The organism is Nostoc sp. (assembly GCF_036919495.1).
In the GTDB taxonomy this organism is placed as follows: domain Bacteria; phylum Cyanobacteriota; class Cyanobacteriia; order Cyanobacteriales; family Nostocaceae; genus Nostoc.
The window spans coordinates 1-57,671 of sequence record NZ_JBALBZ010000218.1; the positions used below are offsets into that span (position 1 = coordinate 1).

Consider the following 57,671-nt stretch of genomic DNA (forward strand, 5'->3'; position numbering starts at 1 on the left):
CTGCCAATGTGCCGTCCATACTACAACTTCGCTGTGCCTACCTCAATGGTCAACTTGCTATCTAATGTCTTTGCAAAAATGGGATGCTCCCCAACTAAAGCTGTAAAGGGTGGCAGTTTCTTCATAGGCTTCTAACATCCCGGCTAGTGCGAACCAGCGACAAATATCTTCCCCGTTCGGAGTCACCTCAAGTAAGCTGACACCTGCTGATTCTGCTTGACACAGTTGAGCAATTATTTTTACAAGCTTTTTGAGCAGAATTTGAGGCTGCTCAACTAGTTGTCCTATCAGGGTATGAAGTGCATCGTTTTCTTGCTTGAGGTCAGTGGTTCTGGGTATTCTACAGGACAACTCTTCAGTGATGAGAATATCGTCTAAACATATTTGCTCCACTTCCTCATTCCTCATTACACTACTCCGCTTCTAAGAAATATTGCCTTAGCAGTTCCTGTCCAGGTTCACCCAATTTTCGTAACATTTCTTCAATTTTTATCATGAAAAAATCAAAATTCAGATTCAGAATTTATTCTGAATAAAAGGGTTTTATACACCCGCCTAATAAGGGCATTTTACAATCAGGTGGTAGTACAAAACCCTTTCATTCTTACTCCTGGATTTTGGCCAAGCTCTCTTAGCAAGGCAGGAAGCAGGAGGAAAGAAAAAGTTTTTGGAAAAGCCTTTTGCCAAAACCTAATTAGCTACAGGCCACCATACCGGAGGTATGGTGGCCTCCAATACGTTTAGGAAGTCACTACCCTACGCTATCAGTTGTGGTTATAAGCCCCCATTGCTTGTTCGCTTTAGCATAGATGCCTCCTGCGTTCTTTTTTGGCTTTCTTTGTATTCGCATAATAATAAAGAGTACGACAAAATCATTTGCCGTTGGGACTTCTTGAGGGAAGAGTTTGGAAGTTCCTTCTAATACTAGCAAGGGTTTTTCAGATGAAAACCAATGTTGAAATTAATTTGTGATTGATAGTGCTAAGGGAAGCGATGCCTGCGGCGAGCTACGCTAACGCTAAAATTTAAAAAGTGACTAATACTTTTGGCTGTAATGTTAACTTTGTTTAGTATTAATCAACACATTTGATTTACTTTAGCCGCAAGTTCTGCGATATTCATCTGCTCGTAATGTTCAAAAGGTTGATGAATCCAGGGGTTATCAGACAAATAATCAACATAATAATTGGGTGCTATAACTGAACAAGCTTTATACCAAAGAACGGCGGTGCGAATTTCCTCAATAGGTAAATCAGTATTTTGCTTGAGCCAAGGTATAGTCTGCTGGAGTGTGATGCCAGAGTCTACCAAATCATCTACTAGGAGAATGCGGGAACCTAACTTTTCGGCAGTCATCGTTAAATGGCGGGAGAAAATTAAATTATTTCTTTCTTGCTTACCAGCGCCACTGTAAGATGAGGTTGCTAAAATTGCCAACGGCTGCTGGTATATACGCGAAAGAATATCTCCAATTCGTAGTCCTCCTCTGGCAAGACAGATAATCTGGTTAAATTCCCAACCGGATTCATAAATCTGAATAGCCAGTTGTTCAATTTTTTGGTGATAATCTGACCAAGAAACATAAAGGTCTGGCATAAGTCTAACGGGAGTGGTAGATAGCTAGTATTGAAAAAGAGGCAGGGGGGCAGGGAGCAGGGGAGATAGAACAGAAAGGGGATTCGACCCCAACTGTAGCTTGCTTCCCCGTAGGGGTACGAGAACCACTTAGTAGAAGTGGGGGAATCAGACCCATGTTCCGCAACGCTTGTCGGCTCTTGGTTGGGGTCATTTCCCCCTGCTCCTTTTCCCCCTGCCCCCTGCCTCTTGTTGAAGGCGATTGCAGACTTTTTATTTTAGTATGAGTGCAAAGTTTTATGAATGATTCTACTGCTGATGGTGATAGCCAACGAAATCCTCTTACTGAAAAACTCGACTTGAAAACCAAGTTGGCTTACGGTGCAGGGGATTTAGGACCGGCAATTACTGCAAATATCTCTGTCTTTTATCTGCTGATTTTCTTTACCAGTATCGCTGGTATCCCTGCGGGTTTAGCTGGCACTATTTTGATGATTGGCAAAATCTGGGATGGGGTAAACGATCCGCTTGTCGGGTTCCTGACTGATAAAACGAAATCTCGTCGTTGGGGCCGTCGTCTTCCTTGGATGTTTTATGGAGCAATCCCCTTTGGAATTTTTTTCTTCTTGCAGTGGACTGTACCGCAATTTAGTGCAAATCATAGTGAGAATATCTGGCCGCTGTTCTGGTATTACGTAGCAATTGGGATTATATCTCAGTCCTTTTATACGGTTGTGAATTTGCCTTATACGGCGATGACTCCAGAACTAACTCAAGATTACGACGAACGCACCAGCCTTAACAGCTTTCGCTTTACATTTTCTATTGGTGGCAGCATTCTGTCATTGATTTTAGCGCTAATTATTTTTATCAAAATTGCCGATCGCCAACAAGCATATCTAGTTTTAGCAGCGGTTTGTACTGTAATTTCGATTTTAGGATTATATTGGTGCGTTTTTGGAGTCCGCGATCGCATCTTGGCTTTTGAGGCTAAACGCATCCTAGCTGAGGAACCTGCATCTCTCCCCTTCGGCGAACAGCTAAAAATAGTCTTCAGCAACCGACCTTTTTTATTTGTTATTGGTATATATCTTTTTTCTTGGCTAGGTGTGCAGATTACAGCCAGCACTATTCCTTATTTTGTAGTCAATTGTATGGCCCTTAAAGAATCAGATGTGCCCACAGTGCTGATTGCAGTCCAAGCAACTGCCTTGTTGATGCTATTTGTCTGGGGTGAGTTGAGTAAAAAAGTCGGGAAAAAAGTTGTTTATTTTCTGGGAATGAGTTTGTGGATAATAGCCGCCGCCGGACTATTTTTCTTAAAACCTGGTCAAATAGTTTTGATGTATGTGATGGCTGTCATGGCTGGTATTGGTGTCTCCACAGCTTATCTAATTCCCTGGTCGATGATGCCAGATGTGATTGAATTAGATGAACTACAAACTGGACAACGCAGAGAAGGCATTTTTTATGGCTTCATGGTTTTGCTACAAAAATTTGGTTTAGCTTTGGGGCTATTTTTGGTAGGAAATGCTTTGCAAGTATCTGGTTTCAAAGAATCTGTGGCCGGAAGTCCACTACCCATCCAACCTGAATCTGCACTGTTTGCGATTCGTATTGCTGTTGGGCCTATACCTACAGTTTGTTTGCTTTGTGGCTTATTTTTAACGTATTTTTACCCAATTACCCGCGAGATGCACGCAGAGATCATGCTGAAACTCAAAGAACGGCAAGAGAAGAGGGGGAGTTGAGGGAGTGGGGCAGGGGAGGCAGGGGAGGCAGGGGAGGCAGGGGAGGCAGGGGGCAGGGGGCAGGGGGCAGGGAGCAGGGGGAAATTTTGGAAGTTGCTAGATCATCCCGCAAATATGCAACCCCAAAACTCATTAATGGAGTTCAAAGGCTCTACCAGATGAATGCCCAACGCCCAATGACTAATCTTTTGTATTTGCGATCGCAAACTGACTTAACCTATATATATGCCTTTGATAGAGGTAAATTCAAAGGCTCTGTTCCATACTTAATCAAAGAGCAAGTATCAGAGACAACTGAACTCAGTCTCAACTACATTTGCATTGCCTTGTAAATTGGATAGTTGCTGATTGTTGCAACACATGCAGGTTACAAGTTTGATAGTAAATCCTCTTAAATAAACCATCAAAAATTTTCTGTCTCCGCTTAAATAAAATACCTTTGCCTCATTTCCATTCTTGGAAATGAGGCAAATTTCTATGCAGCGCACACCGCACAGTTAATATTGTCATAGAGGATGTGGGTAAACCGAAGACTCTTACATAAGGCAATCTCTTAAAGCTTTTTCTACTTCATCTAGTCAAACTCTTTACCGACACGATTTTTTCGGTTTCATTTACCCTAATCTGCGCCAACCCAAATTGTTCAATTACAGCTGCATTCGTCGTCAAATGTCTACTTACCTCAGCTACCCGGTAATGACTTTCCTGTGACGCTAAAGCAGCTGGTAATAATAACTGATCTGCTAAGTGTTCATCCACAGCTGCGCCAGTGTGATGAAACTCAAGGAGTTGCTGACAAGCAATCTCTGCAACTGTCTCTGCCGATAACCGTAATCGCCCAAATGCACCAAAGCCAGTCAAGCTGTTCTCATACTCAGCAGTTAAAAAAATACCTGCCCCAGGTGCTATACCTCTTTCTCGCAAAGCGTGTACAGCAACTTTCAAATGGGCTTCTCGTAACATATTCTCGGCCCGATTCGCCATCCGTTGGGGAATATGCGAAGGCAATTCTGTCACCACTGCTAGCCCTCGCACCTGTTGTAAATTTCCCCGTTCCAACAAGTTAATCCCGTTGAGTTTACCACCGCCATCCACCTGCAACTGTACCTCTCCGCCACCTTTGGGAAACCACCCCCAAGCGCCTAACTTGACTTGGGCTTCTACACCCATGCGTTGCAATATCGGCAAATAAACTTGCTCAATATACGTCACTGTCGGGCTAAAGTTTACATGAGTTCCACCCTTTAGTGTGACTTGAGAATTGCCCGATGCTAGTGCCAAAGGTAAAAGAATTGTTTGTAAAACTAGAGCGATCGCACCCGCAGAACCACCAACTTGTGCTTTACTAACATCAAAGGTATAAGTTCCAGCTTGCACAGCACTACCTGGGATGAATTCTAGCAGCATTGAACCCAAAGCATCACCCCGTAGTTGGGCATTACAAATTCTCGCCGCAGCCTGAACTGCTGTTAAGTGTTGTGCTGCTAATCCTGGCTTTTTGCGTCCAGCGCGAATGCCTGAAATTCGTATGGGTTCGCCAGTGATGGCCGCTAGACTTAAGGAAGTGCGAAGAACTTGTCCGCCTCCCTCTCCGTAGGAACCGTCAATTTCAATCATGAGCGATTTTGGAATGGTGGATTTTGGGTTATCCCCACGGCTCTTAAAATCAAACCACAAATTATAAACGTCTAACAGCTAGTTTTTTGAAGACAAGTTACACAAATATACAGAAAAAGTTCTGATATATGTTTTTGTAGTTTGCTAATTTTGAATTTGCAATTGCAGAACCTTGCTTTTGCCGGGATTCATCAACTTATATGGATCAACTATTTCCTTAAATTTTAACTGCTCAGGATCAATAACTTTTCTGCTGCCGTCTTCAATAATATACGTATGAGGATTGGCAATACTCACACCGTGTTCTTCGTGATAGCGGATAATCTCATTAAGGCGTTCTTCGGTGGTGTAGCGCACAAGTTGCAATGCACCAGGAACTACTGCACCGTTCACGCGAAAGAATTCTAAATGCATCATTACCTCATCGCCAAAGTGATGATACATGTGCTGTACTAGTTGCAAACTGCGTAGGCGCAGCCCGCCGGAGGTATCGCTAGGAAACATACTTTGTAAATAGGTAATACCAGTATCTACACTCCGGGCGTGTAAGGTAGTGTGGTTCCAGCTAAATTCTGCTAAATGTATACCTTTACCCGCTTCCTCGTCCGGTTTTTCATAAGTAATTTTGCCGCCATATTGCTGCACCAAACCTGGTAAGAATTCCAAACTCGATTCAGCAACTATCAAAAATACTGGATGAGTCTCTTCAGGAATATACTCTTGTAGGGCATGAAAGTATTGAGGAATTGGGGATGCAAATACAGAAATCAACTTCTTAATCATGCCATCAGCATTGCCAAGAGCTTGACCAAACTTTGCTGCTGTCATAAAGTCGTCAAAGGTGACAATCACTTCAGCCCAAGGATAAGCTGGCCCCAATGGGATTTCTACTTCGGTGATGATGCCGTTAATTCCCCAAGCATGATTCACCTTTTGCACATCATCGCCGCGTAATTCGATCGCACGGGGTTCATCTTCTACAGTCACCACTCGCAATGCTAGGATATTACCGCGATCGCCTAATAACCCATATTGTATCGAACCAATGCCCCCACTCCCCCCAGCAATAAATCCGCCAATTGTGGCTGTGCGGTACGTGGAGGGCGCCATGCGGATTTCCCAGCCGATTTCTCTGGCTTTTTTATCTATAGCCGCCAATTTCATCCCAACTTCTACCCGCGCCACCCCCGGTTTCACCCAAAGAATCTCTTGCATCCGTGTCATATCTAAAATTACGCCACCATGCAACGGTACGCATTGCCCATAATTCCCAGTTCCCGCACCTCGTACAGTTATGGGTACACGGTGTTTCGCGCAGGCGGCGGCAACTTTTAAAACCTCTGCTTCATTGGCGGGACGCACTACGATATCCCCGACTTTTCCCTCTAGTTTCGGTATCAACACTGGGCTAAAGGTATGATAATCCTGGGATAATTTTGCGACTTGGGCGGAGTCGGTGATGGTTTCTATACCTTCTAGAGAATTAATAAGGGCATCCAATGTTGTCATAGCTTATATCCTTTTTTTAACGCAGAGGGACGCTGAGGGAAGCGCAAAGGTTCGCAGAGAATTAATCCCTCTGCGTTCCTCTGCGTAAACCTTTGCGTTCCTTTGCGTTTTAAAATCCTAGTTTTCTTGTTTCACAGCACTTTCATGCCACTTACTTAATATAAGGTCAGATAAGGCGCTCAAGCAGTCAATACTACCAGAACTCGTGTGCCCCAATCCGGCAATCACTCGCAGAACTGTACTTTTACCGCACCCGGAGGGGCCAACCAAACTAACAAATTGCGACTCTGGAATTGCTAAATTTAGGTCTTGCAGGGCAACAGTGCCATTGGTGTAGACCTTGCTAATCTGATTGAGTGTGATAACAGGATGGTTACTCATTCTAAAAATCTGGAGAATAGCAAGCGGCTTACTTCTTGTAATAGCCTACCCCTTTATTCACAAATTGCAAGGTGTATGCTTCCTTATAGTTAACGTTGGATTTAGAAATATTAGTATCAACCATGCTGTTAAAGAGTGATTTCCACCTTGGGTCACTCATCGCCCCAATACCTTGTTTTCTGCGGCATCAGACAGGATAATCTCATATTGTTTTAGCTTTTGAATGCTATAGACAAGTTGCTCATCCGTCATTTCTGGATTATCTTTTTTAATTAACTAATTCCCTGGTTGGGGATTTTCTAGGTAGCTATACCAACCTTTAATTGAGGCATCAACAAATCGCTGCACTAATTCTGGATTTTTTTCTACTAGTTCTTTTTTTGTTTCAATAGTGGTTGCATAGGGTTGATAACCATAATCTGCTAATAAAAATACCACTGGCTGATAAACCACCCTGCTTCTCAATAGCAAAGGGTTCAGATGTAATATAACCTTGCTGGGCTGAGTTTTTTTCAATCAGAAAAGGAGCTTGATTAAAGTTGTAAGGGCGCTTTTGATCTTCGTAAAACCATACTTTGCTTCGAGTAAAGGCCAATAGGTAATATTAGCAGAAGTAGAGACATAAATTGGTTTGCCTTTAAGGTCGCCAAGGGTTTTAATTGCTGTGTTGGGATGTGCAATAAGACACCAGAGGTCTATTCTGGAAAATTGCTGTGACTGTGATTTTGGGAATATTTTGTGCTATGGCATTCACGGCATCTATGCCAGAACTCATGAAGAAATCTACCGCACCCCCCATCAACAATTGAGTACCACTGGGAACCTGCGGGCTACCCATTTTGATACTTACATCTAAACCATAGTCTTTATAAATACGAGTGGCGTAGGCGCAGCCCGTTGTAGACATCGCCTGGTAAAATCCGCCGTGTTCTGCTTGTGCTATCCAGTTTGTGCCAAATGTAACTTTATTCACCTGAGAATTGCTAGTTGATGGTTGGTTGGTGTTACTACAAGCAGCAATGAAGCTACTATCAATCCAGATAGAACCGTATTGAATAAAATTGCGGCGACTAAGGCGATGAACTGCTGTTAATAAGGGTGATGGCGGATACATAAAACAGGATGATATTCTCTTCTATTTGCCGTTGTAACTGAATCTAAATGTACATTCTAGAATCAACTTTTGATTCACTAGCGAATAGGGCTGAATTTCTAAAGCAGCTTTAAAAGCTTTGATGGCTTCACTATACTCTCCTAGTGCTGCATAACACAAACCCATACCGTGAAGCGCCCCAAAATGTATTGGATTTATCTGCACGACTATCTGACAATCTGCCAGAGATTTTTGATAATCCCCAATACTGTAATAGAGAAAAGCACGGCGATTCCAAGCTTCGGCAAAATCTGGCTGGTCTTTGATTAGTGCTGTCAGCGCTGTTTCGGCTTCAGCAATTTCACCCGCATCAAGTAACTTTTGACTGCGATCAATTATTTCCAGCCCATAAATTCCCTTTTGCTGAAACCAAATCCGCCAGATTTTTCTGGTTGCTTTTTCGCGGACTGTGGCATCTGGGTTTTTCAACTCTTCAAGTAAGGAATTAATAGGTAAAGAATCCATGAATTTGAAATCATTGAATATACGTTTGTATTAACTTTCTCACAAAATATATCTATTAAATGATTTTTAAAGCTATCTTTAAAATTGCGGTATTTTATTGCTAAGTTATGAATTTTCTGTGTTATTTATTGTATTCAGCATACGACTAATACCATACTCGATATTTAAAATTCTAAAAATAAAAACTGACTATAGGTAGTTGACAAATATTTAGTAACTAATACTAATTTAATGTGAAGCTGCACTAAATGAGTAAGTCTCTATTCTTAGCACTCTTCTCTAACGAGACGCTACGCGAAGGCGTACTTGGCAGTTCGTTTAATATTCTGTGCATCTTCATACACAATTGGTATAACAGCTTATAAAAATATCCCCAAAAAAATAATGACTATGCCAAAGCAAAATGACGTTTCCAGGCATAGGGACTTCCAAGAAATAAATTATTCCAAGAAACGAACCACACAGACAAGGCAGCGCGGTCTTGGGGGTTTCCCCCATGAGCGACTGCCGCGCAGAGAACGCAGAGAGAAGAAATAGAGAGAGTTTTTGCCTCAGTTTTGGAACATTTTTTTATTTGGAAGTCCCATATTGTTCTTACTTCCCATCCTAGTAACTTTGGCTCTAAACCAATCCCATTCAATGGGGAGCAGCCAACCCTATGGAACGCGGGCCGATTATTGCCACGCTAACTAAGCAGGCACATCGCAATGTCATTTGGCACTCATTCTGGCAAGTTATGCGATTTATCGCGCTCTAGCAGTGGCTAGCAGTGCTTTGCAGTCGAATCATTGAGCGGATCTGACAGAATACATCCCCAGTAGAGCATATCGGGCCTCATCCTAGTTGGGCTGACCCTGATAAAATAGTATCCCTCGACCCCTTTGGAACGATCGCATCTGAGGTTTTTGCATCCTATTGCCAACAGGGAGGTGATTTGGCTGCGATCGCAGATCCCAATAAACCTGTAGCGGTGCGTGTTCATGATGAATGCAACGGTTCTAATGTGTTTGGCTCAGATATCTGCACCTATCGCTTTTATTATGCCGATGTTATGGTTACTTGCGACCAACGAGATCAAGAAACGCCAGCTTATAAAAGATTTCCCTGTTTAATTGTCGAAGTTTTATCTAATTCTACTGAAGCCTTTGACCGGGGCGACAAATTCGCCGATTATCAAACGCCGGAAAGTCTGCAAGAGTATGTTTTAATTAATACAAAACGTCAGCGAGTCGAGTGTTTTCGACACAATGAGCAGAGGCTCTGGGTTTTACAATCTTACACAGCAGAAGATAAATCATTTCGACTCAACAGCGTGGATTTTGAGGAAATAATAGCAGCACTTTACGAAGATGTAGTTTTTGAATAATCAACTTATGATTGGGTATGCTACACAATCTTTAGTAAACTAAATATCTATTAATATCTTCAAGGCTTCCTAACCCGGCGGAGGCATTGAGCAAAACAGACACAATTGATTGCATAAAAGTTATGGCGCTCATAGTTCAGAAATACGGTGGTACATCTGTCGGTTCAGTCGAACGTATTCAAGCTGTTGCACAACGCGTTTACAAAACTGTTAAAGCTGGAAACTCGCTTGTAGTAGTGGTTTCGGCAATGGGCAAAACCACCGATGGACTCGTCAAACTCGCTAATGAAATTTCTTCAAATCCTAACCGCCGGGAAATGGATATGCTGCTTTCCACTGGGGAACAAGTCACCATTGCCTTACTTAGTATGGCTTTGCAGGAACTCGGACAACCCGCAATTTCCATGACTGGCGCTCAGGTAGGAATTGTTACCGAAGCCGAACACAGCCGCGCTCGGATTTTACATATTGAAACTACTCGCCTAACTCGGCACATAAATGCAGGTAAAGTAGTTGTAGTAGCCGGCTTTCAAGGGACATTCAACGCCGGAGAAATGGAAATTACAACTTTGGGGCGTGGTGGTTCTGACACGTCGGCGGTGGCGATCGCAGCCGCATTACAAGCAAATTTTTGTGAAATTTATACAGACGTTCCAGGGATTTTAACTACAGACCCCCGCTTAGTTGCCAAAGCCCAGTTGATGGATGATATCACCTGCGATGAAATGTTGGAACTAGCTAGCTTGGGAGCAAAAGTGCTGCATCCCCGCGCTGTGGAAATCGCTCGTAACTATGGTGTCCCCTTAGTAGTTAGGTCTAGCTGGACGGATGCCCCCGGTACTTGGGTAACGTCAGCCAAACCCCAAGGGCGATCGCTAATCAATCTAGAAATTGCCCTCCCGGTGGATGCTGTAGAATTTGACACTAACCAAGCAAAGGTGGCTTTGTTGCGCGTACCCGATAAACCAGGCATAGCAGCTAGGTTATTTGGCGAAATTTCTCGGCAAAAAGTAGATGTAGATTTAATTATTCAGTCAGTTCATGAAGGTAATAGTAATGACATAGCATTTACTGTCACCACACCAATATTAAAACGGGCAGAAGCAGTAACAGCAGCGATCGCCCCAGCACTGAGAAGTCAATCTAACCCCAAATCTGACGAAGCCGAGGTAATGGTAGAACATAATATTGCCAAAGTCAGCATCGCCGGCGCGGGAATGATTGGACGTCCTGGTGTAGCTGCAAAGATGTTTGCCACCTTAGCTGAAGCAGGCGTGAACATCCAGATGATTTCCACCAGCGAAGTAAAAGTAAGCTGCGTAGTCAATGCAACAGAATGCGATCGCGCTGTCAACGCACTCCGCAGCGCCTTTGAGATAGAGGGAGGGGAGCAGGGAGCAAAGGAGGCAGGGGGAGCAGGGGGAGACAAATTAATTCTTTTATCCTCCTCATCTCCCTCATCCCCCTCATCCCCCCATCACTCTCCCGTTCGTGGTGTCGCCCTCGATTTGAACCAAGCGCGTCTTGCTATTCGCCAATTACCAGATCGGCCAGGGATGGCGGCGAAGTTGTTTGGATTATTAGCGCAGCATAATATTAGCGTTGATATGATTATCCAATCTCAGCGTTGTCGAGTGATTGATGGTATTCCTAGACGAGATATTGCCTTTACAGTCTCGCGGATAGATGGAGAAAATGCAAAAAAAATGCTTACCCAAGTAGCAGCAGAATTAGGATGGGGTGAAGTTGTTTTAGATAATGCGATCGCTAAGGTGAGTATTGTAGGTGCAGGTATGGTGGGACAACCAGGTGTAGCCGCTAAAATGTTTGAAGCACTAGCCGAACACCAAATTAATATTCAAATGATTGCCACCTCAGAAATAAAAATTAGCTGTGTCGTGGCACAAGAGCAAGGGGTTAAAGCTTTGCAAGTCATTCATGCTGCTTTTGGACTAGCTGGTAGTGAGAAATTTGTCGTGCCAGCGTAGAATTAAATTTTGAATTTTTAATTGCTGATTATCTATTTCTGAAATTCCATTTTTCCATCATGGCTCGCAGCTTGGGAATTACTCAGTATCTGCATCTGTTGGATAGCAATGTCAGTCAAATTGCTAAAAAATGCACACCCTAACTACTGTTCGATGGTAGTAACTGGATCTGAGACTGAAAAAGTTTCTAACTGTGTCTCAAATGATGCTTGATGCTTCTGTGGTACTTGGGTAAGTAAGATTTGCTGGGCGCGATCGCTAATCAAGCTCTTAATGGCAGCTATATCACGGCAATTCAGCACCTTGAGTAATTGACGCTTCGCAGTAGCTCGCACGTCTTTTTTCCTGCCCAAATATGTTGATTTTCAATCTTCTATATGGGGTCATAGATAATTCAAACTTCTATTTTTTATCTCATTAGAGAATTAGATATCATGAGTGGGATTGCTGAAGAATCAAGATCAAAATATCTCCATTACCTACTCACCTCCTTCTCTACATCTGGTTTAATGTACAAATTTTACTCAAGTCTGGTAATATGTAACCGTATTAAGTCTATAATATTTTTTTCATCGAGAACAGAACAATACTTGTACGAATATGTAATATTAGCTAATAATTAATACTTTTACCTGCCATAATGGCATTAATATTTTTTTAAAGAATAATCTTAAATAAAATTACCAGCAAAATACGTAAGTTATAATCAAACAATTTATTAGATTATATTTATATTGATGAATAGTCATTTATTAAATGGACATTATCGAATACTAAAAATTCTCAATGATGGTGAAAAGGGAAAAACCTATCTAGTTGAAGATGTTAATCTTGCTAACAGCCAATTTATAGTAAAGCAGTTACTTTCTCCTGGTAAGAGTCCTCAAGCTTTAACAATCTTACGGCGCTTATTTGATAGTAAGGCAGCAACTTTAGAAAAACTAGGGCAAGAACACGATAAAATTCAAAAGCTTATTACTTCTTTTGAAGAAAATGAAGAATTCTATATAGTCCAAGAATTTATAGTCGGTAATCCTTTAACTGACGAAATTATCCAGGGACAACCTTTGAATGAAGAGCAAGTAATTAGTCTTTTATCAGATATATTAGAAATTTTGGTAATTGTACATAGCTATGGTGTGATTCATCGGGATATTAAACCAGCTAATATCATTCGCCGGGAATCAGACAAAAAGTTAGTCTTGGTTAATTTTGGTACTGTTAATGAAGCCATCACTAATACCGTTAACAATCTCGAATATATGCCAATAGAACAAGTTAACGGCAATCTCAAATACAACAGCGATATATATGCTTTAGGTATGGTTGCGATCGCAGCACTTTTAGGTTTATCTGAAAACGAAATATCTAATTTGCGAACTCAGAAAAATCGGCTGACAGGTGAAATAGTTTGGCAGAACAAAAATATAAAAGTTAATAAAAAATTATCCAAAATTATTAATAAAATGGTACGTTTTGACTATCGTAAACGTTACCAGTATGCGACTGAAGTTTTAGACGATCTGAAAAAGATCGCAAATGTTGAGCGGAATCGGGAAAAACAGCATCAGAAAAAATTATTACTAGTTATGACGGGGGTAGCTGGCTGCATCATACTTGGTGTTGGAGCGTGGCAATTGAGGTTGCTAAAACCTCTAACAAATGCTCAACAGACATTATACAAAGAGGGAGTCAATAAATATGAGGCGGGAAACTATGAAGGAGCAATTGAAGATTTTAATCAGGCGATTGAATTAGATCCAAAAAACGCTCTGGCGTATAATAAGCGAGGTGATGCTTATTATCGATTAGGAGATTACGAGCAAGCACAAGCAGATTCTAGCCAAGCTATTTTGCTTAATCCTCAAGATGCAAATGCCTATTTTGATCGAGGATTTGCTTTTTCTGAATTAGGCAAGTACAAAGAAGCGATCGCAGACTATACGCAAGCAATTAAGTTAAATTCTAAAGATGCTTATGCTTACTATGGCCGCGGGTTAGCCCGTACTCAACTGAAGGATAATAAAGGGGCAATTGGAGATTTTAGCAAAGCGATCGCTCTCAAGCCTCAGTATACCGAAGCCTACTTACAGCGAGGGATTATTCACCGTCGCCTCAGACAAAGACTTGAAGCAATCCAAGATTTTGATACAGTAATTAAGATTAATCCTACCGATGCTAAAGCTTATTATCAAAGGGCTTTAACTCAATCTATTAATAAGCAAAAATATGCAGCGCTGAAAGATTATACAGACGCAATTAACATCAATCCTAAATACATCGAAGCTTATCTTAATCGTGGTGATGTTTATAGCGATCTGGGAGATAACCTCGAAGCTACTGAAGATTACAACGCTATTTTACAGATTGATCCTAAATTTACTGCGGCTTATATCCACAGAGGTATTCACCGCTTTTCTTTCGGAGATTATAAAGGCGCTATTGAAGATTACACCGAAGCGCTGAAACTAGATTCTAATAATTTAGCAGCTTATAATAACCGTGGTAACGCCTATCTCGAACTGGGAAATAAAAAAGCTGCAAATCAAGATTATTCACGAGCGATCGCAATTAATCCTAACAATGCCTTAGCCTACTATAACCGGGGCGTGATTCGCACTAAGCAGAAAAATAAACAGGGAGCGATCGCAGATTTCAAGCAAGCTGCAAAACTATTCCAACAGCAAGGAGAAAAAGATAGTTATCAAGATGCACAAAGAGAAATTGCAATTTTGCAAAATAATTCAGCATCCGCGCCCACTACTCGCCCTAAATCTGGAAAAAGAGAAAAAAATTGAGCTATGACTCAATACAGTAATACCATTTTAACAGTTATCAGTTATCAGTCATAGTATTTTTTCACGACTCAACTAGGATGGCTATATGCTAACTCTCCTGACTTTTTATCCAGACAACCTGGAATTATTTACCAGTAATCATGTCGATGTTGTACTGAAACAAATTGATAGTTCTCGCAATATTTGGTTGCGCTGTATTCACTTTCGCGATCGCACTGGAACGGCCAAAATTATTAAGCACTTTGGTCTTAATCCATCGCGTGTTAATATGATTTTCAACCATTCTCCTGTAGGAATTGATGAAGACATAGAAGATTGTTTATTTGATAGCTATGAAATATTAACTTCTCAAATAAAAAATCACGAGTTTGAGGTTGCTCGTGGCAATATTGTGCTGGGTAATAATTTTATTATTACCTTTGAAATTACCGAATTAAAAGTTTTAAGTATTCTAGCTAATAATCTGCAAAAACGAACTCAAGATATTGAAAAGTTAGGAGTTGATTATGTTTTTTATCTCATTTTTAAAGAGGTTCTGAATAATTACCATACTGTATTTGAGTATATTTCTAGAAAGCTTGATGATTTAGAAGATGAAGTTTTAGATAATTCTGGTGATGAATTAACATACCAAAAAATTGCCACGATGAGGCAATCGACTCGTTCAGGACGCCGTAATTTTCAAAGCATCAAGTCACTGATGGCTATTATGGATTACGAAGATTTCCATTGGATTGCTCAACCAGTAAAGGAACTATTCAATCAAGAATTAGTTCATCACGTTGATAAACTTTGGCAAGAATATCAAGCGTTGAGAGCCTGGATGTCAGAATTAATGGAAATTCAACGCGATAATATTGCTAGTAAAACCGGTGAACGAATTAATCGTTTAACTATCCTCTCAACCATATTTTTACCAATTACTTTTATATCTGGTTTCTATGGCATGAACTTCAAATATATGCCTGAATTAGAACAACCTTGGTTTTATCCTGCTGTGATCTGCGTGATGACATTAATTGTAATTGGTAGTATTACTTATGCTAAAAAACAACGTTGGTTGTAAGGTATTTCAGGTTAAAAACTATTGGTGGAATAGTAAAATTTACATCTAATTTAGAATTCCTATATGCTTTCTTTAAGTAGACTGAATCAACCCTAAATTGGTAAATAAACGTGAATCTCCCATTGATTATTCGTGCTGAAAAACACAACGAGAAAATAGCAATTGCTACAACGGATAGAGCATTTACCTATCGAGATTTGCTGCACACTTCCAGTCAAATAGCAACAGGTCTTCTTAATAATAATTCAGAAGATTTACAGGAGGAACGAGTTGCCTTTCTCATCCCACCTGGGTTTGAGTATGTAGCCACTCAATGGGGAATTTGGCGTGCTGGTGGTATAGCTGTACCTCTGTGTATTTACCATCCGCGACCAGAATTAGAGTATGTAATTACCAATTCTGGAGCATCGATTATTGTTGCTCATCCTAATTTTGAGGGTATACTGCGTAGTTTACCGCCGCAGGCATCGCTCGCCGAAGAACACAATTTGCGATTTATCCTCACCTCAGAAACCTACTAAGAGTCCGGTATTAATATTTTTAAGTACATTTTATGTCTGATTTACCTTAACCAAAGCTATCAGCAGTCAAGCTTTAACTCAAGCTAATTAAAATATTAAGCTATAGCTTTTATAAGTTTGAAAATTTTAAATCATAAAAGCCCTTGTTCACTTTCGGTTACAGCAGAGGGGTTGATGCAGTATACATAGCTACCTTCTGCCTTTCTTCATAAGGGAGTGGCAAAAGCGATATATTTACTTAACTATTACAAATAGTTTCAAAATGAAATTCATGATTACATGAATAAAACATTACGTAGTACTATAGAAATCAGTGCAGATTTATTTTTACTTAACTGTAGGAGAAAATTATGTCTAAAAACAAACCAGAAGAACTAAATTCACAAGCAGTACCCTTCTTTGCCAGATTTTTAGAAGGGCAAAGCTTTGAAGACCTATCTGATGAAGAATCAGAAGGGATTGGCGGCGGAAATTGTGGTGTAACCAAGAAGGAGAAAGATGAACTTGTCCAAACTCTAAAGTTTCCATCCGATCAAGAAGATGGAGTAACGAAAAAGTATCCCTCTGATAGTGATGAACAGATGTTTGTTACTCAAAAGTACCCTTCAGACGGCGATGAACATGTAGAGGCATTAGTAAGTCAAAAATAAAATAACTGCATACTTTTAAGTACATCAGAGATGCAGTTTTAAAATATTCTGAGAAGAAAAAGACTGTTAGCTTTGCCAACTCCATTTAGGGGTTGGTTTCCCATTAAAAAAGTTTATTTTTTTATAGTTGACAGTAGGGACAACACAAAAACCTAATGAAAATATTTTATGTACGTTGACCGTAATGTGGTTTTATTAATCACCCATAGTGGTGATTACTTCACAATAGATAGAGTTGCAGAAGCTGTATCAAAACGAGGCGCACAGCCATTTCGCTTTGACACTGATAAATTTCCAATGACAGTACAAATCGAGGCGAATTTCAGTAACTCTGGGAGCAATCATAAACTGGAATATGGCACTCGCTCCCTGAACACCGAGCAAGTGCAAGCAGTATGGATGCGACGGATCTGGCAACCCGATCTAGGTGAAGAATTAGCTCCACAATTCCAAGCAGCCTGCTCTAGTGAATCCCTTGCAGTCTTAGATGGCTTTTGGGACAGTTTGAGGGGTGCTACCTGGGTGGATGATTTACAACGGATCAGTGCAGCTGAAAATAAGCTACGCCAACTGAGAATTGCATCGGAAGTTGGTCTTGTCATACCTCGGACTATCGTCACCAACAATCCTCAACAAACACGAGAGTTTTTTGGGGAAGTTAAAGGAAAAATGGTTGCCAAGCTACTCAGACCTCTTTCTTATGGGATGCAAGCCTCCTCTTTTTTCATGTATACCAGCGCCGTTAAAGAAGAAGACTTACTTGATGCTGAAACACTGCGCTATTGTCCAGTTGTGTTTCAAGAACAAATCCCCAAACAGCTAGAACTACGCGCAGTGTATGTGAATGGTAATCTGTTTGTCGGCGCACTGGATGCCTCTGAGTATGCAGCATCCACCCAAGATTGGCGACGGGGAACAAAAGAGGCTCTTACCTGGCAACCATATCAATTACCTGATCAATTAATTCGTTGCCTGGATGCTTTTATGGCAAGGTTTGGACTGATTTTTGGAGCATTTGATTTCATCAAAACGCCATCAGGGGAATATGTTTTTTTAGAAATTAATCCTACAGGAGAGTGGGGGATGCTGGAGAGAGATTTGGACTACCCGATCGCAGATGCACTACTTTCAACAAGTCCTAAGCAAAATGCTCTTACTTAAAAATTCCCAACCAACTGACAGCCGTTATAAGTTTAGGAACTTATTAATTTTTAATTTTTAATTCGGAGCAAAGCAACGTGACTGTTTTAATCATTACTCACAGCCAAGACAACGAAAGTATTCCTCTAGTTATTCAGGCAATTGAAGCCCAAGGAGGAAAAGCATTTCGTTTTGACACAGACCGATTTCCCACAGAAATAACCTTAGATGTTTACTATGCTAAAAGTGAGCGAGTTACTCTAAGCGTTGAAGACCAGACATTAGATTTGAATGAAGTGTCAGCAGTTTGGTATCGCCGCATCGCAATTGGATCAAGAATTCCCGACTCGATGGACAAGCAACTCAGACAAGCTTCACTCAAAGAATCTCGCGTTACCATTGACGGAATGATTGCCAGTATTAAGGGCTTCCATCTCGACCCTCTGCCAAATATTCGTCGAGCCGAAAATAAGCAACTGCAATTACGAATAGCACGAGAAATCGGTCTAGATACACCACGGACTCTGACTACAAACAATTCAGTGGCAGTAAAGCAATTTGCCCAAGAGTGTAAGGAGGGAATGATTACAAAGATGCTCTCTTCCTTCGCTATTTACGATGAACAAGGACAAGAAAAAGTTGTGTTTACGAATCCAATTTCATCTGAGGATCTCGATAACCTCGATGGATTACGTTTCTGCCCAATGACATTTCAGGAAAAAATTCCTAAAGCATTAGAATTGCGGACAATTATTGTAGGCAAACGTGTGTTGACGGCTGCGGTTGATTCTCAAGCTTTGGATAAGGCGCGTTACGATTGGCGCAAACAAGGAATTGCTTTACTCGACGCTTGGGAACCATACACTCTGCCTGAAGATGTTGAAGAGAAACTGCTCAAACTCATGGCAGAATTTGGTTTGAACTACGGAGCTATCGATATTATTTTGACTCCTGATGGTCGTCATGTATTTCTTGAGGTTAACCCAGTTGGCGAGTTTTTCTGGTTAGAACGCTGTCCTGGCTTACCGGTTTCTCAGGCGATCGCACAGGTTCTACAGAATTAAAGGGAGCAGAAGCTGTCTACTCAAAATTTAGAGAGAATTAGTATTAAATTCGAGTGAAGAGATTCCCAAATAAGACTTGTAGATTCAGTTAATGTATGCAGTTACTAGTTAATGAACTGTCCCTCTCAATGATTCAGCATCGACGGGTTTGATTAGGTAAGTCTGCAATAGATGCCCAACAATGGAAGCGATCAAGGGTAATTTTTGGCAGAATTTGACAATTGGTGAACGATTGCTCTTGTTAATTTCTGCTAGTTTCAAATTAAGGTCAGAACACTTCTCCAACCGCCGGAAGAACTCTGGATGATTTGTATTCAAAATCAGAGGAAATGCCCGTGCAGCAGTGTTATTCGTCTCTTGAACTACTCTGGTATTATATTCGCGCGGATCTATCCCAATGGATTGATAAAATGTGGCGCGTTCAAATACTGTCAATGTGTGAGTAGCAAAAACACTTAGCAAAAAGAAACGCACCCATAATCTAGCCCTCCAATTGTTCCATAGTTGAGGCTGCGATCGCAGCAGTGCTTTGAAAAAATCTCCATGTCGATTTTCATCCTGACACCAACTTTCAAACTTACGGAATAGTGGATAAATTTGGTGTTCTGGATGTTTCTCCATGTGGCGATACACCAGGATGTAGCGCCAGTAGCCAATTTTCTCAGACAGGTAGACTGTGTAAATAATCCACTCTGGCGGAAAGAAGGTATAAGTGCGATTTTTGGTTAAATAACTTAAGTCGAGGGAAAGATTAAAATCTGCCATTGACTTATTTAAAAATCCCGCATGGCGTGCTTCATCCCGCGCCATAAAATTAAAAGCATCCGCCAAAATCGGATTGCGGTTTTTCAGACGGCGTGATAATTCTTTGAACAACAGAAACCCAGAAAACTCTGAGGTACAGGAACGTTCCAGAAAGTCAATAAAGGCGACGCGTGTTTCCCCATCAATGTGATCCCAACACTGCTGAAATTCTTCATCACGGATAAAGTGATGACGGTTATAGTCAGCTCGTAACTCCTCTACAATTGCCAGTAACTCAGCTTCCTGAGACGAAATATCCAACTGCGCCGCAGCTTCAAAGTCAGTGGTATAAAACCGGGGTGTTAATAATGTTTCTTGAACAGGCGCTTTTACACCTGCTTTTAGCAACTCAGGTTGGGAGGTTTCCAGAGACTTAACCATAAGAATCCTTTGATTATTTCATCCTTTAAAAGTTATCTAAGCATAAATAGTTGTTTGTAGGCATCAGTTAAATTATTGAGAGTAGATTGTGAGAAATAAACTTATTACCCATTGTTTTAGGAGAGCTTAAATGCCTATTGCACAAGCAGTTTTATTACTACTTAACTAGGATGTGTCTAAGGGTGAAAATCAGAAAAATATAAATAAATACTAATATCTTTATCGTTATATATAAATTAATAGTTAAATAATCTTAGAAGAAATAAAAATGGCTGGGATCTACATCGGCAATGGTACTTGCCAGATAGAGTGATGCAGATCCTCTCTAAACCTAGAATAACGATCTTTTAGCTGGCACTGGCAGGCATCCTGAGTCGGTGGCTGTCCAGAAGCCTTGCCCTTGAACATAAAGGAAGCAACAATGAGTAGTAATCTAGCCATCAAACTGCGCTCTGGAACTCAACAAGCCCACACCTCAGCAGAAAATGTGGGATTTATGAAATGTTTTCTGAAAGGAGTTGTGGATAGAGACTGCAACGCCCAAGTTCTTAAGCAACTTGTATTACGTTTACAGCGAACTAGAAGCAGCATTAAAGAGCCATTTAGAGCATCCTGTGATTAGTGCGGTTTACTTCCCCGAACTTAATCGCCAATCCTCGCTCGAAAAAGATATGGTGTTTTATTATGGGGATAATTGGAGAGAGCAAGTTACACCTTCACCTGCTGCCCAAAAGTATATTGAGCGCATTCGTAAAATTTCTATTAGTGAACCAGTCTTATTGCTAGGTCATGCCTACACTCGCTACATGGGCGATCTTTCTGGGGGTCAAATGCTACAAAAAGTTGCTCAGTCAGCCCTGAAGCTTTCTGGTTATGAAGGCACATCCTTTTACAATTTTGAGCAAATTCCTGACAAAAAGGCATTTAAGGATAAGTATCGTCAGGCATTAAATGAATTACCAGTTGATGATATAACAGCAGAACGGATTGTTGCAGAAGCTAATAATGCCTTTGGGTTCAATTTACAAATGGCTCAAGAGTTAGAAGGAAATTTAATTAAAGCACTCGGTCAAGTTATGTTTAATAGCCTAACTCATTAGTCATTAGTCATTCTCCCCCTGCCTCCTCTGCTTCCCCTGCTTCCCCTGCTTCCCCTGCGTCCCCCACTCCCCACTCCCTTCATTCACTGGAGAGCAACTCTATGGTTTTTCTATTACCTGGTGTCAAGTTTGATCTGGATTTGATTCAAAAGTACGACACTCGCGCACCTAGATACACCAGTTACCCGCCTGCTACAGAGTTAAGCGAAACATTTACTGAAACTGATTTTAAGGCCGCGATCGCAGCCTCGAATCAACGCAAAACTCCTATGAGTTTATATTTCCACATCCCCTTTTGTCAAAGTGCTTGCTACTTCTGCGGCTGTAACACGGTAATTTCCAACAACAAGAATATTGCCAAACCTTACGTAGAATCTTTAGCTCAAGACATTAAAAATACCGCAGCTTTAATCGATCCAGATAGAAAAGTGCTGCAAATCCACTGGGGAGGCGGTACTCCTAATTACTTGGATCGTAACCAAATAGAATTTTTATGGAAAAACATCAATAACCATTTCAACATCGATCCACAAGCAGAAATCTCAATTGAGATTAATCCTCGCTATATTGATAAAAATTACATTTTCTTTTTGAGAGAAATTGGATTTAACCGGATTAGTTTTGGCATTCAAGATTTTAATAGCCAAGTTCAAGTAGCTATAAATCGTGTCCAGCCAGAAGAAATGCTATTTGATGTTATGAGTTGGGTTAAAGAAGCTAAGTTTGAAAGTGTGAATGTAGACCTTATTTATGGTTTACCTTATCAAACCCGCGAAACATTTCGGGAAACATTGAAAAAAACTGTTGAGTTAGATCCTGACCGAATTGTTGTCTTTAACTTTGCATATATACCGTGGATCAAACCTACACAAAAAAATATTCCTCAAGAGGCGCTACCCGCAGCAGAGGAAAAGCTGGAAATTTTGAAAATGACCATTGAAGAATTGACGAATAACCAATATCTATTTATTGGGATGGATCATTTTGCTAAAACTAATGATGAACTAGCGATCGCTCAACGCAATGGCACTCTCAAACGCAATTTCCAGGGCTACACTACCCACGCTGAGACAGAACTGTTTGGTTTTGGTTCTACATCCATAAGTATGCTAGAAGATGCTTATGCTCAAAACCACAAGGAATTAAAGGATTATTATAACACAATTACAGCAGGTGCTTTACCTATTAGCAAAGGTATCAAGCTTACTCAAAATGACATCATCAGACGGGATGTGATTATGGGTATTATGTCTCACTTTCAGTTACATAAACATGACATTGAAAATAAATATGATCTCAAATTTGATGAATATTTTTCTGACGAACTAGAGGCGTTAAAACCACTAGAAGCCGATGGTCTAGTTAGTTTATCAAAAAATCAGATCCAGATTACAGATATCGGTAGATTACTAGTCAGAAATATTGCCGTTATCTTTGATACTCATACAAGAACACGAGAGACAAAATTTTCTCGTGCTATTTGATACTATTTATATAAATGTCCGCTACATATTATCCCCTTAATCTATCTTGAGAATCACAATTGAGGGGATTTAACTAATTGGACATCTCCAGAAATTAATTATGCGTTACCTGAAACCCTTGTAGAGACATTGCAATGCAACGTCAAAACAATTCATTTTCACTCCTATGTCTATTAGAACTTACGCATCAGGTATCTATTGCTCACTTCCGCAGCAGCTAACTTAATTGGAAGATCGCTTGCAGTAATGATGAGCAGGCGATCGCCATTCTTAAGTTGGTATAAGTTCTGCTAATTACAAATTACCAATTATTTTAATTCATCTCCAAAAAGTTAGATTATTTTTTACATCTTCAGGTAGATACAAAAAAATAATAATTTTAATGTCTAGACTGGTGTATTCAATAATTCCTGATTTATCCGATCAACTTTTATTTATAGAATAAAAATGCCAATTTCCATCAGAATCTTGATTGTAAAGTTTTTTGTCTAACTTTTGGATTTAGCATTTATCCCATCTGGTAGAAAGAATTGTGAATCAGAGTTGATAACCTAAATACAAGTGAGATTGTTGAGGCAGTTATGAGTATTCTTGTTTGGGTAGTTTTAGGTCTTTTGGCAGGTGCCATCGCTAAAGCTGTTTATCCTGATTATCAAGGTGGTGGAATTCTCTCCACAATGATTTTGGGTATCATTGGGGCTTTTGTCGGTGGAAGTCTGTTTACCTTACTACGAACAGGAACTCTGCAAATTACTGCGGCTGGCGCTGGTTTAACTATTCCAGGTATTTTAGTAGCTGTGATCGGCGCAATTGTCGCTATTTATCTATGGGGATTAATCAGAAGAAGCAGCAATGCTTAATTGCTGATTGGCAGTTATCAACACTAACATGACTACTGTATTTTATTGGTCTTCTAGTGAACCAGTTTGAGAAGCTATTAAATCTCAAATTAGGTAGATGTTGAAAGATGCTAGGAGACAATAAAATAGTTTGTTAATTCTGTAAAATCATAATTTTTGGAAGTGTAAATCTATGTTTTTTCACAAAAAAGAGCCTATTCATGCGGTTAACGTTACTGAACCAAACCCTCGTTTTGCTCAGTTGCTTTTAGAGCAGTTTGGCGGAGCTACTGGAGAACTTAGCGCAGCACTTCAATATTGGGTTCAATCGTTCCATGTCGAGAATGCTGGAATTAAAGACATGCTTCAAGACATTGCGATCGAGGAATTCAGCCATTTAGAAATGGTTGGTAAACTCATTGAAGCTCATACTAAAAATACGGATCAAACAGAGGCTTATAAGAGTACTCTCTTTGCAGTCCGAGGGATTGGGCCTCATTTTCTAGATAGTCAGGGTAATGCTTGGACTGCAACTTACTTGAATGAAGGCGGAGATGTAGTCCGTGATTTGAGAGCTAACGTTGCAGCTGAAGCTGGCGCTCGTCAAACTTACGAAGAATTGATTAAGTTGGCAACTGACAAAGGAACCCAAGAGACTTTAGTCCATCTGTTAACAAGAGAAATTTCTCATACCCAGATGTTTATGAAAGCTCTAGATTCGCTGGGTAAGTTGACAGATCCGTTCTTTGGTAATATTAAGCCAGATGAAACTGTTGCTCTTTATTACAACTTATCTACAGACGGCAGTGGTAAAGATGAGCGTGGCCCTTGGAATTCTGAGCCAACATTCAAATACATTGCGAATCCGTTAGAAAGTCACTCTTAATTTCATAGATTGCAGTTAGAGCTTCTTAAAAACTCTCAATTATTAGGTGGGCAAACAGCCCACCTTCTTTAGGAATGGTTAAACTGTTTGTCTACGTTAGGGATTTTTGAAGGAGAATTTAGCTTTTTCCAACCTAAAGCAATTTTAAATTATTCGTGAACAATAAGATTCCCGATTTCTTAGAGAAGTCGGGAATCTAAGTGGATAAGTATTTGTTGATATTGATTTGGATACATATCTCTGCGCGATATTGAAATTAAGCTACACTGAAAGAAATCAGAGCGATCGCCTCTTCAAATCTACCCCGACGTTTCTGAATTCAGAAATTAATTCAACTCAAAATCAAAATTAAGAATCAGGAGTATTGATTTGTGATTGTCAACGCTACCCCAAATGGTTGGGAAGTCATTTATCACCGCGCCCATGCTTTATTAGCAGCTCAACTTGCAGGACAATGGCGGCGTAAAAATGCTCCAGTAAGGTTATATGAAACGATAGCTGCAATTTCCCATCACGATGACCTAGAAAAAGAGTGGGAAGAGGATATTCTTACTGAAGCAGGTGCGCCACTAGACTTCATGCTCTCTTCAAATACCAATGTAGATGCTGGTGTCCAGAAATTGGCTGATCTGGCAAAGAATGCCCTTTACCGTGGACGATGGGTGGCTTTATTAATTTCCATGCACATCAGTCGTTTAAATGAGCCAAGGCGGGGTAAGAGTTCCAAGCTAGACAAACTTTTAGATGAGCAACTGCAAAACCAACAACGTTGGCGTAAAGAATTAGGCATCGAAAAGGAAGAAGTTGATGCAGCCTATGCATTTATGCAATGGTGCGATCGCCTTTCTCTCATTTTATGTCAGCAAGAACTACCCGATGATGAACGGTTTTTAGAAATTAGCAAGGGCCCTGACGATCAGCGTTATGACATCATGCAACGCAGCGATAACTTGGTTGTTGTCAAACCTTGGCCCTTCGAGAACGAAAAATTTATAGTCAACGTTGAAGCCTGCGATCTTTCCCAAGTGAAATTTGAGAGCAGCGCCGAACTAACTCAAGCACTACAAGAAGCTCCCATCAAGGTACTAGAGTGGACATTCGTTAAGAGTTAGATAGTTGTCGTCGTTATATTAAAGAGCCAGAGAACTAACTCTCTGGCTCAAGCTTGGAGACAAAAATCATCGAATAAAGGCTAATTTGCCTAAAAAACTAAATTCTTCCCAGGTTATGCAGTCCTAAGATAACGCCCGCTCCTAAGATATGACCAAAGGCAGTAGTTGCTAAAAGGGCTGGTAAACCAAAACCACCAAATAAATTGGCTGAGGGTAGTCCTGGTTCTGCGTTGGGATATTTGATTGTAGATTTACCAAAGGCAATGGCAACGATATTAACGATAATCATAATCAGTGCAACTGTCGGACTCCATTGCAGAGGTGTGGTTGCGGCAGCGAGTAAGGTTGAAGTAAACACCTGATTTGCTCCTGAAATTTATTAATGATTGCAAATATAATCTGAGACTTTCCGAAGCAAATTCAAGAAATTACCCGATTTTGCATCAATATTTAACAGTTATTCTTACTACTTAATACAACGTGAGTTCAACGGCATTAATTCCGGACTTAGGCAAAAATTGCCAAAAAGCTTAATTTATGCGACATGCTTTCTTTACAAGAGGCTGTGCGTGCGGCTGTTTTTTCACTTCGTCAAACTCAGGTTAATGCATCTATCTATGGGATTATATCTGCACAAACAAGACGAGAACATATAATATTTATCTATCAAAAGCATTAGAGATTTTGAATTATATAGCAATCCGAATTGAAATAAGGGAAAGTACCCAAGCTCAAAGTAAGTATTTATAAGCTTTTCAGCAATTTTGATTTTTACAAAGAATTTATAATTTATATAACAAAAATATAATTTTCATCTATCAAAAGGATGAAATCTAAAGATAAAATTTTTCTATATCTAAAGAAATTAAATACAAATATTGAATCTAATAGTATACTTCTGGCAGAAGATGTAAAAAAATATTAGGCATAGTAAATTAAAGTCAATATTAATCAAGGTTCCTAAACAATTCAGGCAAGTGTGCTATACACGAGTTTGGAACAGCTTAAAACTTTGTTAAAATCAGCAACACACAAACTATGAACTCTACCACCGAAAAACGTATCGCCTTGATTTCCGTCCACGGAGACCCGGCGATTGAAATAGGGAAAGAAGAAGCTGGGGGACAAAATGTTTATGTGCGTAATGTGGGTGAAGCACTAGCGCGACTGGGATGGCAAGTTGATATGTTTACTCGCAAAGTGAGTCTGGAGCAAGACTCGATTGTTGAACACAGCGACAATTGTCGAACCATTCGTTTAAAAGCTGGCCCTCTTGAGTTTGTGCCGCGAGATGAGATTTTTGAATTTCTGCCAGAATTTGTAGATAATTTCCTTAAATTTCAAGTAAAAAATGACATTACATACCAGTTAGTTCACACTAACTACTGGCTCTCTAGTTGGGTGGGGATGCAGTTAAATAAAATCCAAGAGAGTAAACAGGTTCACACCTACCACTCATTAGGAGCGGTTAAGTATAACACTATAGATAATATTCCTCTGATTGCTAGTGTGCGATTAGCAGTAGAAAAAGAGGTGTTGGAAAAAGCAGAGCGAATTGTAGCGACAAGTCCGCAAGAACAGCAACACATGCGATCGCTAGTTTCCACTAAGGGCAATATCGACATCATTCCCTGCGGTACAGATATTCAGCGCTTTGGCTCGATTGCACGAGAAGCAGCCAGGGCTGAATTGGGAATTGCGAAAGAAGCCAAAGTTGTATTATATGTAGGACGTTTTGACCAACGCAAAGGGATAGAAACCTTGGTGCGTGCAGTAAACCAGTCTTCGCTACGTGACTCCAACAATCTCCAGCTAATTATTGGTGGTGGCAGCACTCCAGGTAACAGCGACGGCATTGAGCGCGATCGCATTGAGCAAATCGTCAACGAATTGGGGATGAGCGACTTTACCAAGTTTGCTGGTCGTCTGAGTCAAGATATTTTGCCAACTTATTACGCATCTGCCGATGTTTGCGTTGTTCCCAGTCACTACGAACCCTTTGGACTGGTAGCGATCGAAGCGATGGCAAGCGGTACACCAGTGGTAGCAAGTGATGTCGGCGGGCTTCAGTTTACTGTAGTTAATGAAGAAACTGGTTTATTGGCAGCACCACAAAATGTAGATGCCTTTGCATCTGCTATTGACCGAATTCTCTTAAATCCAGAATGGCGAGACGAATTGGGTAAAGCTGGAAGAGTGCGCGTCGAAACTAAGTTTAGCTGGGATGGTGTAGCACATCAACTGAGTGAACTTTACACCCAACTGTTGCAGCCACAACCAGTGGCGTCAGCAGCAAGAGAACTAGTGGAGTCAACAGCCGAATTAGTGCAGTCAACAGCAAAAGAACTAGTGGAGTCAACAGTCGAATTAGTGCAGTCAGCAGCAAAACAGCCAGTTTTGGTTGCTAAATAATTCTTTTGCGTAACAGATAATGGTGAATGAGTAACTCGGAAGTAAGCAATAATTTTATTTTCCTAGTCGTCACTCACCATTACTCAATCATTTATTCTAAATATTTCTCTAGGCTGAGTGATTTCCATTATTAGTTTAGAACTTGCGCCATTCCCAACAACCGCCTCAGAATTCATTCTGAGGCTAATAGCTAAAGTCTTCTGAAGAAGACTCAATAAAGATCAGAAAGAAGACTCAATAAAGATTAGAGTCCACTTAAGTGGACTTGCGCTATTAGCCAGAGAATTTATTCTCTGGCGGGAAAGTGGGCAGGTGCAAGATATAACTTAACCTATTTATTTAGCTTGAGCTTACAAAACTCGATACTAATAAAAAATGTATAAAAAGGGAAGCTATTATCTAAGTGCTGAGAGTCTGTCTGAATAATAGATTTCTGCGTTAGCTATCACCAAACCAAGTAACCGCTATGATAGTTGAGGTCTGCTATGCTTTGACTAAACGAAGATAAAAGCATAGCGATCGCTACCATTTGAATGTTAATAACTAATCGCTTTGCAACCAGTTGACTTTACCACTCTCACAGCTGCTTGTAGCGAAATCCGCGCTAACTGGCTACCATCACGCTTAGAACAGGTTTACCAGCGCGATCGCTACACTATTGCGATGGCATTACGCACCCTGAAACAGCGAGATTGGCTACAAATTTCTTGGCATCCCCAAGCTGCACATATTTGCATCGGCGATCCACCACCGCGATCGCCAGATACCTTTACCTTTAGCCAACAACTTATACATCAATTGAATGGTTTAGCACTGGTGGCTATTGAAGCGATCGCCCCTTGGGAACGGGTTATTGATTTGCAATTTGCCCGTCGTCCCGGAGAAACCGCCCTGTATCATGTATATGCAGAAATCATGGGCAAGTATAGCAACGTCATTCTCACGGACGCCAACAATATAATTATCACTGCTGCTCATCAAGTCAGTCAGCAACAATCTAGTGTCCGTCCCATCCAAACCGGACAACCTTATGAAACACCGCCAAAGCTGACTGGAACTGTCCCCAGTTTGAACGAATCACAAGAACGTTGGCAAGAACGGGTAAGTTTAGTCCCAGGAGCAATCAAGCGGCAATTGCTGAAAAGTTATAGTGGCTTGAGTGCTGCACTACTAGAGTTAATGCTGTTAGAAGCAAATATCGCACCAGAAACATCCACCGATACTCTCAACCCTGACGATTGGCGACGGCTATTTGAACGCTGGCAAGAATGGCTACAAGCCTTGGATTCCAGTAAATTTCAACCCGCTTGGACAAAAGATGGCTACACCGTAATGGGTTGGGGTGCAGTTGAAAAGGTCAAAAATATCCAGGAGTTACTTAACCAGTACTACAGTAACCAAATTGACCAACAATTATTTTCTCAATTGCGCCATCAGTTGAGTCAGAAATTGAATAATATTCTGGCGAAATTACGAAATAAGGCTCAAACCTTTAAAACGCGCTTGCAGCAATCAGATCAAGCTGATGAGTATCGACAGAAAGCTGATTTATTGATGGCTCATTTGCAAAACTGGGAACCGGGGATGAAAGAAATTATCCTTGCTGATTTTGAGACAAATTTGCCAGTAGCGATCGCTCTGTTGCCAGATAAAAATGCCGTCCAAAATGCCCAAAGTCTTTACAAACAGCACCAAAAGCTCAAACGCGCTCGTGCTGCCGTCGAACCGCTACTATTAGAAGTGCAGACAGAAATTGAGTATTTAGAACAAGTAGAAGCTGCGATCGGCCAAATAGACACCTACCAAACAGCAGAAGATTTGCGAGCTTTAGAAGAAATCCGCGAAGAGTTGATTGGACAAAAGTATTTAGAAGATCCAGAATATCGCAGCCGCAGTGCCAATGAACCCCCTAGCACTAACTTTCATCGTTACCTTACCCCTAACGGCTTTGAAGTATTAATCGGTCGCAACAATCGCCAAAATGACCAATTGACCTTTCGTGTAGCTGGGGATTATGACATCTGGTTCCACGCTCAAGAAATTCCGGGGAGCCATGTGCTACTACGTCTAGAACCCGGTGCTGTTGCTGAAGTTGCTGATTTGCAATTTGTAGCTAATCTTGCCGCCTACTACAGTCGCGCCCGTCAGAGTGAGCAAGTGCCAGTAGTTTACACTCAGCTAAAACACGTCTACAAACCCAAAGGAGCAAAACCAGGAATTGCAATTTACAAACAGGAAAGCATCCTCTGGGGAAAACCACAAATGGTCATTAGTCATTAGTCAAAAATTAAGAATTCTTCCCCTGCTCCCCCTACTCCTTTACTTATTTTCTACCTTGCGATTTGCTGAATTATCCTTATAGATAGAAGCTTTTAAGCTTTGTTCGGATATTTTTTGATGAAGTTTCACGAAAAATCTGTGTTGACTGTTACAATATTGTTAAGAAAAGTTGCCCGTTGCATTTTGGGAACGCGCAATTGGGTTTTAACTCTCTTGAGAAGACAACGCAAAAAAACATTTTATAGACCGGCTGTGGGAGGCTGGTCTTTTTGTTTTTTAATCAGTGCGTTCTGATTTATCCCAACTTTACCCGTATAGATATAACCAAAGATGTCCAAAAATAGTCAACGTGGCCTAAAATCACCATCTTTACACCAATAACAAGCACTGAAATAGAGTTTTTGGATAAACAAGAAACCCCTGAAGGCTAAGGCTTTCAGAGGTTTTAATGTTATGCCAGGAACCGGACTTGAACCGGTGACACGAGGATTTTCAGTCCTCTGCTCTACCAACTGAGCTATCCCGGCTGGGGCTTTTGTGAGCCACGATTAATAAATTTAGCAAACATCCAATAAAATAGCAAGCCCTTGGAGAAAAAAGATTTATGCGGCTTTCAAATTCAACTTAAACCAGATAAAAACGGCTACAAATAGCAGAAATTGAACAAGAACAATACTTGGCCCAGAAGCAAAGTTAAAAATACCTGACACAATGATGCCAGCAATGCTGCTGATGGAACCAACTATTACCGACATGATTAGAAAGCGGCTAAAGTGATGACTCATCAGTTTGGCGGTAGAGGCGGGAATCACCAAAAACGCATTCACCAGTAAAACGCCGACAGCTTTAATCGCTACAGCAACGGCGAGTGAAAGCAAGACCACAAAGACATATCGGTACAACTGGACGGGAATACCTTGAACTTGGGCTACATCGGGGTTAAGAGTTAATAAAATTTGCTGGCGCAGGGTTGATAATAAAAATATGCTGCCTCCCACAAGTACTAGCAGCGTCAAAATCAAATCGGTGGTATCGATCGCTAGAATATCGCCGAACAGCACAGCCATCAAGTTGCCACGATATCCTTTAATTAAGCTAGTGAGAATCACACCGATCGCTAATGCCCCAGATAGCACTATGCTAAGAACGCTATCGCTACCTAAGTCGGTTTTGTCGATGAAGTAGAGGACAATAACCCCAAAAACCAACGTGAAAGGTAACAGCATCCAAGTCGGATTTATTTGTAGCAGCACCCCTAATGCCACACCTACCAATGCTGCATGACCAACCGCGTGGCTGAAAAAAGATAACTGGCGTAAGGTGACAAAACTACCCAACATCCCGCCAAGTATTCCCATTAACACAGCACCGACGATCGCACGCTGCATAAAAGGGAATGTTAACAAGCTTATCAAGTCATTGCTACTGGCGATCGCTAGCCTTGCTATCTGACAATCATTGAAGAAATTCATACTTGTGGGTATTAATGTTGATGCTGGTAACGGCTGAAACCTGGGCCGTAGGTTGCTAACAAGTTTTGCGGTGAGAGAGCAATTTCTGGCTTACCAGTACAAACAATACTTTGGTTCAGGCAAAGCACGCGATCGCAATGGCGATTTACCATATCAATATCATGAGAGACTTGCAATACCGTCCAACCTTCCTGCCGCTTTAATTCATTTAGCAAAGCGTAAAAATCTGCTGAACCTTGCACATCAACACCAGCAAAGGCTTCATCGAGCACCAGGAGTTTGCGAGGCATTACCAAACAATAAGCTAATAAAACCCGCTTGAGTTGACCACCGCTAAGAGTACCAATAGCTTGGTGCTGTAAATGATAAGCATCGGTTCGCCGTAAAGCTTCTCCTACGGCTGCCGATTTTTCTCGGTCTTGTCTCCACAGCCGAGAGAAAAATAAATCCCCTTTTTTCGTTTCCTTGTCCCATCCAAGTCCTACTAATTCGCTGACAGAAATGGGAAAGCTGCGGTCAAAAATGAAGTTTTGCGGCATATAGCCCAACAAGTTACGTAAACGCCCCAGTCTTGCAATTGGACGACCGAAAATTTGAATCGTACCAGAACTTCGAGGTATTAAATCTAAAACTGCTTTCACTAAAGTACTTTTACCAGCACCATTAGGGCCGACGATAGCTGTATCTGTTCCTGGCAATAATTCAAAAGAAACATCTCGAACAGCTAGATAGCTGCCTTGATAGACAGTTAATCCTTCTACTTTTAAAATAGCAATGTCATTAGTCATTGGTCATTGGTCATTAGTCATTGGTCATTAGTCATTAATCATTGGTCATTGGTCATTTGCAAACGACTGCTGAACCCGCAGGGTAGGACAACTGACAAATGACAAACCTATTTACATGCCGTTTGCAGAGTTTGCAAGTTAGCTTTCATAGCCTTGAAATAATGCTGTGGATCTGTTTCGCCAGTTTCTAGTGAATCCAGAGGACGCAAAGTTAATTTTAAATCTTTGGAAAGGCTGGATAGAAGTTTGTTATCTACTCCTGGTTCGCTAAATAAAGCTTTAACCTTGTACTTTTTCACCGCATTGACTGCATTTTGCACATCCGTTGGTGAAAGCTGATCTTCGGGAATTTGTACCACAGCAACTTGCTTGAGGTTATAACGTTTAGCTAAATATGGAAACGCATCATGAAAGGTAATAAAGGTACAACTAGGAGTTTTCTGCAAAGTCTGTTTAAATTCGCTATTTAAACTTTCTAATTCTTTAATATAAGTCGCAGCATTCGCCTCATAAGTTGCTTTGTTCGCTGGGTCAGCAGCGATTAATCCATCTCGAATATTAGTTACCTGCTGTTTTGCCAAAACTGGATCTAACCAAACGTGAGGATTACCTTGGGCATGTTCCTCATCTTTTTCCTCTTGGGCCGTTTTTACGACGGGTGAAATTTCATTTAAGGGCTTAATACCAATACTTGCATCAATTTCAACTAATTTGCTATTTTGGGCATTTTTAACAGTATTTTCTAGAAATCCCTCCAAACCTAAACCATTTTTTATTAACACATTCGCAGTTGCGATCGCTTTGACATTTTCGGGTGTCGCTTGATATTCATGCACCTCCGTACCAGGTGGCACTAGAATTTCTACATCTGCCACATTAAGAGCTACTGCCTTAGTAAACAAATATATCGGCAAAAATGTTGTCACTATTTTAGTTTTTCCCAACTGCACCGATGGGGTAGAAGCAGCTTCCTGTGCTTGCGGCGACTGTTCGGAAGTTGTTCCCTGATTCGGATTCGATTGGCTACAGCCAGCAGTCATTGACAACATCAGCAAAGCAATTATGGGCAAGATGCCGCTTCTTTGCTTGCTTGTTCTAATTCTTCTAGAATTCACAATCACGTATTTTCTCCCCAAAACGGATGCTGACTCTGCCTCTGCCAAAATTCCTATTGACAAGTTTACACTATAATAATTCTCATTCTCATTTTAAGCACATAATATTATTCTGGGTTTCCTGTGTAATGAATAACAACAAGACTTTTTCAGACGGTACAACCCTCTGCAATTTAGTTTTGCCTGAATAATTAGGATTTCTTGACTTTTTTTGTTAAAAAGGTTACTTAATTCTGATAAGATTGCCGAGAAATATTCTCATAAAATACGCGTTTAAAAAACGTGGTTTGGGTGTGAGTTGGATACCAGTGTGAGGAGAGAAATGCAAAAATTCTGGAAATATCTGCTAGTTAGTCCAGCAGTCTGCGGTGTCATACTATTTTTTAATACTGCTACATTTGCAGGTGAAACATCGGGAAAGTCTGAAATCAATCAACCGCAAGTTTTGGCTAATCCAGATGCAAGAGCTACGAACATCGCGCCAGATCAGCCAATGGCGCAAGTTACCTCCGTGTCTCAATTTTCCGATGTACAACCTACCGACTGGGCATTTCAAGCATTGCAATCGCTGGTTGAGCGCTATGGGTGTATTGCAGGATACCCAAATAGCACTTATCGCGGTAATCGAGCATTAACGCGATATGAGTTTGCGGCTGGTTTGAATGCTTGTCTCGATCGGGTTAACGAACTTATTGCTACAGCCACAGGCGATTTAGTTAAGAAACAAGATTTAGCCACATTACAAAAGCTGCAAGAAGATTTTGCAGCCGAACTGGCGATACTCCGAGGTCGTGTGGATGCAGTTGAAGCTAAAACTGCTGAATTGGAGGCGAATCAGTTCTCAACCACAACCAAGCTGAATGGAGAAGTGGTAATAGCGATCGCGAGTGTCATAAGTGGAAATACAGTTAATGGTCAAAAAGTAAATCAAAATACTGTCCTTGGAGATCGCGTGCGTCTGAATTTCGACACCAGTTTCACTGGTCAAGATTTACTCAGAACACGACTTCAAGCAACAAACCTAGACTTCTTTTCTAACACTGCGACCTTTACACCAGAAGGTGACTTCCGATTTGCTATCCCCGGTGACAACAGAAATAATGTTGGAATTGATGCGTTGTTATATCAGTTTCCTCTCGGTAAGAAAACAAACGTTACCCTGGAAGCAAACGCAGGTGCAATTGATGATTTTACTAACACAGTCAACCCCTACCTAGATGGTGATGGTGGTAGCGGCGCCCTTTCCCAATTTGGGACTCGCAACCCAATTTATTATCTAGTCAATGGTACTGGTATAGGAATCAAACACGAGTTCAGCGATCATCTAGAACTAAGCTTGGGGTATTTAGCTAATGATGCTGCTAGCCCTCAGCCTAGCTCTGGACTGTTCAACGGTGCTTATGGTGCTATGGCGCAGTTAACTGTTAAGCCTAGCAATCAAATTACCCTTGGTTTAACCTACATTAACGCTTACAACAATAATTTTTTTGCTAATGGTAGTGGTGGTAGCAATAACGCTAATAACATATTGGAAAATGCTTCTAGCAACTCCTACGGTATAGAAGCATCCTTCCAACCTAGCTCAAAATTCGTGATTGGCGGTTGGGCTGGCTTGACCAAAGCTCGCATCCTTTCAGTTACTCCTGGCGATGCTGACATCTGGAACTATGCCGTCACACTGGCTTTCCCGGATCTTGGTAAAAAAGGTAATATTGCAGGCATTATTGTGGGTATGGAACCTAAAGTTACCAGTGTGAGCAGTTCTCTCAGCAATGCAGGTATCAACAAAGATCCAGACACTTCGTATCACATTGAAGGTTTCTATCAATATAGCCTGAGTGACAATATCAGCATTACCCCAGGAATTATCTGGCTAACAGCGCCAGATCATAACAATGACAACAATGATGTTGTTATTGGCACGCTGAGAACCACATTCAGTTTCTAATTTTCAAAATTTCTAAAGAAGACGCAAAAGATAAATTTGCGTCTTTTATTTTTTGTGTAATATTATGTTCGCATAATTAGTTATGATTTCCACAAAGTCATTGCACCACACCCCTTAACCCCTCCCCAGCAAGTAAGTGTGGAGCATCAGCTTTGCTTTAATTCTCAAACAATGTTAGCGCACCACTCTAACCCGAAAACTACTTAGGTAAAACTTGCCGTAATGCTGCTAAAAGTTGATCAACACTTTCCTTACGACTATTAAAACCCATCAATCCGACGCGCCAAACAAGACCCGCTAGTTCGCCAAGACCACCGCCAATTTCAATATTATGCTCATTGAGTAACTGCCGAGCGATCGCTTTCCCATCTACCCCTGTTGGAATGCAGACAGTAGTCAGCGTTGGTAGTCTATACTGCTTCTCAACGTGCATACTCAGTCCTAAATTCTCCAACCCTTCCCAGAGATATTCTACGTTTTTCTGATGACGCTGCCAGGAATTTGCTAATCCCTCTTCTGCAAGCAAACGTAATGCTTCCCGCAATGCATAATATAAATTAATCGGTGCTGTATGGTGATAGGTGCGTTCAGCGCCCCAATACTTACCCAGTAACAACATATCCAAATACCAGTTTGCAACCTTTGTTTGACGCTGTTGTAATTTCTCAACGGCACGCGGACTCATTGTAAAAGGCGAAGCACCAGGCGGGCAACCTAACCCTTTTTGGCTACAACTATAGGCTAAGTCAACTCCCCAAGCATCCAAAAACAAGGGGACACCACCTAAACTTGTGACTGAATCCACTAGCAACAAAGTGCCAAATTCATCACACAAATCAGCGACACCTTCCAATGGTTGACATGCGCCGGTGGAAGTTTCGGCATGAACTAGAGCTAAAATAGTTGGACGATGAGTTTTTAATGCTGTTTGGAGTTCATCTAGATTAAAAACTTGTCCCCAAGGTTTGGTAATGGTTCGCACATCCGCGCCATAACGTCCAGCCATATCCACAAGGCGATTACCAAAGTAACCAGCTACACCAATCAAAACCACATCACCAGGTTCTACAGCATTGGCGATGGTTGCTTCCATTGCGGCTGTTCCCGTACCACTGACTGCAATGGTGAGTGGGTTTTCTGTTTGCCATACGTAGCGTAGCAACGATTGAATTTCATCCATGAGTGCGAGAAAAGCTGGGTCAAGATGCCCAATTGGTGAGGTATTCATCGCCTGGAGAACTGCGGGATGAGCATTGGAGGGCCCAGGCCCCAACAGCAGACGGGATGGAATTTCTAACGGTGTGAGTTGCAAGCGCCCAGAGTCGTTTATTGAAATTGTTTGCGTCATAATCTGTTTTCGCTTAGATGATACTTACGAATCATAGAGCGATGGCTTCGCCAACGCCAGAGGCGAACGCATCACCGATATTTTAGTTAATCTGTCATTTGTCAGAAGATGCAATTAGCCAAAGTATTACAGTGATTCAACTAAATGTGCGAGAGTATACTTATTCACTTACCTGGATACATAATTATGGTTTTTGCTAGTAAACGACCAAATAATTTGGGTATTAGCAACGGTAAATTAGCACCCTGCCCTAATTCTCCTAACTGTGTTTCTAGTCAGAGTACTGATGCAACCCACAAAATTGCACCACTGACTTTTACATCGACCTCAGAAGAAGCGATTAGTAATCTTAAACAGATTATTGAGTCTTTACCAAGAACTAAAATCATTACCGAAAACCAAGATTATTTATATGCAGAATTTAAAAGCGCTTTACTGGGATTTGTGGATGATGTAGAATTCTATCTAGACCGGAATGCTAATGTTATTCAAGTACGTTCAGCCTCACGCTTAGGTCAAAGCGATTTGGGTGTTAATCGTCAACGAATAGAGACGATTAGAGCGAAGTTAAAGTAAGTATTATTTTCTTAGAGGGTTAAATTGGGAGTGCTGTCGCAAATTCCGTTCCCTTTCCCAGTTGAGAATTACAACTAATTTGATTAAATCGGGTTTGCTGACTAAATCATCTAATCCCGTGATTAATATAAAGCGATCGCGCTAGTTATGTAAAATGCTTTCATTAACTAATAAGCGGCAATTATAAGTTGCATAGATTTTTGTCAAACGTTTTAAATCTAAACCAGGAAACCACGAACTTTTGGAAAAAAGGTGAAAATAAGGGTTCGGGTTGTCTAAAGGATAGCAACTAGAGTACGATTTCTAATCTATACGGCTTGGTGCAAGATATTTGTGAAACTTAATTTGTTTAAAAACTTTGACCCCCGCCCCAGACTGATCGTTGCTGTCGGACTCGCTGTATTAGTTTCAATAATTCTTCCGTCTTGGCTGCACTTACCCACTCGCATTCTCTGCGCTTGGAACTCTTGTGCTGACTTTTTCTTAGCCGTAACCTGGTGGAAAATGATCAAAGCTACGCCAGAAAAAATTCGCCGTTATGCTGAGAATGAATATGAAGGACATTTAGCTATATTTCTGTTGGTGATAGCTGCGGCTTGTGCTAGTGTTTTAGCGATCGGGTTTTTGCTAACGAATAAAAAAGGGTTGTCAACAATTCTGCTCAACCTACATGTCATACTTTCAATTATGACCATTGTTGGTTCCTGGTTACTAGTGCATACGATGTTTGCAGTGCAATATGCACACAGCTATTACAAATCTATTAGTCGTAATAATAAAGAAGAAATCACCAAAGGTTTAGATTTTCCTCATAACGACTATCCAGACTATTGGGAATTTTTATATTATTCATTTGTAGTTGGCATGACTAGCCAAGTTTCAGATGTGCAGACGACATCACGCGATATGAGACGCTTGACTCTGCTACATGGCATATTATCTTTCTTTTTCAACACCACAATTTTAGCGATGAGCATCAATATTATTGCATCGCTGATTTAAAAATCGCTTAACTCAGCCAAAAGTATGATTATTTGCTTCTCTACTTTCAGAAAGAGGAAATTGTCTTGCAAGTTTTTTAACATGAACCTAACTTGAGATAATCGGAGTAAGTTTATGGCTGATCAAACAATAAATGAATTGCCTGGTGAAATTAGAGAACAGTTGCCCGAACACGCACAGCAGATTTTTCTAGCTGCATTTAATGCTGCTCAAAGTAATGGTTCAAATGAACAAAGTGCGCGTGAAATTGCTTGGAATAGTGTAAAGAATGAATACGAACCAGGCAGCGATGGCAAATGGCAGAGAAAGCCTGAAGACACTGCTATACATGATAAAGCTGTTGTGTCTGGTGGCAATTGATTAAATTTAAGCTCTGCATAGGGATATTTTGTTAGAGGTAAGGCAAAATTTAAAGGGAATTCCATGTTTACGAAGCGGGTATGGAATTCCCTTTTGCTTTTTCATAATTTTTGCAAAATAATAGACATTTTGAACAAACTATATTTATTTAAATATATTTAAATATTGGCTAGAAAAATCTATATAAGGAGATGCTAATTGAACAAGAAGAAATTGCTATTCGTCTAATGAAAGATGAAATATAGGACTCCGATTTGATTTCTGAAAACATACTGAGGCTGAAAAGCCCGTTTTATCAAGGTTTTATTTGCAATTTTGTTCAAAAATCAGATATGAGTCCTATATATAATTATCAGTTGATGGCAAAATAGTTAACTGATGCACAAGTTTTGGAATTTTATGAAGGAAGAGATAATCCTTTTGATTTAGAAAGAATTATATAAACGGTTGAAACTGTAGGCGGTCATTTCCCTACCAATGCTTCGATTGCAATAGGTAGTACGCTCTTGTTAACCATGCTGTCTGCTGGTTGCATCTTCGCAGATGGAACGATATGAGATGTAAGCTGTTACGTATATAACTTGCATTATCAGGGCGGGCAGGATGCCCACCCCACAATCATCTTGAAAAAATATTAGTGCAAATTAAAGGTGCAACAGCTTAGTACACAACCTTCAATATTTAGATGCGTTCCCCTGATTAATGTCCGACACGATACCGGGAATCGCATAAATGCCGACACCATAGTGTAAGTTGGTATAAAAGTATGTTACTAAATTAACTCGCGTGTTCCCAGTCACTGAGTAACTCATGCTGTTGTACAGTTTTCTTGGATTGGCAAAATGGTACTTTAGGAGTACCAATACTAATAGCAGGAAAAGACTGTTTTTTTGTCTTGCTGGGTTTATTTTCTTGTGTCGTTGTCAATTGTTGGGTTTTCATTGGTAAATCAATTTCTGATTAAAATCTCAGCACCAATTTATAACACCAATTTTCAAATGGCAAATTTCACTTTAGATAGCTTATTTTATACAAATATTCACAATCCGATCGCTAATAACTGGGTATTCCAATCAATTTCTGAAAAATTTTAATCGCACTTATTTAGCCATTACCGCTAAATTCGCCACACATTCAGGAAATTGGCGCTTTAATGCCGGAAAAACCGGACAAGGTGCTTGTTCTTGTAAATTATCCGGCTTACTCCAAGTAAAGGGGGCTTTCTGCGCTGCTGACATCCACACCAGACGCTTTGCTCGTGTCATCGCAACATACAGTAAACGGTACTCCTCAGATATTTTCAAATGCTTTGCTTGTTCCCATGCTTGTGTAACATCTGGTATGGTAGATTCTCCGTGGAGAGCAGCACGAATTTGGGCGCGGGCTACTTCTGATAAGGTAAAATCTCCTAAAAACTGGCTTTGGGGAGGAACCCAAAATCTACCAGGAATCAAGTTTTCGTGGAGGAAGGGAAGAAATACATAATCCCAATCTAGCCCTTTGGCTTTGTGCATGGTAATAATGGTTAGTTGACCGCGACGAGTGTAACGTTCTTCCGAATCTTCGGTTTCCACTGGTTCAAACCGTTCGGAACTGACGATTTCACTTAAAGCTGACAGCATTCCCCCCATCGAACTATTGCCGGCTATCTGCTGATTTACCCTTTCTGCAAGTTTGTCAGCAGTTGCCAATTCTGCTTGGTCGTAATTTAACGTCAAGGCGAGAAAGGAAATTAGCTGGTATAGAGGCAATTCCAAGCGGGCGCGAAGTAAATTGCGACACAACCGAGCAGCTTTTTGGACTGTTTCTGGCTGGGGTGCTGCTAGGGGGCCAGGATACAAAAATTCTTCTGGTAGACTAGCAAGGGCGTTGAGGTCTTGAGTAGGAATTAACTGGCGCTGTACTAATGCTTCTAAAGCGGCTTTGAGGTAATCGGGGGAGTGGGGGCGATCGCAAAATTGTAGTAATGCTAAAATCTCTTGGGGAACATGGGAACGGCGATCGCGTTCTCCCACATCGTACAGTGTAATATTATGCTCTTTGCATATTGGTGCTAAAGCCTCTCCTAACCATCGTCCTTGACGATTTTCTCGCACTAAAATTGCTGCACTATGTTGTGTTGGGTCTTCGCCAAATAACTCAATCACCCTTTGAGATAACAATTCAACGGTGTGATGAATGTCACGCGGAGTATAAAGTTCTAATCCCCGTCCTACTGGTGCTGGGTTGGCATTATTTTGCGGATCGCCAACTTCAACAGGGCGAATTGTCTGTAAGCGAAATGGTACTTGTCGATTGTCAGGAATCTGTTGTCCGTTATTCGTTTTTGCTAAGGATTGATTATTGATCCATTTGAGGGCAAAGTTCGCCGCTTCAATGATAATTCTAGTACTGCGACCAGCTTGATCCATCGTTGCCAATCGTTTGATGCGATCGCACTCTTCGCAAAATTGCCGGAAATAAATCGGATCGGCTGGGGTAAAGGTAGAGTTAATCGCTTGGTTCGGGTCGCCAACTCGTACCAAATTGAGTGGGGAGTGGGGAATTAGGAGTGAGGAGTTATCTTTATTATCACTATCACTCGCCAAAATTTCTAACAACTGCGTCTGTAGGGGGCTAGAATCTTGGGCTTCGTCTTCAAATACGGCGAATACTTGGTTTTGCTCAATGCGACGGGCGCTGTCGTTTTCTAAAACGCGCAGTGCGGCTAAAATCATATCGTCGTAGTCAATGAAATCACGCGATCGCATTAAGTTTTGATATTGCTCATACAATCCCGCCGCTACGCTCAAAATTGTATATTCGTCTGTGGTTTGTTTACTCCACTCTTGCAATAATTCTTGCGATATCCCAGAACTTTTTGCTTCATGAATTACCGTATTAGCCAATTCCGGTAATACTTCTGTTCGCAGCACCGATTGGCGACGCAATCTTTCTGTTTCTTCTCCGTCAAATTGATGACCTTCTAATAACCGCAAATATCCTCCTGGATTATTTGCAATCCATTGCTCTACAGCTGTTCTGATAAAACGGTGACTTTGGGTTGGTGTAATTAATGTGACATTTTCTAACTGCAAACCCGATAAATCAGGATGGCGACTGGCAATGTTTAACGCTAGACCATGTAGGGTATAAACAAAAAATCCAGTCTGAGGGAGAGATAAATCATCTCGTAAAAATTTGCGAATCTTCGCTTTAATATTGGCAGCAGCTGAACGAGTAAAGGTGACAACTACCAACTGACGGCGCGAGGATGAACGTTCATACTGGCGTGCGATCGCGATCGCTGCCGCTGCCGCCATACCAGTAGATTTGCCTGCACCAGGAACGGCAGAAATAGCCAAAGGGCCAGATTGCCAATCAGCCATTTGTTGCTGTCCAGGACGTAGACCGTTGCGGATTGCGAGAATCTTCTCCCGCAGAGAAGAAACAGGCAATCGTTCAGACAATTCTGAGTGCAGTAATTCTTGAGGCACAGTAGCGATAAATTTAGAGTCTGACATATCAGATTTTATATTTTGAAGAAGAATTCTCCAAGGCAGAATTCACAATTCAGCAATTTTTTAGTGGGGGATTCAAACCCGTAACTTTTTTTGACCACTAAATATACATCTTAATGTTAGATTATATTATCCTAATTTTATATTTTTATTAGTGCCAACTAACCAGAAAAACTTAAGATAAAAGTCATGTTCCACAGGGTACTGAAGTTTCTTGCTAATAGCAAAAGTCATCTTCAGATGACTAAATATAGTCAAAAATCTTTAGTCTACTTTAGTAGACTTTAGCTATTAGCCTGGAACTAAAATTAAACGCGGGTGAAGAAGCCAACAGGTAAGCTATTTCTAGGCTTTTGTTGAGACTTCTTCAATCCAAAATCCAAAATCTAAAATTGAATTATTCGTCAATCTGCCAGGAATCCTTAGTTAATTCTTCATCCAGAATTTTCTTAGGACGCACGATGATAATAATTTGTCCTAGTAAGGAAATTTCTGGCTCAGTTTCAAACCACTGAAAATCTAATTCACCACCATTTTCGACAACAAAGTAGCTGGAGGCATCCCATTCTCGTTGGGCACGATCTATCACTACTACCACTGGCCCTATTTGGCTTTGGGTTTGGATGGGGAAGCGATCGCTATTTGCTAAAATCACTACTGGATCAACTGCTGCCAATAACACTTGCCAACCTGGTAATGGTATCCAAGCTTGCTCTCCAGAAAACTTGACCAACCGAAATGGTTCAATTTCTGTCAGTATGGGTACAGCTTGCAAGTCTTGTCGTGATAATGGCAACTCGCCTACCACGGGCAAGATTCGGGGTAATTGTTCTTCAAATTCCAGACGGTAAAAGGGTAAAATTGGCGCTGGACGCTGGGGAGTAGTAGTAAAATCAGTCAGTAGCTGTTCAATTTTTTGCCTTGCTGCTGGCGTGTGAGCAAAGCGTAAACCTTTGGCGATTAGGCGCGATCGCTGTTGTAAATCTGCATTTTGGCGTGCCAGTTTCCAAACTTGATGAGCAACAGCATCCCCAGGATGGGCAGAAAACCCTTCTGGTAAAGTGCGGTAATAAGAGAATTCTTTAAGTGCTTTTGCTATTTCCCGTGCCTCATCGGCATCAACATTGTGGACAAAGATTAGTTCGGCGGCGGCGGCGCGTTCTTCTTGAGTAAGCAAACGCAGTTCATATAAAACATCACTGCCGCGTGTAGAATAGTGCGATCGCGTTTCTTCCGATACTCCAAACTTTTCCAAAGAATTGTAAACTTGAGAACCAACAACTACCTGATTTTGTTGAATCGGCTCAAATCCAGTCGCCTCAAAAATGTCTTGGGGGTTGTAACCGGTTTTTAGCAACGAGGCGATCGCCGTTCCCCATTCCACCCAGTTACCTTGTTTTTGCCTCAGCCTTCGCAGTAATTCTTGTGCTACATCGTTGGTAGCATTTTCTTCGGGATTCTGAGCGTTGGGTGGTAGATCAGTCATAATCGGAGTGCGAGCTTCAACTTGAGAGGTTGATTAATACCTCATGAGCAAGTCTTATTCTAATCTATGAACTACCCATAGTTATATATTGCACCTGCCTAGTTCTTGCCAAGAAATTTATTTCACAGGCTTTTAGCGCAAGTCCACTTAAATGGACTCTAATCCTTATAGAGCGATCTTTTAGAAGAATGCAAGCTAATAGCCTCAGAATTCATTCTGATGCGGTTGTTGGGACTAGTGCAAGTTTTAAGTATAACTACTGCTTTGAGTTGATCTGTAGAAACTTATCTAGTTAATTCTGCTTGTGCAATTTTTTCTTACCTCAGATATTTAAGCAGGCAAATATCCTCTGTGACACTCACTTTGCCGTATTTAAATATGCTAGCTAACTCCGTAAAAACCCTTGATAAATTTCAGCTATTCTCAACTAAGCTTGGTATGGAATATAACAAGATAATGAATTATTTAAAGGAAATATCTTAATGGATAAGCCCAATCTCGAAATTGATAAACTCCAATATCAAGTAATGACTCTCCAACAACCAAAAAAGCTGAAAATCCTGGTAGTTGACGATGAGCCAGATAATCTCGATCTGCTTTATCGTACCTTTCGACGCGACTTTAATGTTCTAAAAGCTGATAGTGGGGTGAACGCTCTAGAAGTTTTGGCAACAGAGGGGGAGGTAGCGGTGATTATCTCCGATCAACGGATGCCAGAAATGAAAGGAACTGAGTTTCTCAGCAAGACTGTACCTCAGTTTCCCGATACGGTTAGGATAATTCTCACCGGATTTACTGATATTGAAGACTTGGTAGAGGCGATTAATGCAGGGCAAGTCTACAAATATATTACTAAGCCTTGGGACCCAGGCGAACTGAAGGCAGTGGTGCAAAGAGCAGCAGAAACCTACGACTTGCTCAAGCAACGTACAGAAGAATTACGCCGTTCTCATGCTCAAATAGCCCTGCTGAGTGTTTTGGTACAGATAACTCAAGCAGCTTCTAGCTTAGAAGAAACTCTCGCTCCAATTGCTAGGGCTGTGAGTGATACTTTTGGAACAGATGGGTGTATTCTACAACTTACAGATGGAAATACTCTGATTGCGACTCAAGGAACTTACACCGATACAGTTACAATTGAGAATTGGCTATATCTTGACCCACTCACAAAGGAAGCGATCGCCACCGGGCAAATGCAAGTTTCCTTAAATATACTTAAAGACACTAAATTAGTTGATGCTATTCACTACAAAAATACGGGTGTGCAAGCACATTTAGTTATCCCAATTAGCTACCGTAATCAACTTTTGGGCGTATTATCCCTACAGTGGAAACAACCCTGCACTTTACGGGAAGATGAATTAATGCTAATTAATTTATCAGCCCAACTGATAGCGATCGCTCTTACTAGTTGTCATTAGTCATTAGTCAAAAACCAATGCCCAATGCCCCATACCCAATGACTAACGAAATTCAATCCATTTTTAACCGTATTGCTCCGGTTTATGACCAGTTGAACGATTGGTTGAGTCTGGGACAGCATCGAATATGGAAGGAAATGGCAGTGAAATGGAGTGCAGCTAAATCGGGTGATACTGCATTAGATTTGTGTTGCGGTAGTGGTGATTTAGCCTTACGTCTGGCACGGCGTGTAGGGGCAACAGGACAGGTCTACGGAGTAGATTTTTCCTCCAACCTGCTAGAAAAAGCTTCATTACGCTCACAGTGGCAGTATCCCCAACCTGCGATCGCCTGGATAGAAGCCGACGTGCTAAATTTACCCTTTGAGGATAACCAATTTGATGCCGCAACAATGGGCTATGGTTTAAGAAATGTTAAAGATATTTCCCGCAGTCTCCAAGAGTTATATCGGGTTTTGAAGCCGGGTGCTAAAGCCGCAATTTTGGACTTTCATCGACCGAATAATCCTCAGCTACGTGCCTTTCAGCAGTTGTATCTGGACAGTTTTGTAGTGCCAGTTGCCAGTTATTTAGGGTTAAAAGAAGAATATGCTTACATCAGCCCTAGCTTAGACCGCTTTCCCATAGGGAGAGAGCAAATAGAGTTAGCGCGTCAAGTTGGTTTTGCTGTTGCCACACACTACCCCATTGCGAACGGTATGATGGGAGTGCTAGTGCTTAGTAAATTAGGAGTTATTAGTTAAAAGTTATGAATTATGAGTAGTGATAAATTCTCATTTAAAATTTATCATTCCTAACTCCTAACTCTTGTACAGACGCGATTAATCGCGTCTCTCCTAACTCCTAACTCTTGTACAGACGCGATTAATCGCGTCTCTCCTAACTCCTAACTCTTGTACAGACGCGATTAATCGCGTCTCTCCTAACTCCTAACTTTTTTAATTCTTCCCTTGGACTGGTCTCATCTTTGGCTTTATGTGTCTCCCCCGGTACTGGGTGGAATTATCGGCTATTTCACAAATGATATAGCCATCAAAATGTTGTTCCGTCCTTACCGAGCAATTTACATTGCTGGACGAAGAGTACCCTTCACTCCTGGATTGATTCCCCGCAACCAGGAACGTTTAGCTCTGAACATTTCTAAGACAATCATGGGGTCACTGTTGACACCACAAGAATTGCAAAATCTGGCGCGGCGTTTGTTGCAAACAGAACGCGTACAAGGAGCAATTCTCTGGTTGTTGCGCCTGGCGATTGAACAAATTAAAACAGATAAAAACGAGAAAAGTGCCAAAATTGTGGCGGGGATTTTGCGGGATTTAATAGGAGAATCCTTGCCACGATTACTCAAGGTTTTAGCGCGACGTGAAGACTTTTTGGAAGCGCAGATCAATCAAATTTTTGACCAGATATTGCTAGAATTTCAATTGAGTGAAGAACAAGCCACGCGGCTTGCTGATTGGTTGTTGCAAGCAGTTTTACCGCCAGATGTGCTGCGGCAGACGATAGTTGATTTTTTGACCGATCGCACAATTCAAATTATTGATGAAGGCTTCCGCGAAAAAACCAGTGGGACTTATTGGGTAGTAGCAAATTTGTTTGGCTTACGTAATACTCTCACGCGACTACGAACTTTTTGTTTGGATGAAAAAGAGGCTGCTAATACTCGTTTGGAAGAATTGACTAAAGATTTGCAAATCCGCGATCGCATTCGGAAATTATTGCAAAATTTATCATTACAAAACTTGCCAATGGGGACGGTGCGACAACTCCGAAAGACTACCCGCGAAAGTGTCCGCCATTACCTACAAAACAGTGGCAGCGATTTTTTACAAGGATTAACTGATTCTGTTGATTGGGAAAATATTGCTGTAGTCCTGCTGAATCGTCTGAGTACTTCACCTGTTGTCAGTACTTCTTTAGAAGTGATGAGTCAAGAGTTGGCTTTAATATTAGATAAGTATTTGGAAAAAGATTTAGAAGTAATTGTGGCGCAAGCAATTCCAATTTTGTCGATAGATCAAGTGATAGTTGATCGGGTAAAATCTACTTCACCGGCTGATTTAGAAGCTGCAATCGAAGGAATTGTGAAAAATGAATTGCAAGCGATTGTAACTTTAGGTGGTGTTTTGGGTTTTGTCATCGGGTTATTGCAGACAGGGTTTTTAATATTTAGTCAATATTGATTTTGTGTTTTTGACTGTAAATTTTTATCAAATTAGAGTCGCAAGTTGCCCAGATTGTGAAATGAGTGAAATTGAGCGATCGCCTAACTCAAAATCTGCGTCAAATCAAGCACAAACCCAGGCAATACATCCTCTCCTGATAAGCTAGTTGGCGAGCGCAAAACCTCAATATCCTGTCCTGGGCGGTAAATTTCCACCTGTTGATTCTGGGGGTCAATCAGCCAGCCTAAACGTACACCGTTGTCAATATACTCCTGCATTTTTTGTTGCACAGTCTTTAAGCTGTCTGAAGCAGAGCGTAATTCTACCGCAAAATCTGGAGCGATCGGTAGGAATCTGTCGGGGTCTGGATTCAGGGCTTCTAATCGCTTTCGGATCACCCAAGATGCATCTGGAGAGCGATTTGCACCATTAGGGAGTTTGAAACCTGTGGAAGAGTCAAAAGCCAAACCTGTACCATCAGCGTCAGCCCAATTACCTAAGCGCTGTGTCAGTCTACTATTACGATTTCCGCTTTCCCATCCAGTTGGTGGCATGATAATTAATTCTCCCTCTGCCGTGCGCTCAAGTCGCAAATCTCGATTATTCTGACACAGTTGGAAGAACTGCTCATCTGTTAATTCAATGGTGGGGCTGAGGTTCAGAATCAGGGCAGTCATAGTTGCCTCTTAATCTTGCTAACTGTAGCCTAGCACTGGGTTGACATATATGCTTCTAGAGTATCTTTAACTTTAGAAGGCTGACGAATTGGAGCGATCGCAGAATAATCTGGTTTTACTGTCCAATCATAATGGCGAAGCAGTGTAGAAAGCACAATTTTCATTTCCATTTGGGCAAATTCCATGCCTAAACATCGGTGCGAACCATAACCAAAACCCATTAGTGCTAAAGGATGTTTCTTATCTTCTTCACGAGGTGCTGCAAAGCGATCCGGGTCAAAGCGATCGGGATCGGTATACAGTTCTGGTAGACGGTGAGTCAACATCGGCGAGATAGTCACAAACCAACCAGCAGGAATGCGATAACCTGCATACTCAATATCTTTAAGAACTCCACGATTATAGGCATACACTGGCGGATAAAGCCTTTCTACTTCTTTTAAGACGTTGGTTAAATCTGGAAGTTGTTTGAGATGAGACAGGTTAAGGGGATTATTTCCCACAACTGCTAATTGTTCTTGGCGCAGTCGCTCTCGCCATTCTGGGTGATTACCTAATTCAAATATTACCCAACTCAGCAAAGAGGCTGTTGTCTCATGTCCAGCAAATAGCAGTAGCAATGCCTCGTTGATTATCTGTGCTTCGCTCAATTTATTGCCGTCTTCATCAACAGCTGCTAGCAACAATCCCAAAACATCTTTTGATTCCTCTAAGTTACCTTGCTCGATACGCTGTGCAATGGCTTGACGCAAGAAAGCTACTAACTTACCTCTAGCATTTTGACCGCGGCCATATAAAGTAAAAGGGACATTCAATTTGAATATTGCCATACTGCTATTTAGCAGTTGTTTAAACCACTGACTAGTTTGCTCAACTTCGCTCTTGTTCTGACTTCCCAAGAACAGGCGAGTAGCAACCATCAGGGTAAGCTGGCGGAAACTAGAATTTAAGGGAATCGTTCTCTGTCCCCAATCTTTGAGGAAGTCTTGCACAATATTTTCGATGGTGTCAAAATATGTAGCGATCGCTTTTCCGTGAAATGCTGGATACATTAAGCGACGAGTTAGGCGATGTTCTTCCCCATCTTGTAATAAAATATTGTTGCCAAATGTTGATTCTAAGAAATACCACCCTATCCGTGACGACATGTGTTCTGCCTGTTCTACAAGCACCAGCCGATTAGCATCAGGGCCGAATGGCACTAAGTTAAGCTGAAGGGTAGGCGGCGTAAGGATTGCAGAGGAGCAGGGGGGCAGAGGGGCAGAGGAGAATTTCTCTTGCTTTTTTCCGTATGCTTCTTCCTTCTTCTTTCTCCCCTGCTCCTTTGCTCCTCTGCACCCCTGCTGCCTCAACGATTTTCCCTTTTCTTAGTGCCATTCGCATCAGGGCCAATTAAATAAGCACGTTTACGTCCCATGACGCTCGTCTTAAAAACTGAACCATACTGCTGGAATCTTCGCCATAAATACAACTCTGAACTCCGAAATATTTCCAAAGTCTCCCCCAAGATGGGCAAGCCATAGCTACCAGGTATTTCTTCGGCGGATTTTAGCTGTCGCATATTTGAGTACCTCCAGCAGTAATTAGCTACAGTTTAATTGTAAAACGCAGTTAGGTTTTGCAAATCTAAATTACCACTCGCGGTAGAGTCTTTCTGCATAGAACATAATCTCTTCATTTGGCAATCTAATTTTTGGTTTTTGCCGAGGATACAAACTTTCAACTGCACCTGTATCCTGTTCGATAACTGTGGCTGCTGCTTGTAAAACTAAGTTTTGAAACAGAAATTTCATCAAAGGATTAACAACTTTGGCATACATCAAAATAAACGTCTTGGTGATTTTATCTGTTTCCGGGTAGAGAATATGAATTTGAGCAATATCACCAATAGGCGTTTTCGCAAAAAAAGCTGTAGTTGAAGGAAATGCGTATTCGAGTCTATTATTAAGAGTTTTAGGGAAGATTCCCAAAATAGGATTTTTGATAATTTCTCCTAGCGTATTATTGGCTCTCTTCAGTTCTTGCTTGACTGTGGCATAGTATCCTTTTTCTTCAAAAGAGCTTACATTACAAGATGTAATTTTAAATAGTTCTTTATGAGTCCCATTTTGGTGGTTATAGTCATAGTTAACCATCAAATTAGTCAAAAAATCACCGTGAATACTTTTGTCCCCAGTTACTCCCATGAACTCGTATTCATCGACAATTTTTTGATGCAAGTCTGGGATGGGCAATCTTGGCTCAAATTCGGCATACGTCCAGATACAATCATTGCTAATAATTAGCTCTAATGGTTTGGTAATTGGCTGAGTGTCCTTACTTTCTCTTTGCTGTAGTCTGCCTTGTCCATCAAATTCTAGTGCATGAAAAGGGCAAGTAATAGTATCTCTCTCTTGACAAACCCAGCCGTCTGATAATGGTGCTTGCATGTGTGGACAAATGTTATCAAGGGCAAACACTTCGCCTTTTTGGTTTTGCCAAATGACATAATCCTGTCCATTTAATGTGATTTTATTCGGGTTATTCACTCCTAATGTAGATTTATGCGCGATTAACCAAGGTGCACCTGGTAAAATTGGTTCCATTTTTCCTCCAAAATATTGATAATTTATTGAAAAATCTCTAGATGAGTTGGTAAAACGTCACGCAATATTAAAACTTGGTGTCGCCCGTCCTACATCACTCTTTTGAATACAAATTGGGATAATTAAAGTCTTATCTGCAATGGACGAACTAATACAACCGCGCATTTGATCGGCTAATTTTGGCTACTGCATTGCTGAATTATGCAATCAACTAACTAATTTTTTAGTTAGTAATAATTTAATAAATTTCATCTTCTATGTCAACTACTAACCAATTTTTTAGTTAATATATTTTCGTTATGATGATGGAGGAACGTGGGTCGTTCAACGCAGTCAAAATTCTCAGCTAAAAAGCCGCGTCAGGTGCGCGATGCAGAAGCGACGAAAAAGCAGATTCTCGATGCAGCAGAAGCGGAGTTTGCCAGAAATGGACTTAGTGGGGCGCGGACAGAAGCGATCGCTAGAGGTGCAGGTGTCACCACAGCGATGATTTACTACTACTTCCAGAGCAAGGAAGGACTATATGAAGCTGTTCTGCAACGTCCTGCGGTGGAGATGCACGAAGGGTTTGAGCAGCTAAATCTGGATCAGTTCCCACCACAGGAGGCGTTGAAGGTGCTTGTCAAAGAAGCGATCGCTTATGAAGCTACTCACCCGCACCGGGGAATGCTTTGGTTTCAAGAAGCAAACCAAAATCAGGGAAAGTATTTCAAACAAGGGAATTGGCAAGAAAATTTTAGCTATCTCATCAAGATTTTAGAGCGGGGGATGGCAGAAGGTTGTTTCCGTCAGATCGATCCATTTCTCACCACTCTTCATATTATTGGGGTTTGTAATTTATATTTCAACGCTTACGAAAACATCAAGCATACTAGACCCGATTTGCAACTGCTGAGTCCAGAAATGATTGAGCAGCATACTCAAGCAGCAGTTAATTTTATTTTGGCTGGTGTGCGACGTACTGAAGATTAAAGATTGAATATTGGGAAACTGCGTAGGCGTGCCAAAGCGTCATAATAAAAAACTAGCGGAAGTAGCTGGCACGCAGAATATTATTTAGCACTGCTAAAGCTTGTTCAGTCGAAACATCTTTAAGCGATCGCTTCTCTCCCAAAGGTTTAGCCGATGCTTCGAGCGATCGCAGCGCCGCTTCACAAGTATCTGCTAACACGACAATTGCACAGAGGGACGCTTTGGTTTCAAGAAGCGAACCAAAATCAAGAAAAGTATTTCAAAAAAGACAATTAGCAAGAAAATTTTGGGTATCCGATCAAGATTTTAGAGCAAGGCAGCGTCAACTTGATCCATTACTCACCACCCTTCATAATTAGTGGGGTTTGTAATTTATACTTCAACGATTACGAAAACATCAAGCATACTAGACTCGAATGGCACTAAGTTAAACCGTCTAGTAGGCAGCGTAAGGGTTGCAAAGGGCAAGGATTTTTGGGCTTTCTGCATTTTTCCGCCTAATTATAACTAAACTAATGAGCCGGAGTCAATATTATATCAAAAAAGAGCAGCGCCAATAGCAGCGTTTGGCAAAAATTCAGGTAGTCGGTCAAATTAACTCACTCAAGCTACGCCTACGCATCAGCGTAATCAGCTTGGAACACCAAACTTCCAGAACAGAACATTAAACTTCGAGTTCCAAACACCAAAATTTTAGTTTTCAAAACAAAAAGACGAACTCATGGCAAATTCAGCTTTCAACTTATCTAACCTCAACGGCACAAATGGCTTTGCCATCAACGGCATCAATCCAGATGACCGTTTAGGCAACTCTATTAGCAGTGCCGGAGACATCAACGGCGACGGTATTGACGACCTGATTATCGGGGCAAATGGTGCCAAGCCTAATGGCACCTCTTCAGGACAAAGCTACGTGGTGTTTGGCAGCAAAGAAAGTTTTGCTGCCCAATTCTACCTCTCCACCCTCAACGGCAGGTCGGGCTTTGCCATTAACGGCATCAATCCAGATGACCATTTAGGCAACTCTGTTAGCAGTGCCGGAGACATCAACGGCGACGGCATTGACGACGTGATTATCGGGGCAGATGGTGCCTCCCCCAACGGCATCACCTCAGGGCAAAGCTACGTGGTGTTTGGCAGCAAGGGGGGTTTTGATGCCCAATTCAACCTCTCTACCCTCAACGGCACTAATGGTTTTACCATCAACGGCATCAATCAATATGACTCCTCAGGCAACTCTGTTAGCAGTGCCGGAGACATCAACGGCGACGGCATTGACGACCTGATTATCGGGGCACCCTTTGCTTCCCCCAACGGTACCTCTTCAGGGCAAAGCTATGTGGTATTTGGCAGCAAGGGGGGTTTTACTGCCCAACTCAACCTCTCCACCCTCAATGGCACTAATGGTTTCACCATCAACGGCATCAATGAAGATGACTCCTTAGGCAACTCTGTTAGTAGTGCCGGAGACATTAACGGCGACGGCATTGACGACTTGATTATTGGGGCACCTTTTGCTGACCCCAACGACATCAGCTCAGGGCAAAGCTACGTGGTGTTTGGCAGCAAGGGGGGTTTTGATGCCCAACTCAACCTCTCCACCCTCAACGGTACAAATGGCTTTGCCATCAACGGTATCAATCCAGATGACCATTTAGGCAACTCTGTTAGCAGTGCTGGAGACATCAACGGCGACGGTATTGACGATCTGATTATTCAGGCACCCTTTGCCGACGGCAACGGCGACAATTCAGGGCAAAGCTATGTGGTGTTTGGCAGCAAGGGGGGTTTTGCTGCCCAATTCAACCTTTCCACCCTCAACGGCACTAACGGCTTCGTCATCAACGGCTTCAATAAAGGTGACGGCTTCTTCAGCAGTTTTGTCAGCAGTGCCGGAGATATCAACGGCGACGGGATTGATGACCTGATTATCGCGGCACCCTTTGCCGACCCCAACGGCAACAATTCAGGGCAAAGCTACGTGGTGTTTGGCAGAAAGGAGGGTTTTAATGCCCAACTTAACCTCTCCATCCTCAACGGCACAAATGGCTTTGCCATCAACGGTATCAATTCAGATGACCGTTCAGGCTACTCTCTTGCCAGTGCCGGAGATATCAATGGCGACGGTATTGACGATCTGATTATCGCAGCACCCTTTGCCTCCCCCAACGACATCAGCTCAGGGCAAACCTATCTGGTGTTTGGCAACCGCGCCCCCGTTCTCGACCTCAACGGCAACTCACAGGGTATTGATTTTAGCACTACCTTTAGCGGTACTCCCGTCTCCATCATCGATAGCAACTTCACCCTAGACGACAATGGCACTACCCTAGCTGGTGCCACCATCACCATTACCAATCTCTTGAATGGCACAACCGAAAGTCTTAATGCTACTGCCATCGGCAACATCACCTCTATTTACAACCCCACCACAGGCACTCTCACTCTTAGTGGCACAGATACCATTGCCAATTATCGACAAGTTCTCAGCAGCGTTACCTACAACAGCACAGCTACCACTGTTAACACCACAATTGAGTTTGTCGTCGATGACGGCCAAGATGTGAGTAACACCAGTGCAGTAGCAACCACCACTTTGGGTTTTGTCCAGAAATTGATTACGGGCACCCCTGATGCAGATATCCTCATCGGCACATTCAACAACAACATCATCGAGGGCAAAGCTGGTAACGACACGCTCACTGGTAATGGTGGTCAAGACACATTCATCTTCTCAAGAGGCGATGGCATTGACACCATAACCGACTTTGGCGGCGTAGGGAGCGTAGGTAGCGTAGATATTGATTCAAATCCATCAACGGCGGCAATTCCTGAAGTTGATACTTCAAATCCATCAACGGCGGCAATTCCTGAAGTTGATACTTTAAATCCATCAGCGGCGGTAATTGCTGAAGTTGATACCTTGGATTTTACTAGATTAGGATTGACTGCTAAAAATCTGCAATTAAATCAAAATGGCAACAATCTAGAACTCACTTTTGAAAATACAAGCAATACCAAAATCATTCTAGAAAACTTCTTGTTAGAAAACCTGAATAATTTACCAGCATCTGATACCAGCCCAGCTATTGGCAATATCCTGTTTGATAACCAGAGAGGTATCGTTGACAGTTTTGATGTCTTCGATGCCAACTCCACTCAAACTGACTTATTTAACCCGAACACCGTTACATTCCTCAATGATCTTAACAATAACATTACGGGTTTTAAAGACTCCGGCGATGTGATTAATGGTCAGGGAGGTGATGACATCATCAACGGCAATAGTGGCAATGATTTGCTACGGGGTGGAACTGGTAATGATACCCTCATCGGTGGTGCTGGCGATGATACTCTGGTTGGCGGTGCTGGCAATGACGTACTCACAGGTGGTGAGGGTGTTGACAGATTCCTTTACAATACCGATGCTCCTTTTAACAGTGCTGATGTTGGGCTAGATAGCATTAGTGGGTTCTACAGTGGATTTTTTGCAGTCACTACACAAAGTGACAAGATTGTACTGGATAAGGCTACCTTTAATACAATTACTTCTGTTGCGGGAATAGGTTTTAGTAACGAGAGTGATTTTGAAATCACTTCTTCTGCGGGGACTAGCACGGCGAAAATTGTTTACGATCCTGTGAGTGGGCAGTTGTTCTACAACGAAAATGGCAGCACGGCTGGTTTCGGCAGTGGTGGTTTATTTGTGACTCTAACTGGTGCGCCAATTCTCAAGGCATCTGATTTTATTATCCAAGCGTAGTTTGCTTGGTAACCGCTCAATAATCCGGGGTAAATCGCTCAGTGACAAGCCTCAAATGGCGTAAAATCGTTACTTATTTGGTAGTTCGCCCCGATTTATTGAGCGGATACTTTAATATTTAGATGCGTTCGCCCTAAACCTATTTATAAGGCTTACAGCTTATTTGCAAAGAATAATGAATGACTTCCGGCTCATTTCTTTCCTTAAAGTTATACAAAATTCCCGATATATTCTCACTTTTTTCACTCTTATATCGAAATCAAACGTTAGTAAGGATTCAGGTCGCCAGTTTGCTTTCCTTCCCAAAACTTTTTGACAATATCTGAATTCAAACACTTATATAAATAATGCTTAAATACATGGTTAGTATGTTATTTAACTTTTACTTGCTTTATTCTATCTTTATAGATATACTTCACACATCACATCAATATATTTTCTGCTATTGAAAATTTTGGTCAGATAAATAACTAAAATTAGTACATTTTTAAATCTGGATTTTTTCAGGGAGTTTACTATTCTCTGGTGGCTTATTTTTTGAGTTTATCCTAATAACAAATAATTCCGTTGTTCCAGGGAGATGCAGTTGAAGTTTTACCTATTTAAAAAATTAAAATTAGCTATTGAAATTGCCCTTGACAAACATCGGACGCAAAAAAACTTCAAACAGAATAAGCAATGGCTGACTACCGTACTTAAAAGTATTGGTGATGGTGTAATTACTACAAGAATTTAAAGCACTAGTTGAAAATGCACCTAATATAATTTCCAGATTTAACACTCAATTGCGCTACGTTTACGTTAATCCAGCTATTGAAAAGGTTATAGGAATATCAGCCGAAACTTTTATCGGCAAAACAAACCCAGAGTTAAATCTGCCCGAACAATTTTGCCTCCTATGTGATCATAGGCTCCAGCAAGTTTTCCAAACTAAGGAAGAAACTCAGTTTGAATGCAGTTTAACGATCGCTTCCCAAACAAAACATTACCATACCCGCCTTGTCCCTGAACTGGCTAGCGACGGCTCAGTACAAAGTGTATTGAGTATTTCTCACGATATTACTGCTCTAAAACTTGCACAGGCGCAATTAATTCATGATGCCTTTCACGATGTGCTAACCAGGCTGCCAAACCGCGCCTTATTTATGAACCGGCTAGAACAGGCGCTCGTGCTAACAAAACGACGTCCCAACTATATATTTGCTGTTCTCTTCCTAGACCTAGATCGCTTCAAAGTAGTCAACGATAGTCTCGGCCATACAATTGGGGATCAACTATTAGCTGCCCTGGCTCGCAGATTGGAGAATTGTCTGCGTGTTGGAGACACAATTGCCCGTCTAGGAGGAGATGAATTTACAATTTTGCTTGATGATCTCAAAAACGCCGATGAAGCAACAAGCATAGTGGAGCGAATACACGAAGCTCTCACATCTGCGTTTCAACTCAACGGGTACGAGGTATTTACTACCGTCAGCATTGGCATCGCCCTAAGTAAGGGTAATTACAACCTACCGGAGGAGCTTTTACGCGACGCTGATATTGCAATGTATCGGGCTAAGACATTGGGTAAGGCACGCCATGAGATATTTGACTCAACCATGTACACCCAAGTTACGAAACTATTAGAGTTAGAGATGGGTCTACGATGGGCTGTTGAACGCCAAGAGTTTGAGATTTACTATCAGCCAATTGTTTTATTAGAAACTGACAAGATTATTGGCTTTGAGGCTCTCCTTCGTTGGCAGCACCCGCAACACGGATTAGTTTTTCCAGACAGCTTTATTCCACTAGCGGAAGAAACTGGGCTGATTATCCCTATTGGTTATTGGGTACTGCGTGAGGCTTGTCGTCAGATGCGTGCTTGGCAAATACAATTTCCTGCTGACCCACCTTTGACAATTAGTGTAAATCTTTCCACTAAACAGTTTTCGCAACCTGGGCTAATTGAACAAATTAACCAAATTATGCAAGAGACTGATCTGGAAGGCAGCAATTTAAAACTGGAGATTACCGAAAGCGTACTTATGGATAATATTAAATCAGCAACTTTTATGCTTTTGCAACTGAAACAGATGAATATCCAATTACACTTAGATGATTTTGGCATCGGGTATTCATCCTTGAGTTACCTGCACCGCTTTCCAACTA

At 41.3% G+C, this 57,671-nt stretch carries 48 protein-coding genes, 1 tRNA gene and 4 pseudogenes (1 of these 53 running past the window's edge); 29 read left to right on the plus strand and 24 right to left on the minus strand.

What is annotated here, in order from left to right; all coding sequences use genetic code 11:
- Nucleotides 1-57: 57 nt before the first annotated feature.
- A complete protein-coding gene (locus tag V7K25_RS31080) occupies nucleotides 58-408 on the minus strand; it encodes a hypothetical protein (protein ID WP_335163708.1) in 351 nt (116 codons plus the stop codon).
- Nucleotides 409-1,077: 669 nt separating this feature from the next.
- Nucleotides 1,078-1,596, minus strand: a complete 519-nt coding sequence (locus V7K25_RS31085; protein ID WP_335163710.1) for a phosphoribosyltransferase — start codon at nucleotides 1,594-1,596, stop codon at nucleotides 1,078-1,080.
- A gap of 278 nt (nucleotides 1,597-1,874) precedes the next feature.
- Here V7K25_RS31085 and V7K25_RS31090 point away from each other — a divergent pair, with 278 nt between their 5' ends.
- Both V7K25_RS31090 and V7K25_RS31095 read left to right on the plus strand, forming a co-directional pair.
- The gene (locus V7K25_RS31090) at nucleotides 1,875-3,326 is read left to right on the plus strand and encodes an MFS transporter (protein ID WP_335163712.1); all 1,452 of its coding nucleotides are present in this window, start codon (nucleotides 1,875-1,877) and stop codon (nucleotides 3,324-3,326) included.
- Nucleotides 3,327-3,412: 86 nt separating this feature from the next.
- Nucleotides 3,413-3,658 (plus strand): hypothetical protein, encoded by a 246-nt coding sequence (locus V7K25_RS31095; protein WP_335163714.1) that lies wholly within the window; start codon nucleotides 3,413-3,415, stop codon nucleotides 3,656-3,658.
- Nucleotides 3,659-3,896: 238 nt separating this feature from the next.
- Here the strand turns inward: V7K25_RS31095 and rtcA are convergent, their stop codons facing one another.
- The 6 genes from rtcA to V7K25_RS31125 form a co-directional block, all read right to left on the minus strand.
- Nucleotides 3,897-4,943 (minus strand): RNA 3'-terminal phosphate cyclase, encoded by a 1,047-nt coding sequence (gene rtcA / locus V7K25_RS31100; protein ID WP_335163716.1) that lies wholly within the window; start codon nucleotides 4,941-4,943, stop codon nucleotides 3,897-3,899.
- A 144-nt stretch (nucleotides 4,944-5,087) separates the two neighbouring features.
- Nucleotides 5,088-6,452, minus strand: a complete 1,365-nt coding sequence (locus V7K25_RS31105; protein WP_335163718.1) for an FAD-binding oxidoreductase — start codon at nucleotides 6,450-6,452, stop codon at nucleotides 5,088-5,090.
- A gap of 117 nt (nucleotides 6,453-6,569) precedes the next feature.
- The gene (locus V7K25_RS31110; RefSeq protein ID WP_335163720.1) at nucleotides 6,570-6,833 is read right to left on the minus strand and encodes an ATP-binding cassette domain-containing protein; all 264 of its coding nucleotides are present in this window, start codon (nucleotides 6,831-6,833) and stop codon (nucleotides 6,570-6,572) included.
- A gap of 276 nt (nucleotides 6,834-7,109) precedes the next feature.
- A complete protein-coding gene (locus tag V7K25_RS31115) occupies nucleotides 7,110-7,286 on the minus strand; it encodes an ABC transporter substrate-binding protein (RefSeq protein ID WP_335163721.1) in 177 nt (58 codons plus the stop codon).
- Nucleotides 7,287-7,488: 202 nt separating this feature from the next.
- Nucleotides 7,489-7,947, minus strand: coding sequence for a hypothetical protein (locus V7K25_RS31120; protein WP_335163723.1), 459 nt, complete (start codon nucleotides 7,945-7,947; stop codon nucleotides 7,489-7,491).
- A 21-nt stretch (nucleotides 7,948-7,968) separates the two neighbouring features.
- Nucleotides 7,969-8,451 (minus strand): tetratricopeptide repeat protein, encoded by a 483-nt coding sequence (locus tag V7K25_RS31125; protein WP_229556596.1) that lies wholly within the window; start codon nucleotides 8,449-8,451, stop codon nucleotides 7,969-7,971.
- A 658-nt stretch (nucleotides 8,452-9,109) separates the two neighbouring features.
- Here V7K25_RS31125 and V7K25_RS31750 point away from each other — a divergent pair.
- From V7K25_RS31750 to V7K25_RS31140, 3 genes and pseudogenes are all read left to right on the plus strand, one after another.
- A pseudogene (locus V7K25_RS31750) lies at nucleotides 9,110-9,328 on the plus strand (GTP cyclohydrolase II); the annotation flags it as partial.
- Nucleotides 9,314-9,817, plus strand: coding sequence for a Uma2 family endonuclease (locus V7K25_RS31135; RefSeq protein ID WP_442948136.1), 504 nt, complete (start codon nucleotides 9,314-9,316; stop codon nucleotides 9,815-9,817). The pseudogene V7K25_RS31750 and the gene V7K25_RS31135, both read left to right, overlap by 15 nt.
- 122 nt (nucleotides 9,818-9,939) lie before the next feature.
- Nucleotides 9,940-11,805, plus strand: a complete 1,866-nt coding sequence (locus tag V7K25_RS31140; protein ID WP_335163726.1) for an aspartate kinase — start codon at nucleotides 9,940-9,942, stop codon at nucleotides 11,803-11,805.
- Between the two features lie 143 nt (nucleotides 11,806-11,948).
- Here V7K25_RS31140 and V7K25_RS31145 read toward each other — a convergent pair whose 3' ends face one another.
- A complete protein-coding gene (locus tag V7K25_RS31145) occupies nucleotides 11,949-12,140 on the minus strand; it encodes a hypothetical protein (RefSeq protein WP_335163728.1) in 192 nt (63 codons plus the stop codon).
- A gap of 402 nt (nucleotides 12,141-12,542) precedes the next feature.
- Here V7K25_RS31145 and V7K25_RS31150 point away from each other — a divergent pair, with 402 nt between their 5' ends.
- The 6 genes from V7K25_RS31150 (at nucleotide 12,543) to V7K25_RS31175 (ending at nucleotide 19,044) form a co-directional block, all read left to right on the plus strand.
- Nucleotides 12,543-14,603, plus strand: a complete 2,061-nt coding sequence (locus tag V7K25_RS31150) for a tetratricopeptide repeat protein (protein WP_335163730.1) — start codon at nucleotides 12,543-12,545, stop codon at nucleotides 14,601-14,603.
- Between the two features lie 85 nt (nucleotides 14,604-14,688).
- Nucleotides 14,689-15,669, plus strand: a complete 981-nt coding sequence (locus V7K25_RS31155; RefSeq protein ID WP_335163732.1) for a magnesium transporter CorA family protein — start codon at nucleotides 14,689-14,691, stop codon at nucleotides 15,667-15,669.
- Nucleotides 15,670-15,779: 110 nt separating this feature from the next.
- Entirely contained in the window at nucleotides 15,780-16,190 is a 411-nt protein-coding gene (locus tag V7K25_RS31160) for an AMP-binding protein (protein ID WP_335163734.1), read from the plus strand.
- A 350-nt stretch (nucleotides 16,191-16,540) separates the two neighbouring features.
- Nucleotides 16,541-16,840: a microviridin/marinostatin family tricyclic proteinase inhibitor gene (locus V7K25_RS31165; protein WP_335163736.1), complete on the plus strand. Its 300-nt coding sequence runs from the start codon at nucleotides 16,541-16,543 to the stop codon at nucleotides 16,838-16,840.
- 168 nt (nucleotides 16,841-17,008) lie between these two features.
- Nucleotides 17,009-18,001, plus strand: a complete 993-nt coding sequence (locus V7K25_RS31170) for an MvdC family ATP-grasp ribosomal peptide maturase (protein WP_335163738.1) — start codon at nucleotides 17,009-17,011, stop codon at nucleotides 17,999-18,001.
- Nucleotides 18,002-18,078: 77 nt separating this feature from the next.
- Nucleotides 18,079-19,044: an MvdD family ATP-grasp ribosomal peptide maturase gene (locus V7K25_RS31175; protein ID WP_335163740.1), complete on the plus strand. Its 966-nt coding sequence runs from the start codon at nucleotides 18,079-18,081 to the stop codon at nucleotides 19,042-19,044.
- A gap of 108 nt (nucleotides 19,045-19,152) precedes the next feature.
- Here the strand turns inward: V7K25_RS31175 and acsF are convergent, their stop codons facing one another.
- Nucleotides 19,153-20,229, minus strand: coding sequence for a magnesium-protoporphyrin IX monomethyl ester (oxidative) cyclase (acsF, locus tag V7K25_RS31180; protein ID WP_335163741.1), 1,077 nt, complete (start codon nucleotides 20,227-20,229; stop codon nucleotides 19,153-19,155).
- Nucleotides 20,230-20,650: 421 nt separating this feature from the next.
- Here acsF and V7K25_RS31185 point away from each other — a divergent pair.
- From V7K25_RS31185 to V7K25_RS31205, 5 genes and pseudogenes are all read left to right on the plus strand, one after another.
- Nucleotides 20,651-21,329: pseudogene (locus tag V7K25_RS31185) on the plus strand (biliverdin-producing heme oxygenase).
- 101 nt (nucleotides 21,330-21,430) lie between these two features.
- Nucleotides 21,431-22,813, plus strand: a complete 1,383-nt coding sequence (hemN, locus tag V7K25_RS31190) for an oxygen-independent coproporphyrinogen III oxidase (RefSeq protein ID WP_335163743.1) — start codon at nucleotides 21,431-21,433, stop codon at nucleotides 22,811-22,813.
- A gap of 581 nt (nucleotides 22,814-23,394) precedes the next feature.
- Nucleotides 23,395-23,673: a GlsB/YeaQ/YmgE family stress response membrane protein gene (locus V7K25_RS31195; RefSeq protein WP_335163744.1), complete on the plus strand. Its 279-nt coding sequence runs from the start codon at nucleotides 23,395-23,397 to the stop codon at nucleotides 23,671-23,673.
- A gap of 172 nt (nucleotides 23,674-23,845) precedes the next feature.
- On the plus strand, nucleotides 23,846-24,538 hold the full coding sequence (locus V7K25_RS31200) for a manganese catalase family protein (RefSeq protein WP_335163745.1): 693 nt from the start codon (nucleotides 23,846-23,848) through the stop codon (nucleotides 24,536-24,538).
- Nucleotides 24,539-24,909: 371 nt separating this feature from the next.
- Nucleotides 24,910-25,650 (plus strand): DUF3891 family protein, encoded by a 741-nt coding sequence (locus V7K25_RS31205; RefSeq protein WP_335163747.1) that lies wholly within the window; start codon nucleotides 24,910-24,912, stop codon nucleotides 25,648-25,650.
- Nucleotides 25,651-25,747: 97 nt separating this feature from the next.
- On the opposite strand, the gene psaK is transcribed toward V7K25_RS31205, so the two are convergent.
- Nucleotides 25,748-26,008 carry a photosystem I reaction center subunit PsaK gene (gene psaK, locus V7K25_RS31210; protein ID WP_229474325.1) on the minus strand — a complete coding sequence of 87 codons (261 nt, stop codon included), beginning with the start codon at nucleotides 26,006-26,008 and terminating at the stop codon, nucleotides 25,748-25,750.
- Nucleotides 26,009-26,688: 680 nt separating this feature from the next.
- On the opposite strand from psaK, the pseudogene V7K25_RS31215 reads away from it, so the two are divergent.
- Nucleotides 26,689-27,924, plus strand: a pseudogene (locus V7K25_RS31215) (glycosyltransferase family 4 protein); the annotation flags it as partial.
- Nucleotides 27,925-28,614: 690 nt separating this feature from the next.
- Nucleotides 28,615-30,342, plus strand: a complete 1,728-nt coding sequence (locus V7K25_RS31220; RefSeq protein ID WP_335163752.1) for an Rqc2 family fibronectin-binding protein — start codon at nucleotides 28,615-28,617, stop codon at nucleotides 30,340-30,342.
- Nucleotides 30,343-30,796: 454 nt separating this feature from the next.
- On the opposite strand, the gene V7K25_RS31225 is transcribed toward V7K25_RS31220, so the two are convergent.
- The 4 genes from V7K25_RS31225 to V7K25_RS31240 all read right to left on the minus strand — a co-directional run bounded on the left by V7K25_RS31225 (nucleotide 30,797) and on the right by V7K25_RS31240 (nucleotide 33,651).
- Nucleotides 30,797-30,869: transfer RNA gene (locus V7K25_RS31225), tRNA-Phe, on the minus strand.
- Nucleotides 30,870-30,944: 75 nt separating this feature from the next.
- Nucleotides 30,945-31,814 carry a metal ABC transporter permease gene (locus V7K25_RS31230; RefSeq protein ID WP_335163754.1) on the minus strand — a complete coding sequence of 290 codons (870 nt, stop codon included), beginning with the start codon at nucleotides 31,812-31,814 and terminating at the stop codon, nucleotides 30,945-30,947.
- An 11-nt stretch (nucleotides 31,815-31,825) separates the two neighbouring features.
- A complete protein-coding gene (locus V7K25_RS31235; protein WP_335163756.1) occupies nucleotides 31,826-32,602 on the minus strand; it encodes a metal ABC transporter ATP-binding protein in 777 nt (258 codons plus the stop codon).
- A gap of 107 nt (nucleotides 32,603-32,709) precedes the next feature.
- Nucleotides 32,710-33,651 (minus strand): metal ABC transporter substrate-binding protein, encoded by a 942-nt coding sequence (locus tag V7K25_RS31240; RefSeq protein ID WP_335163805.1) that lies wholly within the window; start codon nucleotides 33,649-33,651, stop codon nucleotides 32,710-32,712.
- 388 nt (nucleotides 33,652-34,039) lie between these two features.
- Between V7K25_RS31240 and V7K25_RS31245 the strand changes: the two genes are divergently transcribed.
- Nucleotides 34,040-35,665, plus strand: coding sequence for an iron uptake porin (locus V7K25_RS31245; RefSeq protein WP_335163758.1), 1,626 nt, complete (start codon nucleotides 34,040-34,042; stop codon nucleotides 35,663-35,665).
- 199 nt (nucleotides 35,666-35,864) lie between these two features.
- Here the strand turns inward: V7K25_RS31245 and V7K25_RS31250 are convergent, their stop codons facing one another.
- Entirely contained in the window at nucleotides 35,865-37,013 is a 1,149-nt protein-coding gene (locus V7K25_RS31250; protein WP_335163760.1) for an alanine--glyoxylate aminotransferase family protein, read from the minus strand.
- A gap of 186 nt (nucleotides 37,014-37,199) precedes the next feature.
- Here V7K25_RS31250 and V7K25_RS31255 point away from each other — a divergent pair, with 186 nt between their 5' ends.
- The 3 genes from V7K25_RS31255 (at nucleotide 37,200) to V7K25_RS31265 (ending at nucleotide 38,951) form a co-directional block, all read left to right on the plus strand.
- Nucleotides 37,200-37,589 carry a DUF1499 domain-containing protein gene (locus V7K25_RS31255; RefSeq protein WP_335163762.1) on the plus strand — a complete coding sequence of 130 codons (390 nt, stop codon included), beginning with the start codon at nucleotides 37,200-37,202 and terminating at the stop codon, nucleotides 37,587-37,589.
- A gap of 333 nt (nucleotides 37,590-37,922) precedes the next feature.
- The gene (locus V7K25_RS31260) at nucleotides 37,923-38,591 is read left to right on the plus strand and encodes a DUF1345 domain-containing protein (protein ID WP_335163764.1); all 669 of its coding nucleotides are present in this window, start codon (nucleotides 37,923-37,925) and stop codon (nucleotides 38,589-38,591) included.
- Nucleotides 38,592-38,705: 114 nt separating this feature from the next.
- The gene (locus tag V7K25_RS31265) at nucleotides 38,706-38,951 is read left to right on the plus strand and encodes a ChaB family protein (RefSeq protein ID WP_335163766.1); all 246 of its coding nucleotides are present in this window, start codon (nucleotides 38,706-38,708) and stop codon (nucleotides 38,949-38,951) included.
- A gap of 777 nt (nucleotides 38,952-39,728) precedes the next feature.
- Here V7K25_RS31265 and V7K25_RS31270 read toward each other — a convergent pair.
- The 3 genes from V7K25_RS31270 to V7K25_RS31280 all read right to left on the minus strand — a co-directional run bounded on the left by V7K25_RS31270 (nucleotide 39,729) and on the right by V7K25_RS31280 (nucleotide 43,937).
- Nucleotides 39,729-39,893 carry a hypothetical protein gene (locus V7K25_RS31270; RefSeq protein WP_335163768.1) on the minus strand — a complete coding sequence of 55 codons (165 nt, stop codon included), beginning with the start codon at nucleotides 39,891-39,893 and terminating at the stop codon, nucleotides 39,729-39,731.
- Between the two features lie 158 nt (nucleotides 39,894-40,051).
- The gene (locus V7K25_RS31275) at nucleotides 40,052-42,454 is read right to left on the minus strand and encodes an ATP-dependent helicase (RefSeq protein WP_335163770.1); all 2,403 of its coding nucleotides are present in this window, start codon (nucleotides 42,452-42,454) and stop codon (nucleotides 40,052-40,054) included.
- Between the two features lie 394 nt (nucleotides 42,455-42,848).
- The gene (locus V7K25_RS31280) at nucleotides 42,849-43,937 is read right to left on the minus strand and encodes a RuBisCO accumulation factor 1 (protein ID WP_335163772.1); all 1,089 of its coding nucleotides are present in this window, start codon (nucleotides 43,935-43,937) and stop codon (nucleotides 42,849-42,851) included.
- A 482-nt stretch (nucleotides 43,938-44,419) separates the two neighbouring features.
- On the opposite strand from V7K25_RS31280, the gene V7K25_RS31285 reads away from it, so the two are divergent.
- The 3 genes from V7K25_RS31285 to V7K25_RS31295 all read left to right on the plus strand — a co-directional run bounded on the left by V7K25_RS31285 (nucleotide 44,420) and on the right by V7K25_RS31295 (nucleotide 47,544).
- Nucleotides 44,420-45,358, plus strand: a complete 939-nt coding sequence (locus V7K25_RS31285; protein WP_335163774.1) for a response regulator — start codon at nucleotides 44,420-44,422, stop codon at nucleotides 45,356-45,358.
- A gap of 38 nt (nucleotides 45,359-45,396) precedes the next feature.
- Nucleotides 45,397-46,101, plus strand: coding sequence for a bifunctional demethylmenaquinone methyltransferase/2-methoxy-6-polyprenyl-1,4-benzoquinol methylase UbiE (gene ubiE / locus V7K25_RS31290; RefSeq protein WP_335163776.1), 705 nt, complete (start codon nucleotides 45,397-45,399; stop codon nucleotides 46,099-46,101).
- 207 nt (nucleotides 46,102-46,308) lie between these two features.
- Complete coding sequence (locus V7K25_RS31295; RefSeq protein ID WP_335163778.1) at nucleotides 46,309-47,544, plus strand: DUF445 domain-containing protein; 1,236 nt, start codon at nucleotides 46,309-46,311, stop codon at nucleotides 47,542-47,544.
- 83 nt (nucleotides 47,545-47,627) lie between these two features.
- Here the strand turns inward: V7K25_RS31295 and V7K25_RS31300 are convergent, their stop codons facing one another.
- From V7K25_RS31300 to V7K25_RS31315, 4 genes are all read right to left on the minus strand, one after another.
- Nucleotides 47,628-48,203, minus strand: a complete 576-nt coding sequence (locus V7K25_RS31300; protein WP_335163779.1) for a Uma2 family endonuclease — start codon at nucleotides 48,201-48,203, stop codon at nucleotides 47,628-47,630.
- A 29-nt stretch (nucleotides 48,204-48,232) separates the two neighbouring features.
- Nucleotides 48,233-49,405: a cytochrome P450 gene (locus V7K25_RS31305; protein WP_335163781.1), complete on the minus strand. Its 1,173-nt coding sequence runs from the start codon at nucleotides 49,403-49,405 to the stop codon at nucleotides 48,233-48,235.
- Between the two features lie 146 nt (nucleotides 49,406-49,551).
- The gene (locus V7K25_RS31310; protein ID WP_335163783.1) at nucleotides 49,552-49,764 is read right to left on the minus strand and encodes a hypothetical protein; all 213 of its coding nucleotides are present in this window, start codon (nucleotides 49,762-49,764) and stop codon (nucleotides 49,552-49,554) included.
- Nucleotides 49,765-49,834: 70 nt separating this feature from the next.
- Nucleotides 49,835-50,788, minus strand: a complete 954-nt coding sequence (locus V7K25_RS31315) for a Rieske 2Fe-2S domain-containing protein (protein WP_335163785.1) — start codon at nucleotides 50,786-50,788, stop codon at nucleotides 49,835-49,837.
- A 315-nt stretch (nucleotides 50,789-51,103) separates the two neighbouring features.
- Between V7K25_RS31315 and V7K25_RS31320 the strand changes: the two genes are divergently transcribed.
- Complete coding sequence (locus tag V7K25_RS31320) at nucleotides 51,104-51,760, plus strand: TetR/AcrR family transcriptional regulator (protein WP_335163787.1); 657 nt, start codon at nucleotides 51,104-51,106, stop codon at nucleotides 51,758-51,760.
- Between the two features lie 52 nt (nucleotides 51,761-51,812).
- Here V7K25_RS31320 and V7K25_RS31325 read toward each other — a convergent pair whose 3' ends face one another.
- Nucleotides 51,813-51,959, minus strand: coding sequence for a hypothetical protein (locus V7K25_RS31325; RefSeq protein ID WP_335163789.1), 147 nt, complete (start codon nucleotides 51,957-51,959; stop codon nucleotides 51,813-51,815).
- Between the two features lie 522 nt (nucleotides 51,960-52,481).
- Here V7K25_RS31325 and V7K25_RS31330 point away from each other — a divergent pair.
- The 3 genes and pseudogenes from V7K25_RS31330 to V7K25_RS31760 form a co-directional block, all read left to right on the plus strand.
- Complete coding sequence (locus tag V7K25_RS31330) at nucleotides 52,482-55,523, plus strand: hypothetical protein (protein WP_335163791.1); 3,042 nt, start codon at nucleotides 52,482-52,484, stop codon at nucleotides 55,521-55,523.
- Nucleotides 55,524-56,263: 740 nt separating this feature from the next.
- Nucleotides 56,264-56,602, plus strand: a pseudogene (locus V7K25_RS31755) (PAS domain-containing protein); the annotation flags it as partial.
- Between the two features lie 12 nt (nucleotides 56,603-56,614).
- Nucleotides 56,615-57,671 carry the 5' portion of a putative bifunctional diguanylate cyclase/phosphodiesterase gene (locus V7K25_RS31760; RefSeq protein ID WP_442948137.1) on the plus strand. It continues 260 nt past the right edge of the window, so the window shows 1,057 of its 1,317 coding nt (coding positions 1-1,057); its start codon is at nucleotides 56,615-56,617; its stop codon lies off the right edge, out of view.

Bases quoted from the DNA above. Each gene is read 5' to 3' on its own strand.
- V7K25_RS31235 (WP_335163756.1), bottom strand. From the start codon at position 32,602: ATGACTAATGACATTGCTATTTTAAAAGTAGAAGGATTAACTGTCTAT.
- V7K25_RS31170 (WP_335163738.1), top strand. From the start codon at position 17,009: ATGTACGTTGACCGTAATGTGGTTTTATTAATCACCCATAGTGGTGAT.
- V7K25_RS31105 (WP_335163718.1), bottom strand. From the start codon at position 6,452: ATGACAACATTGGATGCCCTTATTAATTCTCTAGAAGGTATAGAAACC.
- V7K25_RS31270 (WP_335163768.1), bottom strand. From the start codon at position 39,893: ATGAAAACCCAACAATTGACAACGACACAAGAAAATAAACCCAGCAAG.
- V7K25_RS31250 (WP_335163760.1), bottom strand. From the start codon at position 37,013: ATGACGCAAACAATTTCAATAAACGACTCTGGGCGCTTGCAACTCACA.
- acsF (WP_335163741.1), bottom strand. From the start codon at position 20,229: ATGGTTAAGTCTCTGGAAACCTCCCAACCTGAGTTGCTAAAAGCAGGT.
- V7K25_RS31195 (WP_335163744.1), top strand. From the start codon at position 23,395: ATGAGTATTCTTGTTTGGGTAGTTTTAGGTCTTTTGGCAGGTGCCATC.
- V7K25_RS31310 (WP_335163783.1), bottom strand. From the start codon at position 49,764: ATGCGACAGCTAAAATCCGCCGAAGAAATACCTGGTAGCTATGGCTTG.
- V7K25_RS31240 (WP_335163805.1), bottom strand. From the start codon at position 33,651: ATGTTGTCAATGACTGCTGGCTGTAGCCAATCGAATCCGAATCAGGGA.
- V7K25_RS31110 (WP_335163720.1), bottom strand. From the start codon at position 6,833: ATGAGTAACCATCCTGTTATCACACTCAATCAGATTAGCAAGGTCTAC.
- V7K25_RS31150 (WP_335163730.1), top strand. From the start codon at position 12,543: ATGAATAGTCATTTATTAAATGGACATTATCGAATACTAAAAATTCTC.
- V7K25_RS31155 (WP_335163732.1), top strand. From the start codon at position 14,689: ATGCTAACTCTCCTGACTTTTTATCCAGACAACCTGGAATTATTTACC.
- V7K25_RS31080 (WP_335163708.1), bottom strand. From the start codon at position 408: ATGAGGAATGAGGAAGTGGAGCAAATATGTTTAGACGATATTCTCATC.
- V7K25_RS31140 (WP_335163726.1), top strand. From the start codon at position 9,940: ATGGCGCTCATAGTTCAGAAATACGGTGGTACATCTGTCGGTTCAGTC.
- V7K25_RS31300 (WP_335163779.1), bottom strand. From the start codon at position 48,203: ATGACTGCCCTGATTCTGAACCTCAGCCCCACCATTGAATTAACAGAT.
- V7K25_RS31315 (WP_335163785.1), bottom strand. From the start codon at position 50,788: ATGGAACCAATTTTACCAGGTGCACCTTGGTTAATCGCGCATAAATCT.
- ubiE (WP_335163776.1), top strand. From the start codon at position 45,397: ATGACTAACGAAATTCAATCCATTTTTAACCGTATTGCTCCGGTTTAT.
- V7K25_RS31265 (WP_335163766.1), top strand. From the start codon at position 38,706: ATGGCTGATCAAACAATAAATGAATTGCCTGGTGAAATTAGAGAACAG.
- V7K25_RS31230 (WP_335163754.1), bottom strand. From the start codon at position 31,814: ATGAATTTCTTCAATGATTGTCAGATAGCAAGGCTAGCGATCGCCAGT.
- V7K25_RS31165 (WP_335163736.1), top strand. From the start codon at position 16,541: ATGTCTAAAAACAAACCAGAAGAACTAAATTCACAAGCAGTACCCTTC.
- V7K25_RS31280 (WP_335163772.1), bottom strand. From the start codon at position 43,937: ATGACTGATCTACCACCCAACGCTCAGAATCCCGAAGAAAATGCTACC.
- V7K25_RS31090 (WP_335163712.1), top strand. From the start codon at position 1,875: ATGAATGATTCTACTGCTGATGGTGATAGCCAACGAAATCCTCTTACT.
- V7K25_RS31200 (WP_335163745.1), top strand. From the start codon at position 23,846: ATGTTTTTTCACAAAAAAGAGCCTATTCATGCGGTTAACGTTACTGAA.
- V7K25_RS31125 (WP_229556596.1), bottom strand. From the start codon at position 8,451: ATGGATTCTTTACCTATTAATTCCTTACTTGAAGAGTTGAAAAACCCA.
- V7K25_RS31330 (WP_335163791.1), top strand. From the start codon at position 52,482: ATGGCAAATTCAGCTTTCAACTTATCTAACCTCAACGGCACAAATGGC.
- hemN (WP_335163743.1), top strand. From the start codon at position 21,431: ATGGTTTTTCTATTACCTGGTGTCAAGTTTGATCTGGATTTGATTCAA.
- V7K25_RS31275 (WP_335163770.1), bottom strand. From the start codon at position 42,454: ATGTCAGACTCTAAATTTATCGCTACTGTGCCTCAAGAATTACTGCAC.
- V7K25_RS31245 (WP_335163758.1), top strand. From the start codon at position 34,040: ATGCAAAAATTCTGGAAATATCTGCTAGTTAGTCCAGCAGTCTGCGGT.
- V7K25_RS31285 (WP_335163774.1), top strand. From the start codon at position 44,420: ATGGATAAGCCCAATCTCGAAATTGATAAACTCCAATATCAAGTAATG.
- V7K25_RS31085 (WP_335163710.1), bottom strand. From the start codon at position 1,596: ATGCCAGACCTTTATGTTTCTTGGTCAGATTATCACCAAAAAATTGAA.
- rtcA (WP_335163716.1), bottom strand. From the start codon at position 4,943: ATGATTGAAATTGACGGTTCCTACGGAGAGGGAGGCGGACAAGTTCTT.
- V7K25_RS31120 (WP_335163723.1), bottom strand. From the start codon at position 7,947: ATGTATCCGCCATCACCCTTATTAACAGCAGTTCATCGCCTTAGTCGC.
- V7K25_RS31255 (WP_335163762.1), top strand. From the start codon at position 37,200: ATGGTTTTTGCTAGTAAACGACCAAATAATTTGGGTATTAGCAACGGT.